54 protein-coding genes and 2 pseudogenes (1 of these 56 running past the window's edge) are annotated in these 57,671 nt (G+C 45.1%); 44 read left to right on the plus strand and 12 right to left on the minus strand.

Features of this window, described 5'->3' with window-relative positions; translation table 11 throughout:
- The 3 genes from J2X61_RS05625 to J2X61_RS05635 all read left to right on the plus strand — a co-directional run.
- A protein-coding gene (locus J2X61_RS05625; RefSeq protein WP_274469087.1) for an SLAC1 anion channel family protein crosses the window boundary here: on the plus strand, window positions 1-938 show its 3' portion. Its footprint begins 46 nt before the window's first position; 938 of the gene's 984 nt are visible here — the last part of the coding sequence; its start codon lies beyond the left edge, outside the window; the stop codon is at window positions 936-938.
- Between the two features lie 128 nt (window positions 939-1,066).
- Window positions 1,067-1,609, plus strand: coding sequence for an NAD(P)H-dependent oxidoreductase (locus tag J2X61_RS05630; RefSeq protein ID WP_274469088.1), 543 nt, complete (start codon window positions 1,067-1,069; stop codon window positions 1,607-1,609).
- Window positions 1,610-1,899: 290 nt separating this feature from the next.
- Complete coding sequence (locus J2X61_RS05635) at window positions 1,900-2,664, plus strand: YheC/YheD family protein (protein WP_310186508.1); 765 nt, start codon at window positions 1,900-1,902, stop codon at window positions 2,662-2,664.
- Here J2X61_RS05635 and J2X61_RS05640 read toward each other — a convergent pair whose 3' ends face one another.
- The gene (locus J2X61_RS05640; RefSeq protein WP_274469090.1) at window positions 2,665-3,564 is read right to left on the minus strand and encodes an AraC family transcriptional regulator; all 900 of its coding nucleotides are present in this window, start codon (window positions 3,562-3,564) and stop codon (window positions 2,665-2,667) included.
- 368 nt (window positions 3,565-3,932) lie between these two features.
- Here J2X61_RS05640 and J2X61_RS05645 point away from each other — a divergent pair, with 368 nt between their 5' ends.
- From J2X61_RS05645 to J2X61_RS05725, 17 genes are all read left to right on the plus strand, one after another.
- A complete protein-coding gene (locus tag J2X61_RS05645; RefSeq protein WP_274469092.1) occupies window positions 3,933-4,619 on the plus strand; it encodes a GntR family transcriptional regulator in 687 nt (228 codons plus the stop codon).
- A 140-nt stretch (window positions 4,620-4,759) separates the two neighbouring features.
- Window positions 4,760-5,728 (plus strand): ABC transporter permease, encoded by a 969-nt coding sequence (locus tag J2X61_RS05650; RefSeq protein ID WP_274469093.1) that lies wholly within the window; start codon window positions 4,760-4,762, stop codon window positions 5,726-5,728.
- Window positions 5,729-5,741: 13 nt separating this feature from the next.
- Window positions 5,742-6,602 (plus strand): carbohydrate ABC transporter permease, encoded by an 861-nt coding sequence (locus tag J2X61_RS05655; RefSeq protein WP_310186511.1) that lies wholly within the window; start codon window positions 5,742-5,744, stop codon window positions 6,600-6,602.
- Between the two features lie 9 nt (window positions 6,603-6,611).
- Window positions 6,612-8,312: an extracellular solute-binding protein gene (locus J2X61_RS05660; RefSeq protein WP_310186512.1), complete on the plus strand. Its 1,701-nt coding sequence runs from the start codon at window positions 6,612-6,614 to the stop codon at window positions 8,310-8,312.
- Between the two features lie 151 nt (window positions 8,313-8,463).
- Window positions 8,464-8,883, plus strand: a complete 420-nt coding sequence (locus J2X61_RS05665; RefSeq protein WP_274469097.1) for an HIT family protein — start codon at window positions 8,464-8,466, stop codon at window positions 8,881-8,883.
- Window positions 8,884-8,973: 90 nt separating this feature from the next.
- Window positions 8,974-10,008: an acyl-CoA dehydrogenase family protein gene (locus tag J2X61_RS05670; RefSeq protein ID WP_310186516.1), complete on the plus strand. Its 1,035-nt coding sequence runs from the start codon at window positions 8,974-8,976 to the stop codon at window positions 10,006-10,008.
- Window positions 10,009-10,182: 174 nt separating this feature from the next.
- Window positions 10,183-12,405: a helix-turn-helix domain-containing protein gene (locus J2X61_RS05675; protein WP_274469100.1), complete on the plus strand. Its 2,223-nt coding sequence runs from the start codon at window positions 10,183-10,185 to the stop codon at window positions 12,403-12,405.
- 306 nt (window positions 12,406-12,711) lie between these two features.
- The gene (locus J2X61_RS05680; protein WP_379239805.1) at window positions 12,712-13,596 is read left to right on the plus strand and encodes an ABC transporter permease; all 885 of its coding nucleotides are present in this window, start codon (window positions 12,712-12,714) and stop codon (window positions 13,594-13,596) included.
- A 37-nt stretch (window positions 13,597-13,633) separates the two neighbouring features.
- Window positions 13,634-14,533: a carbohydrate ABC transporter permease gene (locus J2X61_RS05685; protein WP_274469102.1), complete on the plus strand. Its 900-nt coding sequence runs from the start codon at window positions 13,634-13,636 to the stop codon at window positions 14,531-14,533.
- Between the two features lie 34 nt (window positions 14,534-14,567).
- Window positions 14,568-16,265 carry an ABC transporter substrate-binding protein gene (locus J2X61_RS05690; RefSeq protein WP_310186518.1) on the plus strand — a complete coding sequence of 566 codons (1,698 nt, stop codon included), beginning with the start codon at window positions 14,568-14,570 and terminating at the stop codon, window positions 16,263-16,265.
- 15 nt (window positions 16,266-16,280) lie between these two features.
- Window positions 16,281-17,558 (plus strand): alpha-L-fucosidase, encoded by a 1,278-nt coding sequence (locus J2X61_RS05695; RefSeq protein ID WP_310186520.1) that lies wholly within the window; start codon window positions 16,281-16,283, stop codon window positions 17,556-17,558.
- Window positions 17,559-17,569: 11 nt separating this feature from the next.
- Window positions 17,570-18,442, plus strand: coding sequence for a sugar phosphate isomerase/epimerase family protein (locus J2X61_RS05700; RefSeq protein ID WP_310186521.1), 873 nt, complete (start codon window positions 17,570-17,572; stop codon window positions 18,440-18,442).
- A gap of 124 nt (window positions 18,443-18,566) precedes the next feature.
- Window positions 18,567-19,013 carry a DUF5662 family protein gene (locus J2X61_RS05705; protein ID WP_310186522.1) on the plus strand — a complete coding sequence of 149 codons (447 nt, stop codon included), beginning with the start codon at window positions 18,567-18,569 and terminating at the stop codon, window positions 19,011-19,013.
- 52 nt (window positions 19,014-19,065) lie between these two features.
- Window positions 19,066-19,488, plus strand: coding sequence for a VOC family protein (locus J2X61_RS05710; RefSeq protein WP_274469106.1), 423 nt, complete (start codon window positions 19,066-19,068; stop codon window positions 19,486-19,488).
- A 357-nt stretch (window positions 19,489-19,845) separates the two neighbouring features.
- Complete coding sequence (locus tag J2X61_RS05715; RefSeq protein ID WP_274469107.1) at window positions 19,846-21,300, plus strand: esterase-like activity of phytase family protein; 1,455 nt, start codon at window positions 19,846-19,848, stop codon at window positions 21,298-21,300.
- A 263-nt stretch (window positions 21,301-21,563) separates the two neighbouring features.
- Window positions 21,564-22,742: an ABC transporter substrate-binding protein gene (locus tag J2X61_RS05720; RefSeq protein WP_310186528.1), complete on the plus strand. Its 1,179-nt coding sequence runs from the start codon at window positions 21,564-21,566 to the stop codon at window positions 22,740-22,742.
- Window positions 22,743-23,122: 380 nt separating this feature from the next.
- A complete protein-coding gene (locus tag J2X61_RS05725) occupies window positions 23,123-23,674 on the plus strand; it encodes a GNAT family N-acetyltransferase (RefSeq protein ID WP_310186530.1) in 552 nt (183 codons plus the stop codon).
- Window positions 23,675-23,794: 120 nt separating this feature from the next.
- On the opposite strand, the gene J2X61_RS05730 is transcribed toward J2X61_RS05725, so the two are convergent.
- Complete coding sequence (locus J2X61_RS05730; RefSeq protein WP_310186531.1) at window positions 23,795-24,340, minus strand: DoxX family protein; 546 nt, start codon at window positions 24,338-24,340, stop codon at window positions 23,795-23,797.
- Window positions 24,341-24,701: 361 nt separating this feature from the next.
- Between J2X61_RS05730 and J2X61_RS05735 the strand changes: the two genes are divergently transcribed.
- Both J2X61_RS05735 and J2X61_RS05740 read left to right on the plus strand, forming a co-directional pair.
- Window positions 24,702-25,523, plus strand: coding sequence for an HNH endonuclease (locus tag J2X61_RS05735; RefSeq protein WP_310186533.1), 822 nt, complete (start codon window positions 24,702-24,704; stop codon window positions 25,521-25,523).
- A 40-nt stretch (window positions 25,524-25,563) separates the two neighbouring features.
- Complete coding sequence (locus J2X61_RS05740) at window positions 25,564-26,127, plus strand: SF0329 family protein (protein ID WP_310186761.1); 564 nt, start codon at window positions 25,564-25,566, stop codon at window positions 26,125-26,127.
- A gap of 84 nt (window positions 26,128-26,211) precedes the next feature.
- On the opposite strand, the gene J2X61_RS05745 is transcribed toward J2X61_RS05740, so the two are convergent.
- Window positions 26,212-26,475, minus strand: a complete 264-nt coding sequence (locus tag J2X61_RS05745) for a hypothetical protein (protein WP_310186535.1) — start codon at window positions 26,473-26,475, stop codon at window positions 26,212-26,214.
- A 5-nt stretch (window positions 26,476-26,480) separates the two neighbouring features.
- On the opposite strand from J2X61_RS05745, the gene J2X61_RS05750 reads away from it, so the two are divergent.
- The 7 genes from J2X61_RS05750 to J2X61_RS05780 all read left to right on the plus strand — a co-directional run bounded on the left by J2X61_RS05750 (window position 26,481) and on the right by J2X61_RS05780 (window position 32,412).
- Window positions 26,481-27,065, plus strand: a complete 585-nt coding sequence (locus J2X61_RS05750) for an undecaprenyl-diphosphatase (RefSeq protein ID WP_310186536.1) — start codon at window positions 26,481-26,483, stop codon at window positions 27,063-27,065.
- A gap of 134 nt (window positions 27,066-27,199) precedes the next feature.
- Window positions 27,200-28,024 carry a DedA family protein gene (locus J2X61_RS05755; RefSeq protein WP_310186538.1) on the plus strand — a complete coding sequence of 275 codons (825 nt, stop codon included), beginning with the start codon at window positions 27,200-27,202 and terminating at the stop codon, window positions 28,022-28,024.
- Window positions 28,025-28,072: 48 nt separating this feature from the next.
- Complete coding sequence (locus J2X61_RS05760) at window positions 28,073-28,603, plus strand: RNA polymerase sigma factor (RefSeq protein ID WP_274469117.1); 531 nt, start codon at window positions 28,073-28,075, stop codon at window positions 28,601-28,603.
- Window positions 28,604-28,605: 2 nt separating this feature from the next.
- Window positions 28,606-29,112, plus strand: coding sequence for an anti-sigma factor family protein (locus tag J2X61_RS05765; RefSeq protein WP_310186540.1), 507 nt, complete (start codon window positions 28,606-28,608; stop codon window positions 29,110-29,112).
- On the plus strand, window positions 29,109-29,963 hold the full coding sequence (locus tag J2X61_RS05770) for a hypothetical protein (RefSeq protein ID WP_310186541.1): 855 nt from the start codon (window positions 29,109-29,111) through the stop codon (window positions 29,961-29,963). The genes J2X61_RS05765 and J2X61_RS05770 overlap by 4 nt, the downstream gene beginning before the upstream one ends.
- Before the next feature lie 28 nt (window positions 29,964-29,991).
- Window positions 29,992-30,519 carry a hypothetical protein gene (locus tag J2X61_RS05775; protein WP_310186542.1) on the plus strand — a complete coding sequence of 176 codons (528 nt, stop codon included), beginning with the start codon at window positions 29,992-29,994 and terminating at the stop codon, window positions 30,517-30,519.
- Between the two features lie 447 nt (window positions 30,520-30,966).
- Window positions 30,967-32,412 (plus strand): PAS domain S-box protein, encoded by a 1,446-nt coding sequence (locus J2X61_RS05780; RefSeq protein ID WP_310186543.1) that lies wholly within the window; start codon window positions 30,967-30,969, stop codon window positions 32,410-32,412.
- A 122-nt stretch (window positions 32,413-32,534) separates the two neighbouring features.
- On the opposite strand, the gene J2X61_RS05785 is transcribed toward J2X61_RS05780, so the two are convergent.
- On the minus strand, window positions 32,535-33,023 hold the full coding sequence (locus tag J2X61_RS05785) for a MarR family winged helix-turn-helix transcriptional regulator (protein ID WP_274469123.1): 489 nt from the start codon (window positions 33,021-33,023) through the stop codon (window positions 32,535-32,537).
- 152 nt (window positions 33,024-33,175) lie between these two features.
- On the opposite strand from J2X61_RS05785, the gene J2X61_RS05790 reads away from it, so the two are divergent.
- Together J2X61_RS05790 and J2X61_RS05795 are read left to right on the plus strand one after the other, a co-directional pair.
- Window positions 33,176-33,604 (plus strand): SgcJ/EcaC family oxidoreductase, encoded by a 429-nt coding sequence (locus tag J2X61_RS05790; RefSeq protein WP_310186546.1) that lies wholly within the window; start codon window positions 33,176-33,178, stop codon window positions 33,602-33,604.
- 535 nt (window positions 33,605-34,139) lie between these two features.
- Window positions 34,140-35,765, plus strand: a complete 1,626-nt coding sequence (locus J2X61_RS05795) for a P-loop domain-containing protein (protein ID WP_310186547.1) — start codon at window positions 34,140-34,142, stop codon at window positions 35,763-35,765.
- A gap of 178 nt (window positions 35,766-35,943) precedes the next feature.
- Here J2X61_RS05795 and J2X61_RS36305 read toward each other — a convergent pair.
- Window positions 35,944-36,079, minus strand: a pseudogene (locus tag J2X61_RS36305) (MFS transporter); the annotation flags it as partial.
- A 249-nt stretch (window positions 36,080-36,328) separates the two neighbouring features.
- Window positions 36,329-37,258, minus strand: a complete 930-nt coding sequence (locus J2X61_RS05800; RefSeq protein ID WP_274469340.1) for an AraC family transcriptional regulator — start codon at window positions 37,256-37,258, stop codon at window positions 36,329-36,331.
- A 205-nt stretch (window positions 37,259-37,463) separates the two neighbouring features.
- Here J2X61_RS05800 and J2X61_RS05805 point away from each other — a divergent pair.
- The 7 genes and pseudogenes from J2X61_RS05805 to J2X61_RS05835 all read left to right on the plus strand — a co-directional run bounded on the left by J2X61_RS05805 (window position 37,464) and on the right by J2X61_RS05835 (window position 43,293).
- Window positions 37,464-38,165 (plus strand): annotated as a pseudogene (locus tag J2X61_RS05805) (aldo/keto reductase).
- A gap of 99 nt (window positions 38,166-38,264) precedes the next feature.
- On the plus strand, window positions 38,265-39,257 hold the full coding sequence (locus J2X61_RS05810) for an aldo/keto reductase (RefSeq protein WP_274469128.1): 993 nt from the start codon (window positions 38,265-38,267) through the stop codon (window positions 39,255-39,257).
- 17 nt (window positions 39,258-39,274) lie between these two features.
- Window positions 39,275-39,418 carry a hypothetical protein gene (locus tag J2X61_RS05815; protein WP_274469129.1) on the plus strand — a complete coding sequence of 48 codons (144 nt, stop codon included), beginning with the start codon at window positions 39,275-39,277 and terminating at the stop codon, window positions 39,416-39,418.
- A 40-nt stretch (window positions 39,419-39,458) separates the two neighbouring features.
- Window positions 39,459-40,310 (plus strand): aldo/keto reductase, encoded by an 852-nt coding sequence (locus J2X61_RS05820; protein ID WP_310186550.1) that lies wholly within the window; start codon window positions 39,459-39,461, stop codon window positions 40,308-40,310.
- A 120-nt stretch (window positions 40,311-40,430) separates the two neighbouring features.
- Complete coding sequence (locus J2X61_RS05825; RefSeq protein ID WP_274469131.1) at window positions 40,431-40,634, plus strand: hypothetical protein; 204 nt, start codon at window positions 40,431-40,433, stop codon at window positions 40,632-40,634.
- A gap of 60 nt (window positions 40,635-40,694) precedes the next feature.
- The gene (locus J2X61_RS05830) at window positions 40,695-41,744 is read left to right on the plus strand and encodes an NAD(P)-dependent alcohol dehydrogenase (protein WP_310186551.1); all 1,050 of its coding nucleotides are present in this window, start codon (window positions 40,695-40,697) and stop codon (window positions 41,742-41,744) included.
- Between the two features lie 337 nt (window positions 41,745-42,081).
- Entirely contained in the window at window positions 42,082-43,293 is a 1,212-nt protein-coding gene (locus J2X61_RS05835; RefSeq protein WP_310186552.1) for a multidrug effflux MFS transporter, read from the plus strand.
- 167 nt (window positions 43,294-43,460) lie between these two features.
- Here the strand turns inward: J2X61_RS05835 and J2X61_RS05840 are convergent, their stop codons facing one another.
- Complete coding sequence (locus tag J2X61_RS05840; RefSeq protein WP_310186554.1) at window positions 43,461-44,702, minus strand: MFS transporter; 1,242 nt, start codon at window positions 44,700-44,702, stop codon at window positions 43,461-43,463.
- 377 nt (window positions 44,703-45,079) lie between these two features.
- On the opposite strand from J2X61_RS05840, the gene J2X61_RS05845 reads away from it, so the two are divergent.
- The 4 genes from J2X61_RS05845 (at window position 45,080) to J2X61_RS05860 (ending at window position 50,376) form a co-directional block, all read left to right on the plus strand.
- Complete coding sequence (locus J2X61_RS05845) at window positions 45,080-46,486, plus strand: ABC transporter substrate-binding protein (protein WP_310186763.1); 1,407 nt, start codon at window positions 45,080-45,082, stop codon at window positions 46,484-46,486.
- A 72-nt stretch (window positions 46,487-46,558) separates the two neighbouring features.
- Window positions 46,559-47,482, plus strand: coding sequence for a carbohydrate ABC transporter permease (locus tag J2X61_RS05850; RefSeq protein WP_274469137.1), 924 nt, complete (start codon window positions 46,559-46,561; stop codon window positions 47,480-47,482).
- On the plus strand, window positions 47,479-48,348 hold the full coding sequence (locus tag J2X61_RS05855; protein ID WP_310186556.1) for a carbohydrate ABC transporter permease: 870 nt from the start codon (window positions 47,479-47,481) through the stop codon (window positions 48,346-48,348). Before J2X61_RS05850 ends, J2X61_RS05855 begins: the two co-directional genes overlap by 4 nt.
- A gap of 75 nt (window positions 48,349-48,423) precedes the next feature.
- On the plus strand, window positions 48,424-50,376 hold the full coding sequence (locus J2X61_RS05860) for a glycoside hydrolase family 127 protein (protein ID WP_310186558.1): 1,953 nt from the start codon (window positions 48,424-48,426) through the stop codon (window positions 50,374-50,376).
- Between the two features lie 63 nt (window positions 50,377-50,439).
- Here the strand turns inward: J2X61_RS05860 and J2X61_RS05865 are convergent, their stop codons facing one another.
- The 5 genes from J2X61_RS05865 to J2X61_RS05885 all read right to left on the minus strand — a co-directional run bounded on the left by J2X61_RS05865 (window position 50,440) and on the right by J2X61_RS05885 (window position 55,423).
- A complete protein-coding gene (locus J2X61_RS05865) occupies window positions 50,440-51,330 on the minus strand; it encodes a helix-turn-helix transcriptional regulator (protein ID WP_310186560.1) in 891 nt (296 codons plus the stop codon).
- 185 nt (window positions 51,331-51,515) lie between these two features.
- Window positions 51,516-52,421 (minus strand): RraA family protein, encoded by a 906-nt coding sequence (locus tag J2X61_RS05870; protein ID WP_274469142.1) that lies wholly within the window; start codon window positions 52,419-52,421, stop codon window positions 51,516-51,518.
- Between the two features lie 28 nt (window positions 52,422-52,449).
- Window positions 52,450-53,835: a mandelate racemase/muconate lactonizing enzyme family protein gene (locus tag J2X61_RS05875; protein WP_274469143.1), complete on the minus strand. Its 1,386-nt coding sequence runs from the start codon at window positions 53,833-53,835 to the stop codon at window positions 52,450-52,452.
- Between the two features lie 49 nt (window positions 53,836-53,884).
- Window positions 53,885-54,622 (minus strand): SDR family NAD(P)-dependent oxidoreductase, encoded by a 738-nt coding sequence (locus J2X61_RS05880; RefSeq protein WP_310186563.1) that lies wholly within the window; start codon window positions 54,620-54,622, stop codon window positions 53,885-53,887.
- A gap of 6 nt (window positions 54,623-54,628) precedes the next feature.
- On the minus strand, window positions 54,629-55,423 hold the full coding sequence (locus tag J2X61_RS05885) for an SDR family NAD(P)-dependent oxidoreductase (RefSeq protein ID WP_310186565.1): 795 nt from the start codon (window positions 55,421-55,423) through the stop codon (window positions 54,629-54,631).
- Window positions 55,424-55,671: 248 nt separating this feature from the next.
- Here J2X61_RS05885 and J2X61_RS05890 point away from each other — a divergent pair, with 248 nt between their 5' ends.
- Both J2X61_RS05890 and J2X61_RS05895 read left to right on the plus strand, forming a co-directional pair.
- Window positions 55,672-56,316 carry a GntR family transcriptional regulator gene (locus tag J2X61_RS05890; protein WP_274469146.1) on the plus strand — a complete coding sequence of 215 codons (645 nt, stop codon included), beginning with the start codon at window positions 55,672-55,674 and terminating at the stop codon, window positions 56,314-56,316.
- A gap of 54 nt (window positions 56,317-56,370) precedes the next feature.
- Entirely contained in the window at window positions 56,371-57,570 is a 1,200-nt protein-coding gene (locus J2X61_RS05895; protein ID WP_274469147.1) for a helix-turn-helix domain-containing protein, read from the plus strand.
- The last annotated feature ends 101 nt before the right edge of the window (window positions 57,571-57,671 follow it).

Genomic DNA, 57,671 nt, shown 5'->3' on the forward strand with positions numbered 1-57,671 from the left:
TTCAATTCTTACCTGTTAATCTATTTGCTTCGGTTATGGGAATTTCGGGGTTATCATTGGCTTGGAGGCAAGCAAGTAAGCTGCTGGGTACTTCACTTGTAATCGCTGATATCATTGGAATTATTGGCGTCCTAATGTTTGTCGTTCTAAGCGTAGGTTATGTTTCTAAATGCATTCTATACCCGAATAAGGTTAAGGATGAATTTATGCATCCCATCTCAGGAAACTTTTTCGGTACGATTACAATCGCTATTTTATTACTATCCTCTGTGATTGGATCCTACAGTAAAATATCAGGCCAAGTTATTTGGATTATCGGTACTGTAAGCACCTTGGCGCTTAGTTATCTCGTTGTCACACGTCTTCTTAATGGCAACAATGATCCGGCACATGCAGTTCCGGCTTGGCTTATTCCTGGAGTGGGAACAATGGATATTGCGGTCGCCGGCGGGAGTATGCCGTTCTCATGGGCATATGAAATTAATCTGTTGTCTCTAGCGATTGGAGGAATTGTTGCTTTAGTTTTTCTCACCATGATCTTATCTCGATTGATTCATCATGATCCATTGCATGCAGGATTAACGCCGTCCATGATCATTATGATCGCGCCTTTTGAGGTAGGTTTTCTAGGCTATGTAAACTTTGAGCATCGAATTGACCAGTTTGCTTCCATCCTGTTTTATTTCGGTTTGTTCCTGTTCATTGTATTATTCTTCAAAGTATTTAAAAAATCCATCCCGTTCGGTGCTTCCTGGTGGGGGGTTAGTTTTCCTATGGCTGCTCTCAGCAACGCAGCATTGATATACGCAATGTTCGTGCACTCTTGGCTATTAATTGCTATCTCTACAGTCATTCTAGTTGTTCTAAACATTGTATTGGTCGTTCTCTTTATTAGAACAATAAGGAGCCTGTTTAATGGAACTCTTCTTCAAGGATGACGCATAAAAATAAGTTCCAAAGGCATCATAGATATGGAAACTAGGGATACATTATCGTTAATGATGAAGTAGAACCGCACCTCCAATATAAAATTATTGATAAATAATAATGAAACGGAGCAAACAAAATGAAAACTTTAGTCATCGTCACCCACCCGAACATCGAAGCATCTAACTGGAATAAAGCATGGGTAGAGGAATTGCGAAAGCATAGTGACATCACCATTCATGAGTTATATAAAACATACCCCGACGAAAAAATAGACGTTTCTAAAGAGCAAGAATTGATAGAGTCGCATGATCGAATTATTTTTCAATATCCACTCTACTGGTACAGCACACCGCCATTACTCAAAAAGTGGTTTGACCAAGTTTTGCTTTACGGTTGGGCTTATGGGCCGGATGCTACGAAAATAAAAGGTAAAGAAATAGGCGTAGCAATCTCAACATATGGTACGGAGGCATCGTATCAAGCGAGTGGCTCTAACCGCTTTACACTTCAAGAGATTTTGCGACCAATAGAAGCTCTAGTTCATTTTATTAATGCGACTTATCTGCCTCATTTTTCGCTAAATGACACTTCAAATGTTACGGAAGAGAGATTAGCAACGAGCAGTAAGGACTATATTCATCATATTAGAACTGTGAAACCAGCGGTCGTACATGGATAAGTAAAAACACTTATACGAAAAATGAGAAGATTCACAGCACAGCTTAACAACAAGATTCATCACTAAAAGGCCGCGGAACGGCGTAATGAAGAGGCAATCGCTACCTTCTTGGGGAAGTTCGCTGCCGGAATGTCGGGTACAGGAAACGATTTAGTTGTCGGGTGATAGGAACAAGTTTATATTACATGCCGCCGCATTTGATGCGGCTTTTTTATTTTAAGCGTCATATAGCTTAGGCAAATGCTGTGACAAACACCTAATTCTATGCGTATGTTGAGAAAAAGGAAGGGGTGGGGCAATTGAAATATGCAAGCAAATCTTTCAAGAGCAAATGGCAAAAGACCAAATGGCTGCTTAAGCACCGGAGATTGCGAAGGCGTATCCCCCGCACTATGCCGTTTAACAGAAAAAACTTGCGGAAAATGCTATCCGGTTATCCGACCGTCTATTTTAAGCCTACGGGAGGTACGGGTGGGTTTGGCATCATCCGGATCAAGAGAATGGCGAGAGGTTACCAAACGAAACACAATACCTTTAAATCGTCAAGTCCGACATTTGGTCATTTATACAAGAAACTGTCCCGGTTCTCGGGAAGGAAATCGTATCTGCTACAGCAGGGGATCCGACTTGCCAAAATGAAAGGTAAGCCGTTCGATATCCGTGTCATGGTTCAGAAGACAAATGAAGGAAAATGGATAAGTACGGCCATATGTACCAAAATAGGCAAGCCGGACAAGGTGGCGACGAATTATCACCAAGGAGGCAGGCTGGGCGCTCTTCACCAAACGCTGGCGGGAGCAGGGTACAAGCACGATTCGATTGTTCGTAAGAAAGCTGCAATGAAGCAGCTTGGCGTTGCTGTGGGTAAGAGCTTTGATCTGTATCGGAGAGGCTTCAGAGAACTGGGGCTGGATGTGGCTCTCGATACCGAGGGGAAGCTATGGATTCTGGAAGTGAATACGAGGCCGGCCATTTATCCATGGAAATACTTAAAGGGAAAAAGGCTATATCGACGCATCCTGTCCGCTGCCAGACAATACGGCAGAGTCACATAGTTAAATCTCGTCCGTTACAACAGTGCTTCTATAGACGGATGGCGCTATCCCGATCCAACGCTTAAATTGGCGGCTGAAGTGGGCGCTTGTTTTATACCCGAGTATCATGGCTATATGGTCTATAGACAGTTCGGTCTGAAGCAATAGGCGCTGGGCCTCGCTTAACAAAATTTCCGACATATATTTGCGGGGGGCCTTCCCATAAACCTGTTGAAAGACGCGGTTCACCTGGGATGGACTCAATTTTAAGGATTCGGCTATGTCTTGGACGAATTTTCTTTCGTTGTCTTCCATTTGGCCATGAAGCAGGCTGCTTCGGATCGAAGCCTCAATATTTTCAGCGATGCGGCCGGCCAGTACTTCCTTTTTCGTAAGCACGACATTGTCGGTTTGGGACAGCTGCTCCACAAGCGTTCCCAAAAGCTCAAACACGGCTGCGTACACCCTCATGCTTTTTGCGGCGGAAAGCGATCGACCTCTGTTTTCAGTCGCAAGATTACATAAGTCCGATAGGAAGGGAACCAATTCTTTGACAAGGGGAGAAGATGCTTCGTAGCAGACGGCATGACGGCGCTCCAGCTCCTTGGAGAAAGCAGGATCTGCGACGCTGAAATGCACACAAAAATAAGTGAAGCCCTGAGTGCCTGCCGATTTGCATGAATGAATGATTCCCGGACGTATGAAAAGCAGATCTCCCTTTTTTTGATCATAAATCTGACCCTCGACGATCATCTTCATGTCCCCTTCGATCACCCAATGAAGCTCGTACATCGGATGTTCATGGGATGGATAGGTCCACCGGGGACCCACATCGCGAACATGAAGCCCCATCAGATGAAAGGACATTCGAACATCGGGAAGCCTGCCTATTTCAACGATATCGGTGATCAATTCAGACATAGTATACGTCCCCCTTGTTTTTCACACTATTGTACACCCATTATACAGCGCTTTCAATCGGGTGGAAATGCTAGAAATGGGTAAATGTTTTAAGCGATTAGTGCATCGTCAGCTCCGCTGCAGTAGTGGTATGTTAGTATTATCACAGGCCAAAGGTAACAAATTATGTATCCACAAGGCGTCATCAGCATTTGCTGCTGGAAGAATGGATCCACGCAAAGAGGGGTGGCCGATCAGTTTAAGAGAGCGATCCGGATCACTACATTTTAGCTGGTATACTAGGGTAACTAGTCATCTCTTCTAATTTTGTAAGCGCTTTTTCGAGTGCTTGAAGGATGAATAGCCGCTCGTCGGGCTGGAGGAATCTAATGAGTATTCAGATTGACATTTCAAGAGACAAAAGAGGACTTATAAGGGATTTCGTTTACGAAACCCTGAAGAAAAACATCATGGAGCTGCGACTTGAACCGGGGCGGTTTATCTCGGAAAAAGAACTGGTCGAGATGCTCCAAGTGAGCAGGACGCCAATCCGTGAAGCATTGGTTAAACTTACTCAGGAGGAATTAATCGAAACCACTCCGCAGAAGGGCTCCATCATATCGCTAATCGATTTACAGCATGCGGAAGAATCCCGGTTTGTCAGAAAAACATTGGAATCGGCCGTTGTTCGAGAAGCATGCGAGCTGCTTGACAAGGAGCAGGTGCTTCATCTGCAAAATCTCATCTCGCTGCAAGAACTGTGCGAATCCGAACAGAATTATGGACGTCTGTTTGAGCTCGATGAAGAGTTTCACAAATCGATTATGATCGGCTGCGGCCGGGGCCGTACGTGGGGACTTATTCAACAAATGGCAACGCATGACAACCGCATCCGGATTCTACGGCTTGCTTCCGATTCCGACTGGAAAATCATACTTGCTCAGCATCATGGCATTGTTCGAGCTATCAAGGAGAAGGATCCCGACCAAGCGGATAAAATGATAAGAGATCATTTGGAACTGCTCTTGATTGAGAAAGAAAGTTTAAAGCAGAAGCACACCAAATTTTTCAAATAAAACAAAAGGAGTGAAAGACGAAGATCAAAGCAGCTGTTATCGGTACCAGCGGTATCATAAACTCACATTTGGAAGCGCATTCAAACTTGATACAGATGGCCTACTCGGAAGAGAAACCAGTGAAATGGAGGTTGTAATCTATGCAGGCAATGAACAGTAGTGTTGCTCTGGATAAGAAGGAGAGCGTTGGCATACGGCAGCAAAAAAAGAAGGGGTTGTTGTATTACATAAAACTTGATTATTTGCTTTACCTGATGCTGCTTATCCCGATTGCATATATAGTGACATTTAAATATGCACCTATGTATGGCATACAGATTGCTTTTAAGGATTACAACATTTTTCAGGGCGTGAACATGAGTCCGTGGAATAACTTTGAAACATTCAAGCAAATTTTTTCATCACCACAATTCTATCAGGTGGTTAGAAACACGTTGATGCTGAACTGTTTGGATTTGATTTTGGGATTTCCAGCGCCGATTGTTCTAGCCATTTTACTCAATGAACTGGTATGGAATAAGTTCAAGAAGATAAGCCAGACCATCTTGTATCTGCCGCATTTCCTTTCTTGGGTAATTATCGGTGGAATTGTTGCTCAGCTGCTCTCTCCCACAGGTATGTTAAATTCCTTAATTAGCGATATGGGCGGGCCATCGTTACCGTTCCTCACGAACAAATATGTATGGGTTGCAACTTATTCTTTAATTGGCGTATGGCAGAACGCAGGGTGGGGGACAATTCTGTATCTTGCCGCTATGACGGGAATTGACAAGCAATTGTATGAAGCTGCAGACGCAGATGGGGCAGGGAGATTCAGGAAGATATGGCATATTACACTGCCAGGTATCCGACCAACCATTGTAATTCTTCTGATCCTGCAGCTCGGAAATATTATGGCTATTAACTTCGACCGACCATTCAATATTCAAAACAACCTTGTGATGGATTTTGGTGACGTGATCAGCACCTATGTTTATCGTGTAGGCATTCAATCTGCGAACTTTTCAATCGGCGCAGCTGTCGGCCTGTTCCAATCTGTTATTTGCTTAATATTTTTGGTAACCTCTAATTTTATTTCCCGTAAATTAGGAGAAAACGGAATATGGTGAGGAGGTATGGACAATGTCACAAACTTTGAAGAATAGAGTTATAGACTATACAGCAGCATCAGTTGTTTTAATTTCGGTTTTTGTTTGCCTGGTTCCTTTTCTCTATATTCTTTCCCAATCACTTAGCTCTAATCAGGCGATTATTTCCCAGGCTGTGACCATCTATCCCATAGACTTTAATATAGAAGCCTATAAAGTTGTATTCGGCGATGCGGGTATGTTGTACTCATTGTTCTACACGGTGCTTCTGACAGGTGTGTTCGTTCTCATTTCATTGACCGTTACCATATTGGCGGCGTACCCGCTGACCAAAAAAAGACTCAAGGGCAGAAATATTTTATTGTTAGTGATGCTGTTTACCATGTATTTTAGCGGCGGGTTAATTCCGGACTATCTGAATGTCAAGAGTCTGAACCTTTTGGACACGCCATTGGCACTGATTCTCCCGGGGATGATGAGCGTATACTACATGATCATATTGAAATCGTTCTTTCAGAGCTTGCCTGATAGTCTGGAGGAAGCTGCACACCTGGACGGATGCAACGAACTGCAGATTCTGCTTAAGATCGTACTGCCTCTTTCTAAGCCGGCACTTGCCACAGTCAGTTTACTATATGCCGTATTCCGGTGGAATTATTTCCAGGATGCTCTTTTCTACATTACGGACCAGAAATTTTATACGATACAGCTTAAGCTGTATAACGTTATCAATCTTTCGCAGCAAATGTCCGGCGAGAATCTCATTGTAAATCTGCCTTCAGAGGCATTGAAAGCGGCAAGTATTATGTTTGGTACAGTTCCGATTCTTCTCGTGTATCCGTGGCTCCAGAAATATTTTGTATCGGGCATTATGATTGGCGCCGTTAAAGGTTGATATGGGTTTGTGAAATGGACTATGGATCTGTTTCGCGAGTTTATATACGATTTTAAATTAAAAAAGGAGATGGGTTCTTTGAAGGTAAAGAAAGGAAGATCTATCTGTTTTTCTTTGGCAGGCCTACTAATTGCGTCTACATTGTCCGCTTGCACGAGCAATTCGTCAACCGGCACAAGCGCCACAAGCACCGCAAGTGCCACACAAGCTGCTGCTACAGCAGGCGCTAGCAAAGAACATCGAACATTAACAGTCGAAGTTTTCGACAGGGGTAAACCCGGACAGCCTGATTTGAATAATAACTACTGGACAAAGTATATTAACGATAATTTCGGTAAGCAGTTTAATGCCACAGTAAAATTTGTTTCCGTTCCCAGAGCGCAGGAAGTAGACAAGTTGAACGTATTGATGGCGGCTGGCCAGGCACCTGACATTACCTTCACGTACAACCAGGGTGTTGTCTATAATTATGTACAGCAGGGCGGCTTGGCAGAGCTTGATTCAGTTCTCAAGCAGTATGGACCTGTTCTCACAAAGTATCTTGGCGATGATGTGTTAAAGTATGGCAAATTTAATGGCAAACAGTATTCTGTACCAGGCAAGAGGACGGTTCTGGCAGGTTCTAATACTTTTATCCGCAAAGACTGGCTCGATAAATTGGGTCTTCCCGTTCCTACGACACCACAACAGTTCTATGATACCATGGTTGCTTTCAAAGAGAAGAATCCCGGAAATGTAAGCGGTGTCATTCCTTACGGTTATTCCCTGCAGCCTTTAAATCCCGGTTTAAGCTTAATACCGGAAGCCTTTAAACCATCTAACCTTACGGAAGAACAGTTTGCTACACTTCAGCCGCAATCCATCTGGTTGGCTAACTGGAGCATGCCGGGATTTGATAAAGCTGTGCAATATGTCAACAAGTTGTATAATGCAGGCTTGATTAGCCCGAACTTCGCAACTGACAAGGATGGAAAACTGCTGGACGCAGATATTTCCAACGGAAAAGTCGGCGCATTCCAGACGAACTGGGATGGACCGTACCGAACAGCTCCCGGTACTTATACCAACCTGGTCAAAAATGTTCCTGGTGCTCAGCTTATTCCGATCGATCCATGGCAGAATGATGCAGGCAAACATCCTAAGAACGGGTACAGCCCGAATGGTATGTATATCATCATCCCTAAAACAAGTAAAAATGTTGACCTTGCCATCCAGTATCTCAACTGGATGAGTGACCCTAAGGTAACCCTCTTCCTCCAGAACGGTCAGGAAGGCGTGGACTACAACATGGTTAACGGAGTTCCTAAACAGACAGGTACGACAAATTCAGGCGATAAAATGATGACTGTTGCTAACAACCTTGACTATGATATCCTATCAAACGGTATCGAGCTTGGCGATCAGAAAAAGAATGATGCAGCCATTTCGACAGGCTATCCCGGTTATGAAAAGGATGCAGAGAACGCTTTGAAGGTAGGTATGGTGGACTATTATGCTAATTACTTCTACTCCATACCGAATGCGGCTGATGCCAAAAACATAGCAGCGCTCAAAAATCTTTCAGCACAAATGCTCGCAAAACTAATTGTTGCTAAACCTGCAGAAGTGGAAGGCCTGTACAAATCATTGGTTCAACAGTACATGGACCAGGGCGGCAAGGCCGTTGAAGACGAGTTTATCAAAAATTACAAGGCTCAGAATAACAAATAAGAAGGTAATTGATCGCATAGGAACCGCTCCAAAAGGAGCGGTTTCTTTTTATATTTGCGGTGTGCATGTGAACTGAGTTTCGTGCTTGGATGTGATATGATAGTGTAGCAGTCCAACTTATACCATTTACAATCGAACAGGAGTGTCAGACATGAGTTCAATTTGCAATTATTGTAGTAAAAATGAAGCACTGAATAATCTCATGATCGAAATCGGCCAGTTACGTGTATCAACCTTGTATTTGTTTCGGGAGCAAACGTACCGGGGGCGCTGTATTGTCGCTCTGAACGAGCATGAAACGGAGTTTTTTCATCTGTCGCAGGACAAGCAGGATGCTTATATGCGCGATGTAGCCCAAGCGGCAGCAGCCATTGAAAAAGCGTTCCAGCCGGATAAAATTAACTACGGTGCTTTTGGCGATACGATGCCGCATGTCCATTTTCACATCGTACCGAAATATAAAGATGGCTATACGTGGGGGAAAATGTTTGAAATGAACCCATCTGCCAATCTTCTTTTAACTGAGGAACAATATGAGGCGCTCATTGACCAAATCAAGAGCCATCTCTAAAGGTTCGTAAAACGGAAACACGAGAGGTGTCACACGATGGAGCTTTTTCATTCTGAATTTGTCCGATCCTTAAGAGATGCCTCCTTTGACATGGAACAAGCTGGGGTTATTAGCGGGGAAGCACTGCAACACATATACGATCACAAACTGTTCAAGCTATTCCTGCCCGAAGAGGTCGACGGCACCATGACGGAACTGCCGCAGGCGCTCCGTATCTTTGAACAAGCCTCGTGGATCAATGGAAGCTTCGGTTGGGCCGTAACGATCGGCTCCGGCGGGAATTATTTCTATGCCTGCTTCCCGTCCTCCACGGCGGCCGATTTGTTCAAGCGAAAGGATGCCGTAATCGCTGGAAGCGGCCACCCATCCGGTACCGCCCGAAAAGTCGAGGGGGGCTATTTATTGAATGGTTCCTGGAACTATAACAGTGGATCGCTATATGCAACGATCTTTACCGCGACTTGTAAGGTTGATGACCCCAGTAATCCAGCTGTGCAAGAGGTTCTTGCTTTCGTTCTTCAGCCGGATCAGGTAAGAGTGAAGGAAGATTGGGACGCTTTCGGCCTTAGGGCGACAGCGAGCCACACCACAACCGTATCGGATGCTTTCGTGCCGGAGCATCTGGCTTTCAATGTTTTTCACAGCACATTCCATGATCATCCGATCTATCGCTATCCGTTTCAGACGTTCGCCGAGGCTTCTTTCACCGCTGTTGCAATCGGGATAGGCAGGCATTTCTTAGCTGAAACGAAGCTATTGATAGACAGGTACAAGGAAACTTGGGATCGTTCGAACCCGGCACGTTCGCCGTTCCTTAAAGCCCAGTTAGAGGAGGCAACTCGCCGCTTACAGGAACAAAAGCTGCTCTTCTATAACACCATCGAAGATTCATGGGCTCGCCACCTTGCCGGCGAGAAGTTAACGGAAGAAGCGTGGAGCGACATCGGGGCGCAATGCAAAAAAGCTGCAAAGACCGCATACTCGTCAGCACAGCAGCTTTTCCCATACTTAGGCTTAGGCGCAACGATGCAGCATACGCTCATTAATCAAACATGGCGCGATTTGCAGACCGTTTGCCACCATTCCATCTTGGTGGATTATCCAGCAGTATTACTACATGAATAATAAGCTTACGTCGATCGTTAGTTAATGAGTAGGGGAGTAGTTCGCCGCACCGGCAACTGCTCCCTGTTTCTATTACAGTAACGGGGAGGATTTCGTAACAATCTGTGGAATAAAGTGTAAACAAAGTAAGGGGCTTTCTCCCGTTACAATCACGTTCATAGGTGGAGGCTGAACATGAGGAAAACATTATTTAACCGGCTGCTGCTTTCCTATATGCCCATTTTCATCATCGTGGTAACGTTTACATTTTTCGTCTTTTTCCAGATGCTAAGCGAACAGAGCCGCAAAGAGGCGCTTAACGCGAACAAAATGCTGTCCTTACAGGCCATGCGCCTGATCGACACCTCCCTGAAAGCGATTGACAACATGGTGATGATGGAAACGATTAACAATAAAGAATTGACTAATTTCTTCAATTATGATGCGAAAAATAACATTTCCATCAACATCAGCGCGGTAAAAGAAATGCGGGATATGATCTCCTCGTACCCCATGATTGATTCGATTTATTTGGTGCGTTATGAAGACAATTTCGTGCTCAGCAATGCGACCAGCGACCAGCTTAGTAACTATAAGGACGAACCGTTCATTAGACGGTCCATGGATCCGCTTGTATCCAAGCAATGGTCGGGTGTAAGAAGCTTTGAGCAGTTTTCTGTGAAAGGCAGCAAGCCCGTCGTCAGTCTAGTGCGGGGAGCGCCATTCATTACTGGTGAGAAAGGGATGATCGTCGTCAATGTGGCGACCGATTCTTTGCAGAACAGTATCGCCGACCTCTACGATTCGGATACAAGCTATATCGGGATTCGGGACTCTGCGGGTCATAATCTGTTTAGCGGCTTAAGTCAAGCAGAGGAAACAAAGATATTCTCCAATTATGTCTCGAGCTATACCGGCTGGACTTATCAAAGCGGACTTGTTAACAGCAAGGTGTTTCATGTCATCTCCTCACTCTATAATGTATGGTTTATCATCGGAATCGCGATGATTCTGGTTGGATTGGTATGGATGCTGTACGTAACCAGACGCAACTCGAAGCCGCTGGAACAGATTGTGGCGCGCATCCGCGGATACCGGCTTCCAACATCGAAAGAGGGGGCAGATGAATTCTCGTTCATCGAATCGGCGCTGTCCAATATTATTGAACAATCGAATCAATACCAACAGAAGCATGAAGAGGACAGGCATCTTCGCACGAAATATTTGTTTCATCAGCTTATCGAAGGTGACACGGGTTTAACGCATGACGAATGGATGGAAGAAACAAGCAGCTTGCAGCTGCCGTACGCTTCAGACAGACAGATCGTTCTGGTCATTGAATTGGACAAATATAGCGACTTTTGTTGTCAATACTCACGCAAAGATCAGAATCTGCTTAAATTCGCACTGCGCAGCGTTATTCAGGAGCTTGCTCCGAACTATGAGCTCGTGCTATGGACGGAGTGGACTTCAGCCTATCAGCTCAGCGTGATGGCATTCGTCGATAGCGGGGATGAAGCCAGCATTTCCACGATACTTGAGCTTTTCGAAAACGTTCGGATGTGGGCTCAGGATAATCTAAAGTTTACGGTTACGGTTGGCATCGGTGAACAGGTCGCAGAGCTTTCCAGCGTTGCAAATTCGTATAAAGAAGCGCTTCGGGCGCTTAAATATAAAATTGTGCTGGGCGAAAACAGGCTGATTACCGGCGAACATATCGCCAATCATGGTCAAGCCGAGGTGTTTTCGCACCTGAATACAATCCGTTCCATTATTCAATCGTTCAGACTTCTCGAGGATGACTGGCAGACGAAATTTGAGGAGCTTTTTAGTGAAATGAAGCTTTGGCTCTTGACCAAAGATGAAATTAAGAACCTGATGAATTATTTCATTTATTATTTGGGACGCGAAATGGCCGGTATGGCCAAAGAGATTCAAGAAATATGGGCGCGGGACGGCTTACCCAAGCTTAGCAAAGTCATCGATGACAGCCATTCTCTGGACCAAATGCGGGAAGAATCTCTAATCGTGTTGAACGGTCTATATACAGGCTTGCTGGAAGCGCAGGACAAACGGCTGCACGCAGCTACCATCCGTGACATGCGGAAATTCATCGAGGAGGAATACGCCAATCCGAACATGTCGCTCGACTATCTGAGTTCGACCTTTAACATTAATAGCAAATATGTAAGCAAGCTGTTTAAGGAAGAGACCGGACAGAAGTTCGTGGATTTCCTGATTGATATCCGTATGCAGGTTGCGCGGCGACTTCTCAGCGAATCGCTGGCTTCAATGCAAGAGGTTGCGGAGCAGGTCGGATATACAAGCGCGATTTCATTCAGCCGGGTGTTTAAGAAAGTGGTTGGATGCTCGCCAAGCGAATTTCGTGAAGAAGCGGCTCGCAGACAGATCGGGTGAATTTGGTTAAGCCGTAGAAAATAGTTTGCTGAACCTGTTTACACAGCAATTGTATCCTGCTTATTTAGCGGCAGCTCCGGGGAATTACCGGAGCTGCGCGCTTTTTCAAGCCATGCGAAAATGGTTAAGGCCACGATTCTTGTTTCTTGCAGCGGCCTTATTCCGCATACTACGATGAAATTGTGAAAGCGCAATCACTAACAAACACGAAAGGAGAAGGAGCATATGTCAAGCATGCAAAAGGAAATAAGTGCATCCGTACCTCTCGCGCACAGCAAATCCTCCTTAAGCGTCGTTGGGAAAAAGATGAAGCGTCACTGGCAGTTATATCTGGTTGTATGTTTGCCGCTGCTGTATTTGATTATTTTCAAGTATATTCCTATGGCTGGTGTCGTCATTGCTTTCAAAGACTACAACGTCATCAAAGGCATTTGGGGCAGCCCGTGGGTCGGTTTGAAATATTTCGAACAATTTTTCGAGTCGCCGAATTTTTGGATGTACATGAAGAACACGCTGGGCATCAGTCTGTATGGTCTGCTTGTCGGCTTTCCGGCTCCGATCTTGCTGGCACTCGCTTTGAATGAAATACGCAACGGGTTCTTCAAAAGCAGCGTTCAGATGATTACTTACGCGCCTTACTTTATTTCGACGGTCATCATGGTGTCTATTCTCATCGTCACCTTGTCGCCGAACGTTGGCATTATCAGCAAGTTTCTGCAGATGCTCGGCGTGGACAACACCAACTTCATGGGCATTCCCAGCTTGTTCAAATCGATCTATGTCTGGTCGGATGTATGGCAATATACAGGTTATGGAGCCATTATTTACATTGCCGCTTTATCCGGAGTTAATCCTGAACTGTACGAATCCGCAAAAGTAGACGGCTCATCCCGCATGCAGAAAATTATTCATATCGATATTCCCAGCCTCATTCCGGTTTCCGTCATCCTGCTTATCTTGAATCTGGGGAACATTATGAAGCTTGGCTTCGAGAAAATTTATTTGATGCAAAATCCTCTCAACGTCAGTACGTCGGAAGTTATTTCAACCTACGTATACAAGGTGGGGCTGCTCAGTTCCAGCTTCAGCTTCTCGGCTGCCATCGGTTTCTTCAATTCGGTCGTCAATCTGATCCTGCTGGTGAGTGTCAACTACATCGCCAGAAAGCTGTCCAGTTCAAGCTTGTGGTAGCAGCTTGCGCCCGAGACTGCAGGAAGGAGGCATTTATATGATTAAATCATCAAGAATTCGCGAAACGCAGGGCGATCGGCTCTTTTTGATGGGGATATACACGTTTCTGTCGGCGGTTCTGATTGCCGTCCTGTTTCCGCTCATTTTCATCGTTTCCTCATCGTTTAGCTCGCCGCAAGCGGTCGTTTCCGGCAAAGTATGGCTGTTTCCCGTCGATGTAACGCTTGAAGGCTACAAAGCGGTGTTCCGCAACCCGCAAATCGTAACCGGTTACACGAACTCGCTTATTTATGCGGTAGCAGGAACGATAATTAACGTCGCTTTAACCGTCATGCTTGCCTATCCAATCGCCAAAAAAACATTCTACGGCCGCAATTTCATTATGGTGCTTCTTGTCATTACGATGATGTTCGAGGGAGGGCTTATCCCGTTCTATCTCGTGGTCAAAAACCTGCATTTACTCGACACGCGTTGGGCCATGATTTTGCCGGGAGCTATGGCTGTGTTTCAAGTTATTGTTGCCCGCACCTTTTTCCAAACGACGATTCCCGACGAGATTGCGGAAGCGGCTGAGCTTGACGGCTGCAGCGACATCCGATTCATGACGAGTGTCGTGCTGCCGCTCTCCAAGCCGATCCTGGCTGTGCTGACATTGATGTATGCAGTAGGGCATTGGAATGCCTACTTCGATGCGCTGATTTTTCTGAAATCACCGAACTTGTTCCCTCTGCAGATCGTGCTGCGCAACATTCTAATTCTGAATACCATAGATCCGACCATGGTGTCCAAAGTTGACCAGATGCTGGCTCAACAAGGCTTGAAGGATCTGCTCAAGTATTCGCTTATCGTGGTTGCAAGCGCGCCCGTCTTAATCATTTATCCATTCGTACAGAAGCATTTCGTGAAAGGTGTCATGATCGGTTCATTGAAAGGGTAAAAGGACTTGTTTCGATAAAAAGGGAGGAGTCGTTATGATGACAAATTGGAAAAAATCATACACCGGCACGATGGGGGTCGCACTTTGCTTTTCGCTCGTCTTGAGCGCCTGCAGTACGGATTCGGGCTCTTCCACAGAGAGCACGCCTTCAGGAGCCGCGCCGGCCGCAAGCGATGTATTCACACCGGTGGGCCAATTTCCGATTGTTAAGAAGCCGATGACCATTAAGATGTTTGCACCGCAGCTCGCCAGCATCGAGAATATGGAAACCAACTCTTTCACGAAATATTTGCAGGAGAAAACGAATATCCAAATCAAATGGGACCTTGTACCCGACAAAGCGTTAAACGACCGCAAGCAGCTGATGCTGGCAAGCGGCGATTATCCGGAAGTGATTCTGCAAGGGGCATTAACCAAAGACGAGCAGATGAAATACGGCAAGCAAGGCGTATTCATTCCGCTGAACAATTTGATTGAGCAATATGCTCCTAATTTCATGAAAGCGATGGTTGATCTGCCGTACTTGAAAAGCTCCATCACCTCACCGGACGGCAACATCTATGCACTGCCTCAAGTGAATGAGTGCTACCACTGTAATTACGCTCAAAAGCTGTGGATTAACCAGGCTTGGCTGGATAAGCTCGGACTGAAAATGCCGGCGACAACGGATGAGTTCTATGAAGTGCTCAAAGCATTTAAGGAGAAAGATCCGAACGGGAATGGGAAAAAGGACGAAATTCCGCTTACCGGCTCCGACGACATGTGGGCCGGAAACATTGCATCCTTCTTGATGAATGCGTTCATCATCGACGATCAGATTGATAAAGACAGCGGGACTTTCCTTCAGTTAAAGGACGGCAAAGTGGATCTGGTTGCGAATAAGGCAGAATGGAAGCAAGGGCTGATCTACCTGAACAAGCTGTATAAGGAAGGTCTGATTGATCCGGCTTCATTTACGCAAAATTCCGATGCGATTCAGCAGCTGGGTAACCGCCAGGACGCGAATGTGATGGGCGGAATCACGACGGCCTTGATCAGCTATGCGCATTCACCGGACGAGAAGCATCCGCGCCATAAAGAATATGTTACCGTACCTCCGCTCAAAGGACCGAACGGTGTACAGCAAGCCGGCTATTTCGCCGGAATTGGCAGCTCGCAGATGGCGATTACGAATAAGGCGACCGCAGACCAGCAAATTGCTGCTATTCGAATGGCAGATTACTTGTATACAGAAGAAGCAATCGTACTTGAAGAGCGCGGTCCCGAAGGCAAAGGATGGCGCAAAGCGAAGGACGGCGAGCTGGATATGAACGGCAAGCCGGCGAAATATGCGATCATTCCGCAAGCCGAAACCAAGACGACGCACAACGATGGTTGGGAGCAGATCGGCCCGTCTCTCCGCACATTCCAATATCGCGATTCGTGGGCAGCCTTGCAGGATCCGCTCGCTGAAGGCGCATACGAAGTTCGTTTGAAGCGTGAGTCCGCGAAATATGAACCGTACCAATCGAAGGTGATGTATCCGCCCAGCGTGTTCATTGCATTGGAAGATGCGGAAATTGCGGCACAGTTGAAAACGACGATCCGCGATTACATCAAGTCCAACATGGCGCAGTTCATTACGGGAAGCAAAGACATCGAGAAAGAATGGGACAGTTATGTAAAAGGGTTTGATGGCCTGCAGGTTAACAAATATATAGAAATTTATCAGAAGGCAGTTGCCAAAAAGTAAACCGGATAAGGAAGGATGAAGCCAATGAATCTTGTTCAGAAATTAAAGCCCTCGGCGAAACAGCTTGCCTATCAAAGTTGGGAATTCGGATTATTTCTTCACTTCGGGCTGCGCACGTTCTATGAAGGTTATGTCGACTTCGATGAAAGGCGCATGGATCCCGCAGCTTTCAATCCCGTTCTGCTCGACTGCGAGCAGTGGATTCGGACAGCGAAGGAAGCCGGTATGAACTACGCCGTGTTAACGGCCAAGCACCATGACGGCTTCTCGAACTGGCCATCCAGCTACAGCCAATTTACTGTGGCAGCGTCCCCATGGAAGGCAGGAAGCGGGGATGTCATTCGCGAATTTGTTCATGCTTGCCGAAAATATGATGTGAAGCCAGGCTTGTACTATTCACCGTATGATGGTTCAGCCGACTTCTACACCCAGGATGCGAAAGCCTACGACGATTATTTCGTCAATCAAATTACGGAGCTCTTGACCAATTACGGAGAGATCGACATCCTTTGGTTTGACGGTTGCGGCTCAGAAGGCCATTCGTACGATTGGCATCGTATTATTGGTGAAATTCGCCGCATGCAGCCTCATATTTTAATTTTCAATATGGGGGATCCTGATTTCCGGTGGGTCGGCAACGAGGACGGCATTGCTCCTGTTCCATGCTGGAATGTGGTTGACTCGACAGAGTTCTCCATCCTGACCGAGAAGAAAGAGCAGCAGCTGGGAGACCGCTTATGGCTGCCCGCGGAATGCGATGTTCAGATGCGGAAGAATTGGTTTTACAGCGATAGCGATGAACATACGCTGAAGAGTGTAGAAGAGCTAATGGGGATTTATTATCATTCCGTTGGCCGAGGAGCGAACCTGCTGCTTAATATCGGGCCGGATCGAAATGGATTGCTTCCTGAGATTGACGCGAAGAGACTATTGGCATTCGGTTCGGAGATTCGCAGGCTGGTTGAGAGCCCTTTCGCTACGCTTGCGCAATGTGAAAGAAGGGGAAATACATGGGTCTATGAGATGGATGAACCGCAGCTGCTCGACCACATTGTGCTTCAAGAAGATCTAACTGCAGGTGAGAATGTAAGAGGCTTCCGGATTACTATCATCACTGCCAAATCACGGCGGCCCGTGACCATCTATGAGGGACAGCATATAGGCCATAAAGCGATTATTCGTGTCCCGGCCGTCAAGGTCCGAGGCGTTATGGTGGAGATCACGGAAAGCGATCAAGAAGCAGTACTCCAAGGACTGAGCTTCCACCATGTGGGCTATCCAAAATCATACTAGGAGGTAGGAAGATGAAAATCGGCCTAAGCTCGTATAGTTTACTGCAGGCGCTGAAAGCAGAGAAAATGACCATTCTGGATGCCGTTCAGTGGGTGAAAGACAACGGCGGCGAGCATCTGGAGCTTGTTCCGTACGGCTATACGCTTGTTGATAACCTTGAGCTTGCGGATGCGCTCAGGGATAAGGCGAAGACGGCCGGCATCGAGCTGTCCAACTATTCCATTCCCGCAAATTTCGTACAGGAGTCCGAGGCGGAGTTTGAAGCGGAAATGAACCGCGTCAAGCAGCACGTTGATCTGGTGCATCGATTGGGCATGCGGCATATGCGCCATGATGTTACTGCGTTTACACTGCCTCCGGAGAAAATGACGATCCAATATTTTGAAAACAGCTTACCCCTTATTGTTCGCGGCAGCCAAATCATTGCTGATTACGCGGCGGCATTCGGCATTACGACAACGATAGAAAATCACGGCTTCTCCGTCCAAGCGAGCGACCGGGTACAGCGCGTACTGCTCGAAGTCAATCGTCCTAATTTCAAAACGACGCTGGATGTAGGCAACTTCATGTGCGTGGATGAAGCTCCGCTTGTCGGGGTGCGCAAAAACCTGCCTTACGCTTCGCTCATACATTTTAAAGACTTTTATTTCAGACCCTATTTCCAAAATCCGGGGGAAGGCAATTGGTTCCGTACGGCAAACGGGAATTACTTAAGAGGTGCGATCATCGGCCAGGGAGATATTGAAATCAGGGAAATTATTAAGCTGATCAAAAGCTCCGGTTATGACGGCTATGTTACCGTGGAATTCGAGGGAATGGAAGATTGCGAATTGGGTTCACGGATCGGCATGAGCAATTTGAGAAGGTTGTGGGATGAAAATTAGTCTATTTACAAACTCAATGTTTAGCTGGTAATATTAGACAAATGCTCAATCTCGCCCCAGGACATTGTTCTTGGAGGTGGGATTCTTTTTTGTTCTCTTATTCTTGAGAGGAGAGATATATACGATGATGAAAGCTTATTGGAAATACTTCTTATATATCCTGAATCACAAAACCAACGTGTTGATTGAATGTTGGAAGGAGGGCTTATACGTTCAAGGAGTTATTCATGACTTTTCGAAGTTTTCACCAGCTGAGTTCTTTCCCTACGCAAAGAAATTTTATTCCGGAAAACCTTTGGACATAGAGGAGGAGCTTAAATGGAAGTACGCTTGGCTTCGTCACCAGCGTAAGAATAAGCACCATTGGGAGTATTGGGTTATTAACCCTAACACCAAAGAGGCATTGCCCATGCCAAAGAAGTATGTAATTGAAATGGTATGTGACTGGCGTTCCTTTTCAAGGAGATGGGGTGGAAAAGTAAAAGAGTCTACTCTAAACCTTACAGATAGCATAGTAGTCCATCCCGAAACAAAAAGAGAGCTTGAACTTATGACATCCTCTACCAGATAAATCGTTGAACGAACAGGCAGCTTAATCATGTCATGAGTCCGGAGGTAATTTTATGAAGCCAAGAATTACAGTATTAACTTTGGGTGTAGATGATTTAGAAAGGGCATTGAAGTTTTATCGGGATGGACTTGGATTTCTGACGGAAGGTATAGTTGGTACAGAATTTGAGCATGGTGCCGTTGCGTTCTTCGAGCTGCAGGAAGGCTTAAGAATGGCGATTTGGAAACGCAAAGATATTGCGTTTGATACCAAACTTAATCCAACCATGACAAGTCCTACGGAATTCACGATAGGTCATAATGTAGGAACCAAAGAGGAAGTTGATACAGTCATGGAACAAGCTCAGAAAGCTGGCGCGGTAATTACAGTTCCAGCTCACAGCACATTTTGGGGCGGATACTCGGGTTACTTCCAAGATCCAGACGGGCATTTGTGGGAAGTCGTATGGAATCCTCAATGGGAAATCAAAGATTAAACAGGCGCGGCCAATAGGCTCCCCTTAAGGTACACAGGTATTTTGATGCCAAGTTTAATCCCATCATCGAGCAGGCTTTAAACCTATATAATTTTGCAGATGATGTCGGGTGAGAAGAACATTTAACTACATCTGCATTAATCAAAATTTCACAATTTGATATAGAGAACATGAGTGATGATTTACTGCAAGATAAGCTCGAAAGTTTTTTAGCTATACGCGTATGAGGCGAAAATCAATCGACTAATCGACAATTTACAAAACCTTATTATTATAAGATATTTCCTCTAACATTCCTTTGATATAAATATCATGTTACCAATTATTCGTTATAATCGAAGGGAGTTCATTAGAGAAATGAAAAAGTGGATCGCCAATACATCGATACTGCTCGCGCTAAGCGTGGCGGTAACGGGAGCTGCTTCTGCCGCAACCAAAAGCGGTGAAACATCCGAGCAAATTACATATGCCAATAATGGCCAAGCGGTAATGCCGAGCACGCCGGCTGTGAATATCGATGGAAGTTTGTATCTGCCTGTCCGTGCACTTGCTGAAGCGACCGGCAAATATGTAGATTGGGACGAGTTCCGCGAAAGCGTATCTCTGACGGACAAGCCTGTCTTGACCGGGAAATACGAGCTCAAAGCACCGGACCTTGCCGAAGGCATCAAAATGGGCGTAGGCTCTTCTCTGACGCACCTTCCTGGTGATCCTGATAATGTATTCTATACGACGGCGGACCGCGGTCCGAATGGTCAAATTGACGTGAACGGTAAAACCCTTCGCACATTCCCGATTGCAAGTTATACGCCAACGATTTATAAAATTGAAGTGAGCAGCGGCGAGATCAAAATTTTGGACAAATGGCCTCTGAAGCTGTCCGGCAACGATCCGGTTTCGGGAACAAGCGCAATTACCGGATTGCCGAACATCAAAGGCCGCGACGAAGCGCCATATGACGCCAAAGGCGAGAAAGAACTGTCCTACGATCCTTACGGTTTAGATATTGAAGGCCTTGCTTACAATCCGAAAGACGACACGTTCTGGATCTCCGACGAGTACGGTCCTTCCATCGTTCACGTGAAGCGTGACGGCACAATTATCGAGCGTATTGTACCGAAAGGCTGGTCCGCACAGGCAGCTACACCGCTTGTGCCTGCGCACGAAAACTTGCCGGATGTGTACAATAAGCTTCGTCAAAACCGAGGTGCGGAAGCTGTAGGCATCACGCCAGACGGCAAGTATATGTTCATGGCGATGCAAAATGCACTTCGCAACCCGGACAAGGCAATGGACAACTCCCGCCAAGTACGGATTATCAAATTTGATCTGACTACGCTGCAGCCGGTAGCAGAATTTGCTTACATGCTTGAAAATGCAAGCCAATTTAAGAATTTGGCTCAAGGCGATATCGTGATCTCCGACATGGTGGCAGTGAACGAAAATACACTCCTGATCGACGAGCGCGATAAATTCTCCGGAGATAAAGCTCAACTGAAGCGGATCTACCAAGTTGATCTGTCCAGCGCTACGAATATCCTTGGCAAGTTCGACACAGTGGCCGCCGCAGGTAAAACCCTCGAACAAATGAGCGTACAGGATTTGAAAACGGCGAGCATTTTGCCAGTGAAAAAATGGACAGTGCTGGATGCGGTAAGCTTTAAATTCCCGTTTGAGAAAATCGAAGGGGTTTCGCTTGTCAACGATGACACACTGGTTATTACGAATGATAACGACTTCGGCATCGACAGCAAATCGTCAGATAACGGAACGCTCCTGTGGACGTTCAAACTGCCTTACAAGATTCAATAATAATGGCATGAAGCCCAAAACCGTTTTTTGAACGGTTTTGGGCTTTTGTTCTGATGGTGTAGATCTTGAGACATGCCGATTTGATGGAATACAAGTGGTGAAGAGTTCAGAGGTTACGCTAACTTGAACGATAGTTGGCAGCCTCGTTACGCTAGGGGCTGTAAAAATAGATAGTATAAGATAATAATGCCCTATTTACCAAAGGGAACATATGTTCTAAACTGTGGAGGCGATGCCATTTCCAATATATAGGAGGTTGTGCGATGAAGAAAACAATTATTTTTAGTTCTAAATGGTATGACCATGAGTTCGAGTCAGTGATCGCATCGAAGCTTAGGAAAAAATTTCCAGAATTCATGTTTTCACATGTACAGGACTCGGGAGGATATACTTCTGCGGAAGCCTGGGGAGCTTGGGAATATCGTACAGGTCTTGATATCCGAATTGATATTAGTGATGTACCGGCTTTTAAGAAAAAGGATTATGAACTAACACCTTTTTTGAATAATTCTGATGTCAAACTTGAATCCTTTATACCAAGTTTACTTAAGTCGGTTTCCAATGAAAAACGAATATATGGTCTACCCTTTGCTGTAGGAACAAATTATACGCATGCACTTTTTTATAATGAACATATATTTGCGAAGTTTCATGTCCCAGTTCCCGAACATGAAATGACGTGGGACGATGTAATAACTTTAGCAGCAAAAGTAACTGGAACAATCGATGGTATACCTTATTGCGGATTAGACATTGGGGATTATTCTTTATTAAAAATGCAGCTGGGAATAAGGTTTCTTGATCCTGAAACACACCGACCAAAACTTCGGGATAGTGACTGTAACGAATATTTCCGCATAATAAAAGTTGCTTATGGGATACCGGGGAATGTTCAAGATACCGATGAACGTATATTCGTTTATGGTAGGGCATTCCGTCGAAATGGAACTGTTGCAATGTCCATAGACTCCCCTGAGATGTTCAGCCAAAAGCTTCCGTTTAAGTTAGGAGCCGTACGTTTCCCAAAGATTTATAATCACCTTATAGTTCCGTCATTAAGTGATTATGGATGGTTTTTAACCTTACATCCTAGCTCCGAACATAGGGAAGAGGCGTTTGAAGTCATATCTTATTTAGTGTCGGAAGAATTCCAACTGTATCTTTCTAGCATTGGTCGATTCTCTTCCTTATCTGACAGAAAATACGAGGCGAATTATGGACAGGATAATCCGAATTTCTCAGAAAATAACATGGAATGGGTGTTTCAAGGTATAAAAAAAGGCTGGGCAAATCCGCAAAGCCCCTATGAGAATATGGCTGGAAGTATTGTTAGAAGTGAAATGGAACGAGCTGTGCGGGGAAAAATCCAATGGGAAGAAGCAATTGAAACAATGGAAACAAGAATTCTTGAGAAATTAAGTTTTGAAATGCACGATAGCTGAGTGAAGACACCGTGGTAGCTGGTCATCTTGATCTTCTTCATCGGAGTCGACATCGCTGAGATTGTCCATAAGGATGCGTACCTTTTTCAGAGATTTACCGGATGAGTTGATGGATGCTTCTCAAATAGATGGTTGTAACGAATTCACAGCAGGGGTATCAATTGTAATTGTCCCTATTATTGTGATATATATTATGTTCCAAAGGAAGTTTATAGATGGAATTACAGCAGGTTCTGTGAAGGGCTATAAAAGAGCAGTTTGCCGCGCTGATATGCTCCCCTTAAGGTAGACAGGTGAATTAATATAAACCTGCTGCTGCAAGGGGGGCTTTATTGTGTCGCTGGATGATGAATGGAAGATTGTTTATAGGAGGCAAATAGATGATAATCAGCAATAAAGAATTTCATGTGAATGGACAGACCTACACCATTAGATCTTCTGTCGAAACAGATGCGAAAGATTTGTCTGAACTAAGACTACAAATTGATGGAGAGACGGAGTATCTGGATAGAGAAAGGGGAGAAGCTTTCATTGATCCAGCAGGATTCGAACAATTAATACATACGGATGCGATCAGTCCAAGAAACTTATTTTTGGTTGCTGTCGCTAATGAACGAATTGTCGGCTTTTCGAGATGCGAAGGAACTTACCTTAAGAGATTCTCTCATAAGGTTGAATTTGGTGTAGGCGTACTTAAAGACTTCTGGGGATATGGGATCGGTAAAAATCTGCTAAAAGAGTCTATAGCATGGGCTGACTCCAATGAGATCAAGAAGATAACGCTGAACGTCTTGGAAACCAATTCTAAAGCTATTGAACTATATAAAAGGCTTGGCTTTGAAATCGAAGGCATACTAACTAAAGACAAAATTCTTTTCGACGGTAAATACTACAACACGATTGTTATGGGGAGATTCCATGACACCAAATAAGTTACACCGTCCAATTTAATGATTTGAATTTTATTCAGTATGAGGTTTCGGAACACCTCCAATTATGATGTAAAAAAAGGATCCGCACTAGCGGATCCTTCTTGCTCATCCTGTTACGGGTTAGGCATGTGCAGGCTTATGCTTTGTTCCCGTTCCTGCTGTGCGATTGGCGTCATCTTTCTTATGCGTGAACAGCTTGCGCAGGTACGGCATCAGGTAGTAGTCTAAACCGAATTTGCCGGTATTTGCTCCAGCCATGAACAGGATCCCGCCGATAAGAATGAACCAAGGGTTCGTGCTTACGGTACCCGCGAACATGAACATGAAGTTCATGAGAAGTCCGAAGAATGCTGCGGCTGTAGTCAATGCACCGAGAATCAAACCAAGACCTACTAAGAATTCGCCTAGCGGAATTGCATAGTTAACTATTTTAACATTCGGCAGGGCAAAATGTTGAATGAATGCGGTGAACGTCGGATAAACAAGTTCATTGGTTGCTTTATCGATCACCGGTTTAGTAATCGCATTATTTAAGAATCCTTCGGCAGTAAATCCGCCGGTTAACTTTTGCCATCCGTGAGTGAGCCATTCATATCCCATATACAAACGTATGAAAAGTAGGATACCTGCTGCATATTTATTTTCTCTAAACCATTTACCTAACATGATAATCATCTCCTCATTTTAAGTGGTGAATTTTTTCACAAGGTCAGCTAAAAAATGTTATCTAACTCAGCCAAGAACGGGATCGTTTTTGTGTTTTCATGTGATACCATCCTTTCCATTACATTGTGTGCTTCCTTTCTACACCTTTAATTTACCATGCACGAAAGGTTAAATATGTGATTAATATCACAAAGTAAAAATGAATTTCAGTTTGTACGCAATTTTGATAAGAGGAATGCGCGAGTATTAGTCCGGCTCTTTAATTCGGTGGAGATGTGGTATGATAAGGTCAATACTATGAAAGTGGGGCTGACAAGCCAGGATGGGAAGTAAGGGGAGATTGCGTAGTCATACGAGACCAGTGCTTGAGCTGGATACGGTACAGATACAACAGGATTTGAGCGGCACAAACGGAAATCCGCCGCAACAAACAGAGGACGATACCGCGCCGACCAAGCTATGCACCTACTGTGCATGCCGGAGGCCGCTCTCGGAATTTAAGCGAAGGACAGGCAAAAGCAGAGGGGCGGTTTCATACCGTGGGGCTTGCATAGCTTGCCGGAAGAACCGCCGGGAACAAGCCGACGACAGAACCCTGCTGGAAATAGGGATTGCTGAAACAAGCAAGACGGACGAAAGCGTCGATATTGCACCTGCCAAGAAGAAGAGAAGAAGGCGGCGTTCAAAGGCAAAGACAGCAGATACATTGAAGACAGTCGTCAATAAGAATATACAATCTGCTGCGATTATGGAAGAACCGATCGTCAACAAAAGGGCTCTGATAAGGGATATGAAGGCCATCGGCTTGATGCCGAATCGGAGGGGCTTCATCCATATGCGCGGCAAAACGGACAACGGACGCAAGTGGCATCAAGAGATCGATCCCGTGCTAGCCATAACGTTAGTGAAGGAGCGGGCTGCAGTCGTTATGAATCGGCACACGATTCGCCGTTTATATAGCAATAAGGAATTCCGCAGGCTTATTCTGGAGCGAGACCAATATACGTGCCGCTTCTGCGGACAATACGGGGATACGATTGATCACATGCTGCCTCGTGCCAAAGGTGGGCATACAACTCCTGATAATTGCGTCTGCGCATGCAATACGTGCAACCAATCTAAGGCCGATCGGGATATGGATGAATTTGAATTTTCTATAAAACAAAATCCCAAGTTGCAATAAAAGTTAAAGAGCTCAAATGATTGATCTAACGGAGGATGAAATGGCCTGGAGCAAATTGAAGCAACAACTGGAGAGTTTTCTCAGTCCTGCGTTATATGGAAGGGTCGAATACCTCTCAACCAGCTACCGCTATTTACCTGATAAAGCAGGACTTTGTTATATGGCTGTAGATAAAAAAAACGTACTGAATATGAGTGATACCTTCATCAGATGGTATCAAACCGAGTTGGAAATTAAGAATGATGCAACGATCCAGATTCCTATCAATAACGAAGATATCGATGCTATCAGAAAAGATACCAATGGGAGTGTTCCGGAGGATCGCTTAAAAGTAATAGCAAGAAGTAGAAAAATATCGGAATATGCAAAGGATCTTTTGTCAGCGCAGTCATCATTAAGTAAATCCAATTTTATTGTTGTAGCTAATAGATTTTTATCCACTTCTATAGAGGAAAGCTTAGAGAGCAACGAAATCTTATTGAATATCCTAGCTTTGGTTGACAGACGGGTTGGAAAAAAACGAATTTTAAACATGACCGAGAAGATGAAGTTAAAGCATCCGATTGTACAGTATTTTTTTGAACTGCGGCTCAGTACGTTATGAAAGGTAATAACTCAGACGCAGAAATCATTCGAGCCGCTATGACACCGATTACCATTTTAGACGAGACGTTTTACCTCGTAGCAATTAAGAAGACCAACAGCGAACAGTTGTGTCATTAGACAATGGAGGAAAACTCTGTGCTGTTGGGTGCAAGAACATCATCTCTTTAAAGGCCGCTATAATCGCGGCTTTTTTTTGATGAGATAAGGTTTTGATCGAGGTGACTTGACGACTAATCATTAAAGTGGCTTTTTCTATTTTGGTAAAAATTAAAATGAAATGGCTCTGAACTTTTATGAAAATAGCCCAGTCCTTTTCTTCTGAGAAACCAACACGAAAGAAGGTCACATCAAGTGAACATTTTTTATTCTGATTATCAAGTTTTTCAGTTCATCAATCATTTAGCTGTAACCGTCCCGTCTATGAATCCATTGATGCGTTTCCTAGCCAAGGATGCGGAGTACCTGTTTTACTTAGGTGTCATTATTTATTGGTTAACGAGGAGTCCAATTAATCGAAGAATGGTTGCTACAGCTCTCTTATCAGCGTGTGCCGCACTAGGCAGCGGGGGAATCATCTCCCATTTCTTTTATCGAGACAGACCCTTTGTTACTCACGCAGTTATTCAATTAATTCAACATCCGGCGAATGCATCATTTCCTAGCGATCATGCAACGGGAGCATTTGTGATTGCAACAGCGATTTGGATGTATCGTAAAAAGGACGGCATTATTTGGTTAGCATTAGCCGCTCTCATAGCGGTATCACGCGTTTGGACGGGCGTTCACTATCCGTTGGATGTGTTAACGGGGGCTTTCATGGGTATGACGAGTGCGATTTTAGTCTACCGACTGTTCGAGAGCTCCACCTTAGGGAAAAACGTTTTAAATACCTGTATGACTATTTACGAAAAAATGGAACGAAAGCTAGGGGCATAAAGAGCTGAAAGCATTTAGTAAACTTAAGTCCCTTGGGCATTCGTGCTTGAGGGGTATTTTTAGTTAAAGAAAGTAAAAAATAACAATACGCACACTGAACTTTTTCGATAAAGTTCCTGTCTTTTGGTCATTACATGGATATTTTTGCGGAGGTAGAATTGACACACTTCATACAAGGATTGCTGGAGCAATACGGCTATTTTGTGCTCGGAATTGCGCTCATTCTTGAACTTCTAGCTCTTCCGTTACCGGGGGAAGTGCTCATGACATATACTGGACTTATGATCTACCAGGGGCATTTGAACTGGTTCATGAGTATTCTCGCAGCAGGCAGCGGCGCCTCGTTCGGTATGACACTTTCTTATTGGATTGGGTTTAAATTAGGAACTCCTTTTTTCGAGAAGCATGGGTCTAAGATCCATTTTGGCCCCGATAAGCTGCAGAAGACATCCGACTGGTTTGAACGTTACGGGAATAAGCTTCTGATTATTGCCTACTTTATCCCAGGCATCCGCCACTTCACGGGTTATTTCTCCGGTGTTACGCGCATGCCGTTTCGAACTTATATGCTGTTTGCGTATCCTGGAGCTTTCCTGTGGACAGGCACGTTTATCTCACTAGGCAAAATCCTTGGACCCAAATGGGACCAATTTCATCATACGATCACCAAGTATTTGTTGATGGCGGGCGTGATTGCTGCGTTGATTTTCATCGTGCTTTATATGATCAGGAGATATAGAGATCAGATCTACAGCTCAACGGCAAAGGGGTTAAGTCAAGGCGTGAAGGCTTTTCATTCTCTAGGAAAAGTCAAATTTCTGTTTCTCGCATCCTTTTGTGTGTTCCTGACTTTATTCATCTTGATGGCGGGTTTGGTGCAGGATTTTCTCGCTAATGAATTCGCTGATTTTGATGAAATCACAACTTTTATCGTTCAGATTATATTTGAAGAAACCTAGCAACCTCGTCTTAAGTCCAATAGGGCGCTCTTGGGGGGAAGATTATGTGTGGATCAGGAATTATATGATTTAATCAGTAAGGCGTCAAATGGCGATAAAGATGCATTTGCCCTACTTGTCAAGAGATTTAAGAGCAGTGTCTATCGGTATGCATATGGTATGCTTTCAGACCGTATGGAGGCGGAGGATGTGGCTCAAGAAGCCTTTATCAAAGCCTTTTATTCACTTCCCAAGCTTGAACATGGCTTCGCTTTCACATCATGGCTCACGCGTATTGTCTCCAATTTATGCTACGATAGGCTTAATCAGCGTAAAAAGGAAAATACGAGTCCTCAAGAATGGGTGGAAACGACTGCGCGGGTTGATTTAGAGCGAACCGATTTGCAGATGTCCATTCAAGAAGCATTAGATACATTAAGCCCGGAGCACAGAGAGGTCATTATCTTGCGTGATGTTGAAGGTTATTCTTACGACGAAATTGCCGGAATAATCGATATCCCAATAGGAACGGTTAAATCGCGTATTAACGCCGCGCGGCTTTTGCTTCGTAAGGAATTAAAAAGGGGAACGGGGGAGTAATCTTGTCTGACCATATAGAAGAACTTATTGCCGCTTACATGGACAATGAATTGACGGATAAAGAACGAAAACAGGTCGAAAAGCATTTGGGTCATTGCCCGCAGTGCTCCGCCTTGCTGGATGACTTGTTGGCTATTCAGAATCAAGTTCATAAAGCTTTTCAAGCGATCGAAGTACCCCATAGCCTGGAGGATAAAGTGATTGCGCAGCTCAATTTGGAGACGTCACCTTCAAGGGCAACGCTGCGGGTTTGGATATTAGCTCCATTCCTGTGCGTATTAGGTTTATTTGCGATCTCTGTCGTTGTCACAGGAGCTTTTTTACTCAACCTGAGTTCGATCCTGTTTAAATTCATGTTTAATCTGATATATGCGACCAGCAGTATTCTGGGCTCAGAGCCTTTAATTCTGATAAGTATGACCGTTTGTTCGCTTATTATTATAATAGGTTCCAGTGTTTCTATAATACATTTGCTAAAAGCCAAAGCTATTCAGGGGGATTCCATTTGAAAAACAAACATTCGTGGTACGCGATAAGCGTGCTGTTGATCTATTTCTTATTGGTGATGCCGACAAATGCGGTGGCTAAAGGGATATTTGATCATCAAGATACGGTTATCCCACCCAATCAAACGGTAGACGATGTCATCGTCATAGGCGGGGACGCAACCATTCTAGGAAATGTCTCCGATGCTGTTATTGTGATTAATGGAGGTGTAGAATTAAAATCCTCCGCTAGAGTGGATGGTTTTGTTCTCGTTATTGGCGGCAACGTGCGGCAGGAGAAAGGAGCTGTTGTAAAGGACGAAGTCATGAATTTCTCATTCGATACTTCGACACAAAACAGCTTGTTCGTTGGGGGAGGTCTCATCGTCGGTACGTGGCTTACACAGCTTGCAATAACTATTTTACTTGTCCTTTTGTCTGTACTAACGGTATTTGTGAGCAAAGGCCGGATGGTCGCGGTGATTGAACGTGCCCGGCGCGCACCTGGCTCATTGATCTCCATTGGCTTCTTCAGCAGTTTAATTCTTAGCGCATTATCTGTGCTGCTTCTTGTAACGATTATCGGAATTCCACTTGCCGTCGTCATCATCCTCTTCATTGCGGTAGCCTTTATTTATGGGTTAGCTGTGCTAAGCTTGTTAGTCGGATCCAATCTTCAGATGACAAAAGGTCGGCCTGACTGGTTAATCGCATTAACAGGCGCCAGTGTGATCGTATCTTTCATCAATATTCCTCTCATCGGAGCCCTGATCTTTCTCGTGATTGTTCTCTTCTCCACTGGCATTATGACAATGTTGATTAGGGACAAATGGAGGAAGAAGAGACGCGATGACAGCGATACGGAGGGGAAATAAAGTGAAACACAGAGAGAAGGAAGCTCACATGAAAAAACTTGATTTGATACCTAAAAAGGAGCGATTAGGTATAGGCCTAGCGTTCGTTATAGCTGTTCTGCTCGTAGTTTGGCAGCTTAAGGGGTTATTACTGCTTTCGCCATCGGCTCTACATAGCAGACAGTTCGAACATACGTTTAAGGATTTTGGTTCGTATGCTAGAATCGCCTTATTTTTTGTGCTTGCTTATTACGTGCTTCTCTTTGCTATGAGACAACGGATAGGGGATAGGATAGTTTATATGAAAAAGGGGCTTGCACTATTGCTGCGCTTTACACGTAGATGGCACACCCCACTGGCCATTATTGCTATTGCCTTTATCATACTTCATACAGTTGCTGTCTTTATGTATGGCTTTAAATTCGATTTTAATAACATTAGCGGCCTGTTTGCCTTGCTGGTTCTTCTTCCAGTTCCCGTATCGGGATTATTCCGGTATCAGAGATTGGATCGTAAATGGCATTTGCGGACAGGGCTAGCATTTGCTGTTCTGTTTCTCATACACGCTTTCTTATAACTAAAATTCATTCAAATTCCCTAACAAGAACCGCTATGCTCGATTTTTTCTTTGCATTCCGACCAAGTAACAGTTTTAGAGAGACAATGCTGTCCCTTCCTAACGTTTTCAGTACGCGCAAGCCATATAGACGATCCAATCTTATTACAGCTAACAGGAAATGAAGAAGCGAAGGCATTCTTATAAACGGACATTCAAGCCAAGATTAACCTCATAACCGGTAAATCGTAGGAGCGGCGGCAGCCTAAGACTTTGTTTTTCAAGTCCTAGTCCGCCGTTGTTTCTTTTCAATATAATGACTTGTCTCCAGACAGCAACCACAAATTGCCACAAATGACTTTATAAAATAGGTCCATAGCATACTGCCGACTTATAGAAAAATCATTTATACTAATAACAGAAAATTGCTGGAATAATGAATGAATCAGGTTATTAACGGAGGATCGGATGTTATCTCAATTGAATGATGACCATAGTTTTTATTTTCGCGTATTTGAGAAATCCCCGATTGCCGTGGCTTTGTTATCTTCGGATGGGAAGCTATTAAGAGCTAATCAATCTTTATGCAAATTGTTAGGCTATAGTGAAATTGAATTGATTAATACCAGTAATTCATATGTCACCCATTCGGAAGATTTAGCAGATGAACTGGCATTGTGGCGTAAATTGGTGCAGGGTGAAACAGATGGTTTTCAAATAGAAAAAAGGTATATTCATAAATCGGGGACCATCATTTGGGGGCTTCAAAATGTTACTGTGGAGAGGAACCATCAGGGAATCCATCCGAATGATATTTTCATTTCGCACATTATAGATATCACAGAACAAAAAAAGAAGGAAGAAGAATTCAAGAAGATTGAAGAACTGCACAATCTTATTTCCGAACATTCTCAGGACGTTATTTTGCGTTTAACTCCAGAAGGAGTTATTTCATATGTCTCACCTGCGATCCGCATCCAAATGGGATATGAACCAGAAGAACTTATCGGAAAGTATGCTTATGACTATTGGCATCAAGATGATTTGAACGGTGGCTGGTTAAGGCGAGGTCATTCGGATCAGTCAGATAGCAGAATATTTGTATATCGTCTTCGTCATAAAAACGGTCATTATATATGGCAAGAATCGCATTCTAAAAAAATAAGAAATGCAGCAGGAGATATTCAACACGTTATCAGCATGGGGCGTGATATTACAGAACGGGTACATTCCGAAGAATTAATCCGCAGATCCGAGAAGCTTTCCTTGGTTGGTGAACTCGCAGCGGGGATTGCCCATGAAATTAGAAATCCCTTGACTAGTTTACGAGGATTTATGCAATTATATTTGAAAGAGGATATGAATGGTACAAAGAAATTGCGAAATGAAGTCATGATTTCAGAAATCGATCGAATCAATGAAATTGTAAGCGAACTTCTAGTGTTAGCTAAACCTTCAAATGAAGCCTATGAATTGAGGGACATCGTGCATGAGTTAAATCACGTTACAACATTATTTGAAGGGCAGGCAAACTTGTATAACGTTCAAATAAAGAAAGAGTTTGATGCCAATTTACCGTTAATCCAGTGTCAGCGCAGTATTAATCAGGTGTTTATCAATATTCTAAAAAATGCGATCGAATCCATGCCGAAATGCGGAGAAGTGATCATACAGGCCAAGCAAATGAACGATGCAATAAATATTCGAATTACAGACACAGGGTATGGAATTCCGCAAAATGATATTGCCAAAATTGGAAATCCTTTTTATACGACCAAAGAATCCGGAACAGGTTTAGGATTAATGGTTTCAATGAAGATCATCCAAAATCATAAGGGGACTTTGCGCTTCGAAAGTGAAATTGGCAAGGGGACTATGGTGGAAGTTGTCATACCGATTGTGATGAAACCTTAAGAATACTATCCGGAGGTTCATCATCATGGAGAATGGAATGCTTCATGCAGATCATTCATGAAATAAAAAGGGAGCCGCTCAGCGGCTCCTTTTGTTTATTGCAATTCTGAAGCATAACTTTATCAATTCGGATCTTTCAATTTGTTCATTTCATCTAAAGTCATCTCATTACACTTCCTGATAAAGTCAATGATCAGATGTAGTTGCTGCTCGTTGTATTGCGTGATGATCTTAAGCGTCGAATGCATGACTGACTGGAACATGGGTGAGATATGGGCAGAGCCTTCCGGTACGGGCTTGACAACAACACGTCTTCGATCGTCCGGATCCTTGTCCCTGGTTACATAACCAGCTTGCTCCAATCGATCGATTACACTTGTCACCGCTCCAGTAGTCAACCCGGTTAATTGTGCAAGCTGGCCGGCAGTTACCGGACCGGTGCGGTTCAGGAAGTCTAGGCATTTATGATCGGTCGCATTGAGACCTAATTTGTTAGAGATCAATTGATGAAACATAACGGCTCTCGCGCTGTTTTGCTGCAATTCGTGGATTAGCGCCTTCTGTGAAGAAGTGAGCTCGGAAAAATTCGAAGGGAAATTATCCCTTGACATATCGTAACCTCCAAGTTATGATTTTATTATCTTAATTAATCAAGATATAATATTCATTAAGATAATTGAGTTATTAAGTTTCTTAACATCCACAGTATAACATACGATCCATGCACCGCCAAACAAATTCACTATGGAGAGGACGATTCAAAATGACAAATCAAGAAGATCTGAAGGGCATCCGAGCATTATTTACAGAGCTAGGCAATTCTTGGAATCATGGGGACGGGGTTGCTTTCGGCAACTGCTTTACGGAAGACGCCGATTATGTGACGTTCATGGGTCAACATCTGAAGGGGAGAAAGCAGATTGCCGATGTCCATCAAATGCTGTTTAACGGACCTCTTAAAGGTTCTATCCTGTTATCTAGTACTTCTTCCGATTTACAGCCGCGTTTTATCGCGTCCGATATCGCGATTGTTCATGCAGCTGGGGAGGTACGGCTCGCCGAGCCTGCTCAAGATCCCAACGATAGAGGATCAATCAATACGAATGTAGTTATGAAGGACAACGGAGAATGGAAACTGACTGCTTTCCATAATTGCCGTATCCAAGAGGTTCCGATCTCACATCAAGCATGAATCACAATCCCCAAAAGTGAAAATCGATCTTCATGTAATTCTTAGAATGACTCGATTTCAGAGTTTGATTTCATTATAATTAATCTTTCCCTATATTGTGGTTGATTTTAATGGTATGTTTGAGTTGCAGTAAAAAATAAATGGTAAAGAGGTGAGGACAATGAAAACAAAAAAATATACGTCTTATCCTCATATTGCTTTTTAGTTGCTCTTTTTACGACTACATTAGGCTCTGAGGTGGGATCACTCTCAGGGCTTTTTCATTTAGGCAGAAGAAACGTTTATGCTTTCTTGCCGGTCTATAACAGCCACTTACAGAGTGGCTGTTATTTTTTTAGGACAAAAGGTAAGGATAAGGGGCCTCCTTCTTAAGATATCGTTTTAACTTCGGCAACACTTCCCGTTATTCACCGCTTTTTCAACTATGAAAGGATGATGCTTTATTAAAAGACTCGCTCAATATTTTCGCTCCTTACAATCCGGACAGTCATCTTACAATCTGATCTATGAAGGTTCATACTATGATCAAGGAGGGATGATAAGTGACCCAACCTATTGGAATAATGAAGTTGCCTATTACATTGAACGGACCCATAAACTCACACTGGATATACCATGCATCACCATCAAAATACCTTTTGACCGTCTCGGCTTAGATGAAAATAGGGATCAAGTTGTTCTCTCCGATTTTGCATTAAGAGCATGGGTTGGTCATATTGAGGCGTTAAATGAATTGATTTATAACCGGTCACGTTCTGATAAAGAAAATGGCGCTTTTTATTGTTTTCGTCCAACCAATGCGGTGCTGCAACGTAATGCATCCTATGTTGAAGTCATCTCAGAAAAATGGTATCTGTGCATAATGGTTACCGTTCAACTGCCATTTAAGAACAATGATAAAGCTATGCGCATGCTCTGCAAAATGCTTCCAAAAGAAGTGGAGGCGTTTATTGCCAAGTTTGATCTCATCCAGTTGAAAGCTGCCTATGAATTGGTAGAAAAACAAAATAGGATCCGCGAATGGCTGAAAGCCAATAATTATTGTGCGTTTATTGCGAATGGCAGCATTTTGCCAAGAAATAAAGACAACAGCGGGCCATTGGAGGGTGCCATGCCTTTTAGATCCCCGAAAGATATTGAAGTTGAAATTTGTGGGTTGCAAGGAATGGGAATAAAACATGGTGTGACGGTCATTACGGGCGGCGGATATTCAGGTAAAAGCACCTTGCTGGATGCGCTAAATTCGGCGATTTATAACCACATCTTAGGCGACGGACGAGAATTTGTGATTACAGATCAAAGTGCCATGGAAATAGCTGCAGAGGAAGGCCGTTCCATCACAAATATCAATATTACGCCTTTTATCAAATGGATACCCAATAGTTCGGCTGAACAGTTTTCGACGCACTACGCCTCAGGCTCCACATCTCAAGCCGCAAATATTATGGAGGCAATCAACTTCGGATGTAAGCTTCTTCTTATTGATGAAGACAGAAGTGCGACGAATTTTATGATTCAAGACATCAAAATGCGTTCATTAATCAAGCATGAACCTATTACACCTTTTACCGAACGTGTCAGAGAGCTTTATGAAGCTGTAGGCGTATCTTCCGTTCTTGTTATTGGAGGCAGCGGCGAATTCCTATCCGTTGCCGATCAAATCATCCTGATGGACAATTTTGTGCCAATAAACGTAACGCGGGAGGCAAAAAAATTATGTGAAAACGACAAACCACGCGAACGTATCCCCCTTACAAAATGGGAGATAAGAGAAATAACAACCGATCAATTTTCGAGCTATCCGCAGGGTAGTGGGACAGAAAAGCTGATGGTTTCAACCATGGGCTACTTGATGATAGGTGATGAACAAATTGATATCAGAGGGCTTTACAATATCACCTCACACGCCCAGCTCGCAGCTATTGCGTTTTTACTTCGGAAAATCGCGATAAGTAACCAGGACCGCCTCATCTTTCTTCATGAAAAGATCAAAAAGGCTCTCGAAGATATGGAGAGGGAAGGCTTGGATACTGTATTTTCTTCCTTCTTTCCTGGTTTCGAAAGATGGCTTGAATTACCAAGAATGAATGAGGTATTAGCAGTTATAAACCGGATGAAACATTTGAATTTTATTCAGCTTGAGATCTCTGAACAACTCTAATAGGAAAGGCTAATTAAAAAGGAAGAAGGGCGGCAACTGGCTAATATCGTCATGAAAGTATAGGAATCGCTTGAACCCATCATGGATGAATGACTAGCTATTTGTTGAGGCGAGAATCCTATATGTGCTTGTGCGATTTCGATAGCATGATGGGATGTTTGAGAAGTACAAATAGTCACGACGACAGTAGTCCCGATTGCTCCTGCAATCTGTCGGACCGTATTGTTTACGGCAGAGCCGTGAGTGCCTAGTTGTCTAGGCAGCGCGTTTAATCCGGCTGTATTGAGCGGCATCGTAATGAAGCTTAAGCCTAAGCAGATGAATCAAATGCCTTCTAATTACGTATCCATAGATATTATGACTTCATCCATACTTGGAGTGTTGACGTGGTGGATGAAAGAGGGGATTCATTTCAGCTCGGAATATATTGCTAATCAAGTCGCTTTGCTCTACAAGCGCTTACCATTTGAATGACACTAAACATTCGACATAACAAACTCCCCTAGTAGAACAGGTGAAGTTAAAAAATAACCCAAAGGCTTTTGCCTTTGGGCTTTTTGTTTTTATAGCAGGGATGCGGCGTTTAGCCGTTGATCATATTTTTCCATAAACTTCTTAACATCTGCTTTTGGCGGAGCACCGAACATACGGGAGTACTCTCGGCTGAACTGAGATGCACTCTCATAACCTACCCGGAATGCGACATCCGAGGCATCTGCCGACTCCGATAATAGCAGGCGCCGGGCTTCTTGCAAGCGGAGGTGTTTTTGAAATTGAATGGGACTCATAGCGGTTAACTCTTTAAAATGTCTGTGGAAGGTCGGAACACTCATGTTGGCGAGCGCTGCAAGTTCATCGACCCGCAAGGTCTGATCCAAGTGAGTTATGATTTGTTCGATCGTCTCTCGGATCCGGTAGGTGCCGCTTTTTTCTATGGCAATTTGGGCTAGGGTTGCGCCATATGGCCCTTGCAGCAGCCGGTATAGAATTTCTCTTTTATAAATGGGGGAAAGGAAAGGGATATCTTCCGGATGATCCAGCAGTTGAACTAACCTGAGTACCGCGTCCAGTATGGATGCCTCTATTTCGCCAACGTACAACGCCCGTTTAGGGTGTTCTTTCATTGTCGCTATAGCCTCCGATTCTTTCAAAACTTCAAAAATCTGATCAGAGGTAAATTCCAGCTTCAAGCTCAAATAGGGTGTGTCCGCAGATGCTTTGATCACTTGGCCGATCACCGGCAAATTCATGGATGAAACCAAATAGTTGGCAGGACCATATTCATAACGCTCCTGTGCCAACAGAATCTCTTTCAAACCTTGCGCAATGAAACAAAAAGAAGGTTTGTAGACCCTGTAAACAGGATGTGTCTCTTTGGAATGATGAATGAGAAATAGAGCTGGGATCGCAGATTCATATACACCGTTCTGGCCGCTATGGTTTGCAATGAGTTTGGAGAGTTCATTCTGCTTGTGCAGGATTTCCACGGTTATAGGATCCTCCTTAACTGAATGTGCTGTATTTATTATAAAAGTATCTACATCCATAATGTTAGTACATTGATAGGATTAGGCAATCATTTAAGATAATCGATATAACGCAGTGTTTTGTTAATGTTGCATAATAAGAGTCTGGGGTGCACATGAAGTACACCAATGAATAGCTCAAATCAAGGAATTGATGAAAGGACGATGAATCATGCAACAAAGGAAATTGGGGACTAAGGGCCTGACGGTTTCTGCAGTAGGTTTGGGTTGTATGGGAATGAGTCAAAGTTTTGGGCCGTTGCCGGATAAGATAGAGGCGATATCTTTAATCCATGCAGCGGTAGACCGAGGCGTTAACTTCTTCGACACTGCTGAAGTGTATGGAACGTCTCACCACAACGAATCATTGGTGGGTGAAGCGCTTGCTCCATTCTAGGGTAAAGTATACATTGCAACTAAATTCGGAATAAAAGTAGTGGAGCTGCTGCCTACACTTGAAGAGCTTGGCATTGGCTTTGTGCCATTTGCCCCGCTAGGCAAGGGATTCCTTACTGGAACGATTGATAAAAACTCAACATTCGTCAGCGACGATTTTCGGAGCAAGCAGCCCCGCTTTCAAGCGGAGCATCTTGCCGCCAATCAGATTCTCGTAGACATCATCAAGAAGTTTGCTTCAGCGAAGAACGCAACACCTGCGCAAATCTCCCTCGCTTGGGTGCTCGCCCAAAAGCCGTGGATTGTACCTATTCCTGGTACGCGTAAATTGGACCGTCTTGAGGAAAATCTTGCGGCAGTTCGCGTAGAACTGACTTCTGCAGAATTGAGCGATTTGAATGCTGCACTTTCGAAGATCGAGATATCCGGAGATCGTTACCCAGCAGGTTCGGATTATGCCAAGAGAGCCGGTAAGTAAAGGATTTAAAATACGCTGACGAAACAATGATACTTTACAGATGATGGTCTTCGTGGTAAGCACGAAGAAAAATATGAAATCGAAGGCGAGGAGCAAGTTATGCAATATGTGAAGCTCGGAAATACAGGATTGGATGTATCGCGGTTTTGCCTTGGCTGTATGAGCTTTGGCGTAGCTGAACGATGGACGCATCCATGGGTGCTCAATGAAGAGTTGAGCCGACCTATTATTAAAAAAGCGTTGGAACTCGGTATCAATTTTTTTGATACTGCGAATATTTATTCCGTCGGATCCAGTGAAGAAATCGTTGGAAGGGCTTTAAAAGAGTATGCGAATCGGGATGAGGTTGTCATCGCGACTAAGGTCCATTTTCGCATGCATCAGGGGCCGAATGGGGCGGGGCTTTCCCGCAAAGCAATCATGAGCGAAATCGACAACAGCCTGCAGAGATTGGGAACCGATTATGTGGACCTTTATCAGATCCATCGCTGGGATTACGATACACCCATTGAGGAAACGATGGAGGCCTTGCACGATGTCGTGAAAGCCGGGAAGGCCAGATACATAGGTGCTTCCGCCATGTATGCATGGCAATTTCAAAAGGCGCTGCATGCTGCTGAGATAAATGGTTGGACCCGGTTTGTATCGATGCAAAATCACTACAATTTGATTTACCGCGAGGAAGAGCGAGAAATGCTCCCGCTATGTAAAGAAGAAAAAATCGGTGTGATTCCATATAGTCCGCTCGCATCAGGAAGATTAACACGCGATTGGTCTGTAACAACACATCGTTCGGAGACCGACCAAGCGCAGAGAACGAAATACGATTCAACTGCAGATATGGATCGATTGATTGTAGATCGGCTTGAACGGATAGCAGCAAAACGTGGCGTTCCCCGTGCCCAAATTGCACTAGCGTGGTTGTTGCAAAAAGATCCTGTAACAGCCCCCATCATTGGGGTTACGAAAACGTCGCATCTCGATGATGCCGTATCCGCACTTTCGATCACGTTAACATCTGAAGAGATGATGTCTCTGGAAGAGCTGTATGTTCCTCACCCCGTAGTTGGCGCTATCCCGTTCAGATCGTAAGAGAGAGGGGACTTCCAGTGAAAGAAGTAATACTTTGGACCGGTGCTGGACAGATTGGCATGGCGATAGCTAGAAGAATTGGTTTCGGCAAGAAAATTATTGTTGGTGATAACCAACTAGATAATGCCATGGCTATTGCAAAAATTATGAAAGAAGCCTGATTTGATGCGGAGCCGATCGAAACGGACAGGAGGATATGAAATGCAAAAAGTGATTTTGAACAATGGCGTTGAAATGCCGATAATCGGCTTTGGCGTATATCAGATTCCGGATGCAAATGAATGTGAACAAGCGGTGTATGATGCCATTACAGCAGGCTATCGTCTGATCGATACGGCTGCCTCTTATGTAAACGAAGAAGCGGTTGGCAGAGCCATCAAACGGAGTGGTGTTCCAAGAGAGGAATTATTTATTACGACAAAACTTTGGGTTCAGGATACAGGTTATGAAAACACAAAAAAGGCATTCGAAAAATCACTTCGCAAATTGCAATTAGATTATTTGGATTTATACCTCATTCACCAACCGTTTGGTGATGTTTTTGGTTCTTGGCGGGCTATGGAGGAATTATATCGCGGAGGAAAGGTCAAGGCAATTGGAGTGAGTAACTTTAGAGATGACCGTTTGCTCGATTTAACTCTTCGCAACGAAGTCATCCCTGCCGTAAATCAGGTTGAAACCCATCCTTTCTACCAGCAAACCGAAAGTGCAAAATGGATGAAAGCGTACAATGTTCAAATCGAGTCTTGGGCACCTTTTGCTGAAGGAAGGAATGACCTCTTTCATAACGAAGCATTAATAGGTATAGCTGAAAAGTATAGGAAATCCGTTGCTCAAGTAGTATTACATTGGTTGACTCAACGAGGCGTAGTTGTGATTCCCAAGTCGGTACGGAAGGCAAGAATCATTGAAAACTTCAATATCTTCGACTTTGAATTAAGCCAAGAGGATATGGAAAAAATAGCTGCCTTAGATACAGGAAAAAGCTTGTTCTTTTCCCATAACGACCCTGAAATCGTGAAATGGATGGCTGCGCGTAAACTTGATATTTAATGTTTTCGCCCCAACATCAACATGATACGCATAAAAGGAGCCAGCATAGCTTATCCTATGTTTTGGTTAAAATAGCCAAACCTATGAATATGGTTAATAAATACAGAGGAGGAAGCCAATATGGTAACAGCGGGAAACTGGCAGCAACAGTGTCAGGAAATTCAAAATGCTTGCTCCAAAAGCAACTGGAGTCAGGTGATCCAAGAGTGCAACGAACTGATTCAATTCGCGCAGCAGCAATCGGATGATACGCTTGCAGTGGCTGCACAAAACAACGCACAGCAGCAACAGCTATTCATTCAAGCACATGCGCAGCAAGACTAACCGCAGCATGAACAAAAAAATTGTCGATATGTAAATCTAGTTTTGATAGGAGGTTAGATCATGATTTCTGTTCATGCACGCGCAACATTTAGTCCGGAAGGTCCCTTCAAACTCACTACGATAGAACGAAGGAATCTCCAGCCGCATGATGTTCTCATTGAGATAAAGTACGCCGGTATTTGCCACTCGGATATACATACAGCTCGCGGCGATTGGGGACCGGTGAAGTATCCGCTTGTTCCTGGCCACGAGATTGCCGGAATCGTCACCCAGGTCGGTTCGGAAGTCACCAAGTATGCCGTTGGGGATCGAGTGGGGGTAGGCTGCATGGTTGACTCCTGCGGAGAGTGCGTGAATTGCCATAAAGGAGAGGAGCAGTATTGTCTTAGCGGCAATACGGGCACTTACGCAGCTATCGACCGGTATGGGCAATACACGCAGGGGGGTTATTCCACCCATATTGTCGTAACTGAAGAGTTCGTGGTTAGAATTCCTGACGGCATGGAGCTTGATGCCGCGGCTCCTTTACTGTGTGCCGGCATCACAACATACTCGCCGCTCCGCCATTGGGGGGCCGCTCCTGGCAAGAAAGTAGCGGTTGTCGGACTTGGCGGGCTTGGACATATGGCTGTGAAACTCGCGCATGCCATGGGGGCGGAGGTTACGGTTTTATCCCAGTCATTGAAGAAGAAAGAAGACGGTTTGCGGTTAGGTGCGGACCATTATTATGCCACGAGTGATCCCGAGACATTTAAGAAATTGGCTGGTTATTTCGACCTCATTGTGAATACTGTGAGCGCTCAGATCGATATAAATGCCTACCTTTCGCTATTAGCGTTAGACGGTACATTGGTCAATGTGGGTGCGCCAGCGGAACCGTTGCCAGTTCAGGTATTTTCACTTATCCCTCATCGTCGGTCCTTTGCGGGCTCCATGATCGGCGGAATTCGAGAAACGCAGGAAATGCTTGACTTCTGCGCCGAACACCATATTGCTCCTGACATCGAGGTTATTGCTGCTAATCAAATTGATGAAGCGTGGGAGCGCGTATTAGCTTCAGACGTACGCTATCGATTCGTGATCGACATCAGTACGATGGAGAATGAATAACATTCAAATCCGCTTACCAAGCGGATTTTTTTTATACTACGAATTGAATGGCGATAAAATTGAAAGACATCTTCGCTCATCAATAGCCTTATTCGAAAAGAAGGGGCTCCTTGACTTGCTAAATTCCTAGATAATTAACATTTTCAAACAGCATGTTGAGTTATCGACAAATTGCGTTTCTTTAACCATTGAAAATAAAAGCTTCCCTTATATAATAATAGACGATAGTTGATTAAACAAATCTAATTGATTAACCTACGTGTGCTCACGCCCCTGAACTGCCATGACGTTAGAGGAGAAATTGAAAATAATTATATTAGATTGAGGAGCTTTCAATATGAATGTAAAGACTAATAACCATCCTTTCTTATTTGCTTTGATGTTATCCGCCTTTTCTGCACTAGGGCCATTTACGGTCGATATGTACCTGTCATCACTTCCGCAACTGATGAATTATTTCGGCACGAACGCATCTATGATCCAAACCAGCTTAACTGCCAGCTTATTAGGGTTAGGTTTAGGCCAGCTTGTTACAGGCCCTTTAAGCGATGTTTATGGCAGACGAAAGCCTTTGTTAGTTTCCATGTTTCTCTACTTACTGGCTTCCACGGCGTGTGCCTTTTCACCTAACATCGGTATTTTTATTATCTTGCGCTTCTTACAGGGATTTGTCGCCTCCGCAGGACTTGTCATTTCCCGTGCGATTGTTCGTGACCGGTACAGTGGAGTGGAAATGGTTAAATTCATTGCCATGCTGACGATGATTAGTAATGTTGCTCCATTAATTTCCCCTACTGCCGGAAGCGCGGTCAGTTCGTTCACTTCATGGATCGGTGTGTTTATCTTTTTAGGATTTCTAGGGCTTTTTCTTACCGCTATGACCCTGTGGGGGATTAAAGAAAGCCTACCTATAGAGCAGCGTGTTCCAGGCAATTTTATGGAAGTGTTAAGGAACTATGGCTCCTTACTTAGGGATCGAAACTTTATGGGGTATGCCCTCGTCAACGGTATTTTGTTCTCTGGTGTGTTCGCATATGTTGCCGGTACTCCATTTATTTATCAAAATATGTATGGCATCTCACCTGGGCTGTTTTCGGTTCTGTTTGCCTTAAATGGTTTAGGTATTATTTTAGGATCACAGTTCGTCAAACGGCTGGCGGGAAGAATGAATGAACACCTTATATTTCGGATCGGGTTGCATTTAGCTTTTATCACTACCGCGGCCATCCTGGTTGTTATCTTATCTCATGGATCCTTCTTTCTTTTGTTTATTTCGATCTTCTTGTTCGCAGCATCTATTGGAATTATCGGCCCAATTTCATTTACGTTGGCTATGGAGTCACAAGGGCATATTGCAGGGAGTGCTGCCGCCGTACTAGGCACTTTGCAATTTGCATTAGGGGCGGTCACTTCTCCTCTTGTAGGAATAGCAGGAGAAAACTCGGCATTGCCTTTCGGAGTCACGATTTTCACGACAAGTATTTTGGCTGTCATCTCCTATTTTTTCTTAGTCAAGAGGCCAGCTTTAGCTTCACAACAAACGCTGTAAAATAGATTTTTCAAGGACCAGGAGTATATGGATCGTACCGACTATCACATCGTGCGCAGTGATTACTTTAGTATTGAAGTGAACACGAAGTTCAAACAAAAGAAACCACTCCATTGCCGGGAGTGGTTTTATCTATATATCCTGATGTAAATGATTGAGCGAAGGACTTACGACTGTTCGGATAGTGTCCGCATTTTGCGAAGGGATGGGAACAGGAACATCCAGAGCCCCGCAATTGCAAGCGTACCCAAACCACCGATGAAGGCTGCCGGTACCGCTCCAATAAATCCGGCTAATGTACCCGACTCAAACTCACCCAACTGATTGGAAGTCCCGATAAAGAGGGAGTTAACGGCATTGACCCGCCCCCGCATCTCATCAGGCGTTTGCAATTGCACGAGGGAAGACCTGATGATGACGCTAATCACATCTGAAGCACCAATGAGGAATAGAGCCACAAGGGAAACGAATAAATGGGTCGATACGGCGAAAAGCATAGTTGCCAATCCAAAGACGGCAAGGGCTGCAAACAGTATGTAACCAACAGCTTTCTTGAGCGGATAATAAACCAATACTATTGACATTATCAAGGCACCGATAGCCGGCGAGGTTCGCATTAATCCTAACCCCCATGGTCCCGTATGAAGGATATCCTGGGCAAAAATCGGCAGCAGAGCGGTGGCGCCTCCCAACAGTACAGCAAAAAGGTCAAGTGATATCGTCCCTAGAATGACCGGTTTGCGGTAAACAAACATTATGCCGGAGAACAAGGAACGCAGGGTAACCGGTTCAGATTTGCGGACTATAGGTCTTGAACGGATGAAGAAGGTTAGGATACCGGCGGTTAAAAGGGCAAGAGAAGCAGCTGTATAAACGAAAATAGAGCCTGCCCAATATAGTAATCCCCCCATGGAGGGGCCAAGGATCTGGGATAATTGACCGACCGAGGTATTCCAGGATATCGCCTGTTGAAGGAATTCTTTTGGTACTAATTGAGGCAACAGTGCTGAGGAGGAAGGCCCTTCGAATGCACGGCAGGCTCCTAGAACGGCAGCCATCAGCAGGATATGATGCTGACCTAACGAGTCCGTAAGACTACCTAACAAAAGTAATAAGGCCATACCGGCTTCTACGATCTGGCATAGAAAGACTATAAATCGCCGGTCGTAGCGGTCTGCGAAATGCCCAACGACCAGAGTAAGTAGTACCATCGGGAGAAATTGGGCTAGGCCAACAAGACCGAGATTGAAGGCGTCGTGGGTCAATTCATACATTTGCCAACCGATGGCTACAGAAAGCATCTGGAAGGCAATTGAAGATAACATTCGGGATATCCAATAGTTCTTATAATAGGGAATTTGATGTATGGAACTGCTTGATGAGATCAAGTGAATGACACATCCTTTCAACTACTAACTCATAAAGTGTATTATATGCCTTACTCAAAAGAGAAGTCTATAAACATATTTATTGATTACCGTAAGAAAGATCCATCCTTGGTAGGATGGATCTTTAAATATTCGCAATAGATTTGAAAACCACGGTTTTGATCCAGCCGAAGATTTATTTGAATGGTTGAGATTTCTAAAAAAGAGGTTGAGATCCTTTGTCGTCAAACTTGGAACGTTTATCTATAATGAATTTGTAGCGCTTACAAGAAAGAATCCATTTAAAAAAACTCTGAAAATGAGGCTCAAATCCGGACAAACGAAATATCCCCGCCAACGCGGGAGAAATCGAGGAATGACGATGACTGATAAATGATGGAGGGGTTAATGTGAAGACGATGAAAAAAGGATTCATGTTTAACGTATCTATGGTCTTGATCTTAGCCATGGTGGCTGGATGCTCCACGAAAAATAACAAACCGAACGCATCGCCAACTGGAGAAGCGACTTCCCAACCAACGGTGACGACGACGGTGTCTCCTTCCACGGAGAAGGTTAAGATAACTTATTCGATGTGGGGAAGCGAGGAAGAAGGAAATAAAACCCAGGAAGCGGCGAACAAGTTCAATGCTTCTCAAAACAGAATCGAAGTCAAAGTGCAAGCGATTCCTTGGGAAAACTACATGACCAAACTGAATGCCATGGCAACGGCAGGTCAATTGCCGGATACGGGGATATTAAAGGAGGATGGCGTCATTCAGTGGTCCTCCGACGGCATGCTGAATGATGTAAGCAGCATGTACACGGGAAGTGAAAGTAAACCACTGGACAGTCTAGCCTACAAATATCAAGGCAAAACTGTTGCCTATGCGGCTGCCAATGAAATTCTTCTCCTTTATTACAACAAAGACATGTTCGATAAAGCGAAGGTACCTTATCCTCCATCCGCATTGGATAGAGCATGGACATGGGACGAATTCGTAGCAACGGCCAAGAAGCTGACGGTCGACTCGAATGGCAAACATCCCGACGAGGCCGGCTTCAAACCGCAGAGTATCGTACAGTATGGCGCATCCGTTGAAAATCTGGCCTGGCAGCTGGAAGTATGGGCGCTCAGCAATGGCGGCGGTTTCTATTCCAATGACGGTACAGCGGTGAGAATCGGGGAAGACGCCAGTATCGAAGCGATTCAGAAGGTTGCGGATCTGTACTTGAAAGATCATGTCGCTCCATTGTCCGTCGGGCAGACCGATGATGGCATTCAGCGTACCATAATCGCAGGAAAGGTCGCCATGGCCACGAACGGCGCGTGGAACGTAGGAACCAGCTTGAATGCGGCCAAGGATGCAGGACTGAAATATGGCGTAGCCGTATTACCTTATTTTAAGGAAAAAGTTACCCTCAACACGGGCGGTGCCAATGTCGTCTTCTCCCAAACCAAGCATCCGAAAGAAGCTATGGAATGGCTTAAATGGTACACTGCCGAAGAAAACAATTGGGGACTCATCTCATCGGGCATTTGGATGCCAACGCTGAAGAAGTGGTATACGGATGAAGCGCTTACACATAAATGGGTCGATAATCCGAACTTCCCTCCATATAACGAATACAAATCTGCTGTAGTCGATTATGCACAATCCTCAGCCGCGAGGCCAGCTGCTTGGTTCTATACGAATCATACGACGGACTTTAACACTTTACTGGCATCAACATTGGGGGATGTTTGGACCGGAAAAACTACCGCCAAAGATGCTATTACAAAGAATCTCGAAGCTTTGAAAGCAGCCAATAAAGGCAAAAAATAACGTGTAGGAGGGATGGCCGCCAAGAACCAGCAAGCGGCGGTCATCCTTCAAATATGAGGTGGGGAGCAAGATATGGAAACCATTCATAAACCTCAGCAACGCCGTTCCCGCTTGTATTCAAATGAGGCAGGCATTGCTTATATATGTTTGATTCCGGCAATACTTGGACTGATCTTCCTTACGTATCTGCCTCTTCTTGGCGTGTTGGCAATTAGTATGACGAATTGGACGGGGCTAAAAACGCCTGAATTCGTCGGCTTCAGCAATTATATCACGCTCTTTACCACCGACCCCTATATTAAAGATTCCATTCTAGCAACGCTCTATTTTGCATTTTTATCCGTAGCCGGAAGCATGGTCTATTCACTTTTCATCGCTATGCTGCTAAACCGTAAAATTCCGGCAAGAGGGTTTTTCAGAGCTGTTTTCTATGTGCCTTTTGTTTTGCCTGCTGCCGCTATATATGTAGGCTGGTCCTGGCTTTACGAGGCGAATTTTGGTTTCTTCAACTATCTCCTCTCCGAAATCGGGTTGAACAAAGTTCTCTTTATCGCTGATTCCAATTACGTAGTCCCATCTCTTTCGTTAATTTCAGTTTGGCTGTCGGGGAACTTAATCGTTATTTTTTTGGCTGGGCTTCAGAACGTTCCGAGCGTCTATCATGAAGCGGCTGAAATGGATGGCGCGAACGGATGGAATCGCTTCCGGCATATCACCTTGCCTTGTATGACGCCTATCATCTTTTACAACCTGTTGATGAGCCTGATCGCCAATCTCCAAGTCGTTACGCCAGCCCTTGCTCTGACCAATGGGGGTCCGGGCAACTCTTCGCGATTCATGACTTACCTGATGTACGATCAGGCTTTCGTCAATTACAAGCTAGGCTATGCCTGTGCAACGACCTTTATTATTTTTGCCATACTGGCCGCTTTTACTGCCGTTTTGTTCAAAGCGTCGAAGCGCTGGATCTTTTCCGAAGGAGATGACGACAGATGAGCGAAGCTGCATATGCCAGTTTTAAGAGCAAGAAACGCAGTGAACGAACGATCAATGCACTTACGCTCATATTCGTTATTGGTTTTGCCCTGATCGTGCTCTTCCCGATCTGGTGGATATTTCGTACGTCTTTGATGACAAATCCCGAGATCTACCAATATCCGCCGTCTCTCTTCCCGAAACAATGGTTATTTTCTAATTATGAAAAAACAATGCAGTTATTTGAATTTTGGAAATATTTGTGGAATACGATGATCATTATCGTTCCTTCCTGTTTGGGGGGCACGTTCACAGCCACCTTATGCGGATATGCCTTTGCGAGGCTGCGGTTTAGGGGTAAACAATTGATCTGGATTCTTTGCGTCGGTTCTATGCTCCTACCTGCCATGGTTACGCTCATTCCCCTGTACATTGGATGGACACGGGGCTTGGGGCTCCAAGACAGCTATCTGCCGTTGATTTTGCCCTATTTTTGCGGCGGCGGGGCTTTTAATATCTTTTTGATTCGGCAGTTCATTCTCTCCATACCGAGAGAACTCGACCAAGCGGCAACGATAGACGGCGCCGGGTACTTTCGCATTTTGTTCAGCATAATTATGCCGGCAATCAAGCCCGCTATGATCGTCGTGGCCATGTTTATTTTCATCGGCTTGTGGAATGATTTGCTCCAACAGATGATTTACATTAATTCGAGCGATAAATACACCATAGCCTTGGGGCTTACCAATTTTAAAGGTCAATTAAAGCAGGATTGGTCGATGACGATGGCGGCCACGTGCCTGTCCTTTGCTCCAGGCGTCATTTTCTACCTGATCGGTCAAAAATATTTCGTAGAGGGAATCACATTGACCGGATTGAAAAATTAGTCCGGATTCATGGGCTGCCGGCCAGATCGACGAAATAAATGCAAATGAAAGCGGTGCTGTGCAATGTCAAAGCAAATGAAGGATATACAACTGGAACCGGGGAAGGTACGGATTGAAGACGGCTTCTGGTCATCTTATATCCGGTTGGTGAAAGAGGTTGTGCTGCCCTATCAATGGGAGGCTCTCAACAATATAATCGAGGACGCCGAGCCAAGCCATGCAATTCGGAATTTCCGAATTGCGGCAGGGCAGGAAGAGGGGACGTTCGGCGGTATGGTGTTCCAGGACAGCGACGTCTACAAATGGCTGGAGGCTGTCGGTTATATGCTCAGCGTGCAGCCGGATCCGGCTTTGGAAGCCATTGCAGACGATGTAGTAGAGCTGCTTGCCAAAGCCCAACAACCGGATGGGTACTTGAACACGTACTTTACGCTCAAGGAACCGGAGCACCGCTGGTCGAATCTGGCGGAATGTCACGAGTTGTACTGTGCAGGCCACTTGATCGAAGCGGGTGTCGCTTACTTCCAAGCAACAGGGAAGCGCAAGCTGCTCGATGTATGCTGCCGGTACGCCGATTATGTGGGTACGGTGTTCGGGAGCGAACCGGGCAAGCTGCAGGGCTACGACGGGCATCAGGAGATCGAGCTTGCGCTGATGAAGCTGTACGAGGTGACCGGCAACGAGCAGTATGTGAGGCTGAGCCTCTTTTTCCTCGATGAACGGGGGCGGCGGCCGAGCTTCTTTGCGCAAGAGTTCGAGAAACGCGAGAACAAGGTGCATTTCAAAGAGCTAAACATGGCATTTGACTTGACATACAGTCAGTCGCACCTGCCGGTTCGGGAACAGGACACGGCAGTCGGTCATGCGGTTAGGTTGGTCTACATGTGCACGGCCATGGCGCACGTGGCTGGAGTGACAGGGGATGCAAGCCTATTGGAGGCGTGCCGCAGACTGTGGGCGAACATCGTACACAAGCAGATGTATATCACTGGCGCGATCGGCGCGATGGCGTACGGAGAGTCGTTCACGATCGACTATGACCTGCCGAACGATACGGTGTATGGTGAGACGTGCGCGTCGATCGGACTGATCTTTTTTGCGCGGAGGATGCTGGAGATTGAGCCGAAGGGCGAGTACGCCGACGTTCTTGAGCGGGCGTTGTACAATACGGTACTCGGCGGCATGGCGATGGACGGGAAGCATTTCTTCTATGTGAATCCGTTGGAGGTGTATCCAAAGGCAAATAAGGTCAATCCGATGTATAAGCATGTCAATATCCAGCGTCAGCAGTGGTTCGGCTGCTCCTGCTGCCCGCCGAACATCGCGCGGCTTCTGGCCTCGCTAAATCATTATGTATATACGGCCAAAGGGGATACGCTGTATGTTCATCTGTATATCGGAGGCGAAGCGGAGGTGCGCATTCACGGCAATCAGGTGAAGGTGCGTCAGGACTCGAGGTACACAATAAACGGAAATGTAAGCTTTAACATACATGGTGTCGGTGCTGCGATTCCTTTTTCACTGGCATTTCGAGTTCCTGTGTGGTGTGAAGACGTGGTATATCGGCTGAACGGCACGATATGCGTGCCGGATGATGTCCGGGACGGCTACGCTTTCTTGACGCGGTCATGGCAATCCGGCGATCGGGTCGAGCTGTTGTTCGACATGCAGGTGCAGTTGGTGCATAGCCATCCGCTCGTCCGCCAAAATGCCGGGAAAGTGGCGCTGCAGCGGGGTCCATTCATCTATTGCCTGGAGGAGGCGGATAACGGCAGTCATATCCACTTGGTGGAGATTGACAGGGAGGCAGCGTTTATGGTTGAATACGATCCGTATCTACTTGGCGGCTTATCGACGATCCGTGTGGAAACGCTGCGCACGGAAGTGCCAGCGGAGGGAGTGCATTTATATGTTCCTCATAAAGCTTGGGCGCAAAGCCGCGTTATATCCACGTTCATTCCGTATTATGCGTGGGGTAACCGCGGAGCAGGCGAGATGATGGTGTGGGTGAAGGCTGCCTGTACGTAGGTGAAAGGGGCTGCCTGTTGAGGTCGTTGACTGTTCATCGAACGGTCTGTACTTCTGCTCTTTCTATGCTTGACTCGTAAAATTCTTTCGGAAATGAAGCGGTGATATCCCTTCTTTATTTGAAAAACAATAAGAGAAATAAGAGGCATGCTGGAAGCCGCACTCCTCTGCGATCTTTGTCATGGACCAATCGGTCTGGATGAGCAGCTTTTTGGCCTGCTCGATCCGGTACTGCAGCAAGAAGTCTATCGGTGTCATCCCGAATACCTTAAGCATGCATTTGGCCAAGTAATTTGGGTGATAGTTCAGCTCCACATGGAGCGTAGCGTTCGTGATTTTCCTCATATAGTTCTGGCGAATGAACAGCTCAACCTTCTCAGCCAGGTGAAAAGCCGTCATATCCGTAGTCGCGATAAGCTCCCGGCTAATATGCTGCATAAAGAGCTGGAATGCATTTTGCTTGCGCCAGTTTCGCAAGGAACGGGACTCGTCCTCCAGCTGGAAAAAATATGCCGCAAGCTCAAACGCTTTGGGCGTCAGCTTCATATATTTTGGAATGAAAATGGAGTTGACCTCTGCATGGTTCAGGAATGCTGTTGTTCGATGATTATCGATTAACTCGGCTTGATTATCCAGGCAGGCATTCATATCGGTATACTCTCCCCAGGCCCCATGGGTGTGAAAATGAATCCAAATAATTTCAGTCTCTTCTATGCAAGGGGCTGTACCGTAATGATTGAGATCCGGGCGGAGAATGATGGCCTCTTGCTGCTTCACCGTCCAGTTATGTTTACCTTCTCCAATATAAATCGTACCCTTGGTCACAATGATTAAGTCGAAGGTACCGATTTGATTCCGCGAAATATGGAGATCGCCGGCTTGATAGAAAGCTTTACCGAAATCTAGGAAATATGGGATTGGCGGGGCGATAAAGTGAAGGATTTGTGGAAGCATAGTCACCTCGAAAGGTTCTTTTTTTGAGAGCGGATGATAAGTTCATCTTACCATAATTGAATGATAAATGGGGATTGATTGGGACTTAGGAGTATAACAACTGTCGGCATTTTTTATTTCGGCTTTTTCATTATTGTCCATAAAAAAGAGGTCAGCCGGACAAATCCGCTGACCCCATCCCATACTTACAATCGAACGTCATTAATAGGCCCGTTCGCTTCCAATTTCCGGGCTTCCTCGAGCTCCTTCTCCCAAGTCAGATGACGATATTCCGAAGCAGCTTCATCGTTCTGAAACCAGTTCAGGAAATCCTGCCAAAGGGATACGTTCCATGAGGCATCGATTTGTGCTGTCGTGTAGGTGCCTTCCTTCAAACGAACAAAACCGAAGATGTCCCGAACCTGCGATTTCTCTGCGTTCACGACGGTCAGTTCAGCGAGGTGAGGCGGGATGAAAATAACGCCAGAGGGTGTTCCCAGCACGACATCGCCGGGGAGACATACGGCACGGCCGATCCGCGTAGGCACGTTCATGCCGACCATCGTTACGTCCGCAATTGCAGTTGGATCGCTCCCCCGATAGAACACGTTAATATTTTCAATCTCTACGACCTGCTGATTATCCCGAATGCCTCCCCAGATGATCGCTCCGCCTTGCTTCGTGCGGGCAGAGATAGCGGTAGACAAGTTGCCGCCCACATAGGTGCCTTGATAAATTTTGTCAAACAGATCGACGACAACAACGTCATCCTCCTCCAGCGAGTCGATGACCCACTGATTGAAGAAGCCTCTGCGGTTTTCTTGTTGATGGCCGTAATTCAGTAGTGTTTCATGCAGATCGGGACGTTTCGGTACCATGACGGCTGTCACCGCACGCCCGACCATGACTTGATTCGGATGGATGATCTTGAAATCCCCTTCAAATTGGTACTGATAGCCTCTGTTCCACAGGGGTCCCCAAGCTTCCTCCAGTGTAATTTTGCGCATCCGCCGTAAAATATTAGCAGCTACTTTGGGCCGGCCATTAGGAAACCGTTCCCCTTGCCACAGAGGCGTCAATTGTACAATATCTTCCGCATTGTCAAATTTCATAGTAAGCACCTCGCTTATTTAAAATTGGTTAACTCCACAGTCTGTCATTCGACCAATAATGGTTCCACTTATCGGTGGGTTCCCACTGGCCAGGAATCTCCGGATGCAGATGCTCGGCGATGACTTCATCGTTCAGCTCTTCAATGCCGAGACCCGGCGCATCGGGAACGGCGATGAATCCGTTCTGGACGAGCGGCTTCGGCAGCTTGCTGATAATAATGTCATCCCACCAGTCGACATCGGAGGAATGGAATTCGAGCGCCAGGAAGTTCTCCGTCGCTGCCGCAACGTGAACCGCCGCTAAGCAGGCGATGGGGCTTTCTGCCATATGAATAGCCATGGCTACGCCGTATTCTTGCGCCATATCGCCGATTTTTTTCGTCTCCAGGATGCCGCCGGTTGTGAGCACATCCGGATGAATAACCGATAAGGCACCCGACTCGAGCAGCGGTTTAAAGTTTTCTTTCAAATAAATGTCTTCACCCGTACAGAGCGGAGTAGCAACCGATTGAGACAATCGTTTGTATTGATCCGTGTATGACCATGGAAGCATATCCTCCATCCAGGCGAGATTAAACTTATCGATCCGCTGTCCGAGCTTGATGCAGTTCTCAATGCCGATATGGCCAAAATGATCGATAGCAAGCGGTACTTCGTGTCCAATTACAGAACGCACATCGGCTACATATTGTTCGAGCATATCAAGGCCTTTTTCCGTGACGTGAATGCCAGTGAACGGGTGAGCGATATTATAAATATCGTAATGCCGGTTTCGAAGGTTACAGAGCTCCAGTTCGGAATGGTTTGATTGTTTGCGGTTGTACCACGACTTGGAGAGCGATCGCATTTCCTCCAGGAAGCCGAGAGGGGCGCTTAGGGTGCCGGGTTCATGAATAATTTGATTGATACCCAGATCCATTTTGAGGAAGGTATATCCTTTTTCCATCCTTTTTTTCAAAGCTTCTCCCATTGCAGTGCCCGTGTCTTTGCCGTTCACATCGGTATCGCAGTACATGCGGATCTTCTCGCGGAATTTACCGCCAAGCATTTGATAAATAGGGATGTTATAAGCTTTGCCCGCTAAGTCCCAGAGTGCGATCTCCAGTCCGCTGACACCGCCGCCTTGGCGGGCATGACCGCCAAACTGCTTGATTCGTCGAAACAGTTTGTCGATCATGCATGGGTTTTCACCCAGCAGTCGGCTTTTAAGCATGAGGGCAAATGTTTTGTCTGCACCGTCGCGAACTTCACCAAAGCCGACTAACCCTTGGTTGGTATAGACCTTGATGAGGCTGCAGTGCATGGGCGCGCCGGCAATATCCGCAAAGCGGATATCGGTAATTTTTAATTCCGAGGGGATGGCGTTTGTGTTAACATAGGCTAACGTATTTTCATAGGTTTCTTGATTCGGCATAGGAATGCTCCTTTGACTCATAGAATGTGGTCGTCAATCGGACCTCTAGCTAAAGCAGCATGCTGCCGCCATCCAAACGAATGGAAGCGCCAGTCATGAATTCGCTTTCTTCGGATGCTATGTAGCAAGCCATACTCGCTATATCCGATGGCAAACCGACACGGCCCATAGGGAATTTTTTACGGTTTACGCCGCGTTTGAGCTTTCCCTGTTTTCCTACATCAACAGCTCCCGGTTCAATGGTGTTCACTGTTATTCCGTACTTCGCCAGCTCAATGGCGCTTTCTCTGCCTAACATGTGGATACCGCCTTTGGTCATGCAGTAGATCACATCGAAATCTGTCGGCCTCTTGCCATGGACAGAGGAAATGTTGATGATTCGTCCAAAACCGTTGGCTTTCATATGCGGGACGACGGCCTGGATACATTGCAAGTAACCTTTCAAGTTGATATGCATCAACTGGTCGAACTGATCATCCATATACGCGAAGAAATCAACATTCAACTGCAGTGCCGCATTGTTGACCAGGATATCGATGCCGCCAAAACGATTCCCAACAACATTGACCATGTGTTCGATCTCAGGCTTATACGCAATATTCGCTTGCACAATCATAGATTGTCCGCTGCATGCATCAATCTGCTGTTGCGTTTCTCTAGCGCCGGTATCGCTTGAATTGTAGTGGATGGCGACATTTGCTCCTCGTTTGGCAAGCGCGACAGCGATTCCTTTGCCAATGCCTGTTCCGGCTCCGGTAACCAATGCCGTTTTTCCCGATAAATTCATGGCTGCTCAGACCTCCAAATCGGGTGGCTTTTTCATTTTGTGATCCATGTAATGCATGAGGAACCCTCCATCCAAGCGAATATCGGCTCCGTTCATATGACGTGCGTTGTCCGAGCACAGGAAGGAGACCAGCTGCGCCAAATCATCATAAGTGCCGAGGACGTTACTCGGTACCTTATACATGTAGTCTTCATAGATTGAAGAAACATCGCTTTGAAACAAGGTATCATCACCCGCGACAGGCCCCATTTCAATGAAGTTCACATGGATGCCATGCCGACCCAAGACAAGCGATGCTTCCCGGCTTAGCATTTTTATGGCGCCTTGTGAAACGCTGAAGGAGAAGGACGAGCCTGTCGGCTTCTCTGCATGAATCGAGCCGACGAACAGCATCGTCCCGGACTGCTTGGCGATCATCTGTTTGCCAACCGCTTGCGCACATACAAAAGCTGACTTGGCGTTGGCATTCAGGACCTCAAGGAAACAATCCTCTTCGCACAATTCCACACTAGAGGTTTTCACTGTCCTATTGTTGTGGATCAGGATGTCTACCGGCCCGATCTGTTTTGCCGTGTCTTCCAAAACAGAGACGACGGCCGAACTGCTGAGCAGGTTCGCATTGACGATAACCACTTGCACACCGCGGGTCTGACAACGCTGCAATTCGGATTCGAGATTCGTACCTCCTGAGACGCTGTTGAGAATAAAGTGCGCTCCTTCATCCGCCAGACGATAGAGGAGAGCCTTGCCGGAGCCGCTGTCGGCATCCGTAATGAAGATCACTTTGTTTGTAAGTTTCATAAGTCCTCCAAAAGCCATGGTTAGAGTGCTAGGGGGCAAGCGGCTGATATGGTCAATCTTACAAACGGAACCGTGCACAAGGCGATGCTGTAAAATTATGATTTTGTTTGATTTTTTTAAAACTGCCGTTTGTCGAAGATTAAGTGATTTTGTTTGTTGACGAACACTCTTCATCTCCGGTATGATCTGGATAAATCGATTATCGATAATCGTTATTGGGTACATAGGACAGGGGGAATCCTCACCGAATGGAATTTGCAAACTACTCTCAACATCCAACTTCATTAAGCGAGCATGTGTATTTATCATTAAAAAAGCAAATTATGAAGGGGGAGCTCCCTCCAGGTCACCGGGTGATCGTACTTGAAATTGCCAAAGCATTTGATGTGAGTCAAGCACCGGTCCGAGAGGCACTCGAGCGATTGAAGCATGAAGGTATGATCATCGGCAAGACCAACAAAGGTTCTATGGTAGCACCAATCACGTTAAAAGAAATTCGCGATATTTATGAGCTAAGGCAGCTGATTGAAGGCCATGCGCTTCGGGAGACGATGAAAAACCTGACTCCGAAAGACATCGCTCATTTGGAACAAATTTTACATGGAATGAAAGAATCTGTAGACGAGAACGATCCTTACCGATTGGTCGAATTGGATATGGCCTTTCACGGTTATTTCTACGAACGAAGCGGGAACGCGCTCTTTCTAGACATTTGGAACGGTATCAAAACGAAAATCATGCGGTTTATTTCGATCACGAATCAAGATTATACGGGATACTTCATCCCATCCGCTCACGAAGAACTGCTGGATCTGATCAAATCGGGAGATGTCGAGATTTTAGTTGAAAAGCTGGTTCGTGGCTTGGATTTCCACAAAGCGTACACAGGATAACGATACTGCTCATTTTTCATAACCTACAGTCCTGACTGAGAGGAGAACGAGGAGATGAATTCGTTAATCAGTACATACGAAAAGGATAGAAGAACCGTTGACCCGGAGCATATGGTCATTCGAGACAGGCTTGTGTCCGACCTCATTCGGAATCGGACCGAGCAGTCGGAATCTATCCGGAATCGATTCGTGGAGAAGGGGATGAATCCTTATTTTTCTTACCCAACGCTGGCCTTATTCGATATTGCCGGTGAATTTCAAGATCAATGGACGAAAAGGGAGGCTGCCAAGCAGCTTCGAACGTTCATAGAACATAGGATAACGTGTAATTGTATCGTTTTTATGGACGATGCCTGCCATATCGGCATTTTGTTTTCTTGGGACAATCTGGATAAAGTCCAAAGCATACATAGCTGTATGAAGGGAGCAAGTCTCCATACCGCAACGGCAGGCATCGGAAATCCGTGCAAACACCTCGCAGAACTGCATACCTCTTACCTTCAAGCTACAATTTCCCTGACGCATAAATTTTATCGTGGCATCGGCCAGATGATCTTGTATAACTCTATCGCCCCATTTAAAAACACCATTGAATATCCTGAAGCTCAAGAAGAAGCATTGTTTCATTTAATAAACGATTCTGCAGAAATGCAGCATATCGGCTCTGCGATCGACTCTTTTTATCAATCCTTTCTGATACATGGACTTTCGCAGCCTAATGATATTCGAGATGCAACGATCAGATTGCTGATTGGCTTGGAGCATCGGGTCAAATCTTCTGCAACAGCGCGCACGCTTACGATCATGAAGCCGGACATCATGTCCGTCTTGCACTTGCCATCCATTGATGAAATTAAAGCTTATGTCACTTGCTATATTCAGCTCCTTGTGAACGAAATCCACGCTTTGTCAACGGAAAGTATGAATCGCACGCTCATTCGGAAAGCGCTTACAATCATGGAGGACGAATACGACCGAGCGACACTTCATTATGTGGCGGAAAAAGTGTTCATTACGCCGGCTTACTTAAGCACGCTTTTCAAAACGAATATGGGCATTACATTTATTGAGCATTTGACCGAGATTCGCATGAAGAAGGCGAAGAGGCTTCTCAAGCAAGCGGAGTTAAAAAATTATGAGGTAGCTGAAAAGGTCGGCTATCACGATTCCAGGTACTTCAGTCAAATTTTCAAGAAAAAGGTCGGATTGTCGCCGAGCGACTACAGGGAATCCTTGCAAACAACAGGCACCTAGTTACATAGGCGGTTCTCGTGAATGAAAGAAAACAAACATTATCAATAAATTGTCTACTGTGCATCTAAAATTCCATTTGATATTTTGTTAATACACGACAA

This window comes from Bacillus sp. 3255 (genome assembly GCF_031456485.1).
GTDB lineage: Bacteria > Bacillota > Bacilli > Paenibacillales > NBRC-103111 > Paenibacillus_E.

Coding starts and splice junctions, on each gene's coding strand:
- J2X61_RS05630 (WP_274469088.1), top strand. CDS start 1,067: ATGAAAACTTTAGTCATCGTCACCCACCCGAACATCGAAGCATCTAAC.
- J2X61_RS05640 (WP_274469090.1), bottom strand. CDS start 3,564: ATGTCTGAATTGATCACCGATATCGTTGAAATAGGCAGGCTTCCCGAT.
- J2X61_RS05645 (WP_274469092.1), top strand. CDS start 3,933: ATGAGTATTCAGATTGACATTTCAAGAGACAAAAGAGGACTTATAAGG.
- J2X61_RS05650 (WP_274469093.1), top strand. CDS start 4,760: ATGCAGGCAATGAACAGTAGTGTTGCTCTGGATAAGAAGGAGAGCGTT.
- J2X61_RS05655 (WP_310186511.1), top strand. CDS start 5,742: ATGTCACAAACTTTGAAGAATAGAGTTATAGACTATACAGCAGCATCA.
- J2X61_RS05665 (WP_274469097.1), top strand. CDS start 8,464: ATGAGTTCAATTTGCAATTATTGTAGTAAAAATGAAGCACTGAATAAT.
- J2X61_RS05670 (WP_310186516.1), top strand. CDS start 8,974: ATGGAACAAGCTGGGGTTATTAGCGGGGAAGCACTGCAACACATATAC.
- J2X61_RS05675 (WP_274469100.1), top strand. CDS start 10,183: ATGAGGAAAACATTATTTAACCGGCTGCTGCTTTCCTATATGCCCATT.
- J2X61_RS05680 (WP_379239805.1), top strand. CDS start 12,712: ATGAAGCGTCACTGGCAGTTATATCTGGTTGTATGTTTGCCGCTGCTG.
- J2X61_RS05685 (WP_274469102.1), top strand. CDS start 13,634: ATGATTAAATCATCAAGAATTCGCGAAACGCAGGGCGATCGGCTCTTT.
- J2X61_RS05690 (WP_310186518.1), top strand. CDS start 14,568: ATGATGACAAATTGGAAAAAATCATACACCGGCACGATGGGGGTCGCA.
- J2X61_RS05695 (WP_310186520.1), top strand. CDS start 16,281: ATGAAGCCAATGAATCTTGTTCAGAAATTAAAGCCCTCGGCGAAACAG.
- J2X61_RS05700 (WP_310186521.1), top strand. CDS start 17,570: ATGAAAATCGGCCTAAGCTCGTATAGTTTACTGCAGGCGCTGAAAGCA.
- J2X61_RS05705 (WP_310186522.1), top strand. CDS start 18,567: ATGATGAAAGCTTATTGGAAATACTTCTTATATATCCTGAATCACAAA.
- J2X61_RS05710 (WP_274469106.1), top strand. CDS start 19,066: ATGAAGCCAAGAATTACAGTATTAACTTTGGGTGTAGATGATTTAGAA.
- J2X61_RS05715 (WP_274469107.1), top strand. CDS start 19,846: ATGAAAAAGTGGATCGCCAATACATCGATACTGCTCGCGCTAAGCGTG.
- J2X61_RS05720 (WP_310186528.1), top strand. CDS start 21,564: ATGAAGAAAACAATTATTTTTAGTTCTAAATGGTATGACCATGAGTTC.
- J2X61_RS05725 (WP_310186530.1), top strand. CDS start 23,123: ATGATAATCAGCAATAAAGAATTTCATGTGAATGGACAGACCTACACC.
- J2X61_RS05730 (WP_310186531.1), bottom strand. CDS start 24,340: ATGTTAGGTAAATGGTTTAGAGAAAATAAATATGCAGCAGGTATCCTA.
- J2X61_RS05740 (WP_310186761.1), top strand. CDS start 25,564: ATGGCCTGGAGCAAATTGAAGCAACAACTGGAGAGTTTTCTCAGTCCT.
- J2X61_RS05755 (WP_310186538.1), top strand. CDS start 27,200: ATGGATATTTTTGCGGAGGTAGAATTGACACACTTCATACAAGGATTG.
- J2X61_RS05775 (WP_310186542.1), top strand. CDS start 29,992: ATGAAAAAACTTGATTTGATACCTAAAAAGGAGCGATTAGGTATAGGC.
- J2X61_RS05780 (WP_310186543.1), top strand. CDS start 30,967: ATGTTATCTCAATTGAATGATGACCATAGTTTTTATTTTCGCGTATTT.
- J2X61_RS05785 (WP_274469123.1), bottom strand. CDS start 33,023: ATGTCAAGGGATAATTTCCCTTCGAATTTTTCCGAGCTCACTTCTTCA.
- J2X61_RS05790 (WP_310186546.1), top strand. CDS start 33,176: ATGACAAATCAAGAAGATCTGAAGGGCATCCGAGCATTATTTACAGAG.
- J2X61_RS05795 (WP_310186547.1), top strand. CDS start 34,140: ATGATAAGTGACCCAACCTATTGGAATAATGAAGTTGCCTATTACATT.
- J2X61_RS05810 (WP_274469128.1), top strand. CDS start 38,265: ATGCAATATGTGAAGCTCGGAAATACAGGATTGGATGTATCGCGGTTT.
- J2X61_RS05820 (WP_310186550.1), top strand. CDS start 39,459: ATGCAAAAAGTGATTTTGAACAATGGCGTTGAAATGCCGATAATCGGC.
- J2X61_RS05825 (WP_274469131.1), top strand. CDS start 40,431: ATGGTAACAGCGGGAAACTGGCAGCAACAGTGTCAGGAAATTCAAAAT.
- J2X61_RS05830 (WP_310186551.1), top strand. CDS start 40,695: ATGATTTCTGTTCATGCACGCGCAACATTTAGTCCGGAAGGTCCCTTC.
- J2X61_RS05835 (WP_310186552.1), top strand. CDS start 42,082: ATGAATGTAAAGACTAATAACCATCCTTTCTTATTTGCTTTGATGTTA.
- J2X61_RS05845 (WP_310186763.1), top strand. CDS start 45,080: ATGAAAAAAGGATTCATGTTTAACGTATCTATGGTCTTGATCTTAGCC.
- J2X61_RS05850 (WP_274469137.1), top strand. CDS start 46,559: ATGGAAACCATTCATAAACCTCAGCAACGCCGTTCCCGCTTGTATTCA.
- J2X61_RS05855 (WP_310186556.1), top strand. CDS start 47,479: ATGAGCGAAGCTGCATATGCCAGTTTTAAGAGCAAGAAACGCAGTGAA.
- J2X61_RS05860 (WP_310186558.1), top strand. CDS start 48,424: ATGAAGGATATACAACTGGAACCGGGGAAGGTACGGATTGAAGACGGC.
- J2X61_RS05865 (WP_310186560.1), bottom strand. CDS start 51,330: ATGCTTCCACAAATCCTTCACTTTATCGCCCCGCCAATCCCATATTTC.
- J2X61_RS05870 (WP_274469142.1), bottom strand. CDS start 52,421: ATGAAATTTGACAATGCGGAAGATATTGTACAATTGACGCCTCTGTGG.
- J2X61_RS05875 (WP_274469143.1), bottom strand. CDS start 53,835: ATGCCGAATCAAGAAACCTATGAAAATACGTTAGCCTATGTTAACACA.
- J2X61_RS05880 (WP_310186563.1), bottom strand. CDS start 54,622: ATGAATTTATCGGGAAAAACGGCATTGGTTACCGGAGCCGGAACAGGC.
- J2X61_RS05885 (WP_310186565.1), bottom strand. CDS start 55,423: ATGAAACTTACAAACAAAGTGATCTTCATTACGGATGCCGACAGCGGC.
- J2X61_RS05890 (WP_274469146.1), top strand. CDS start 55,672: ATGGAATTTGCAAACTACTCTCAACATCCAACTTCATTAAGCGAGCAT.
- J2X61_RS05895 (WP_274469147.1), top strand. CDS start 56,371: ATGAATTCGTTAATCAGTACATACGAAAAGGATAGAAGAACCGTTGAC.